General features: G+C 51.7%; 52 protein-coding genes and 3 tRNA genes (2 of these 55 cut by a window edge). 38 read left to right on the top strand and 17 right to left on the bottom strand.

The window, feature by feature from the left end; translation table 11 throughout:
- From ACLBVC_RS17030 to mutH, 3 genes are all read right to left on the bottom strand, one after another.
- Window positions 1–735, bottom strand: partial view of an NADP(H)-dependent aldo-keto reductase gene (locus ACLBVC_RS17030; protein WP_104924593.1) — the 5' portion only. Its footprint begins 306 nt before the window's first position; 735 of the gene's 1,041 nt are visible here — the first part of the coding sequence; it begins with the start codon at window positions 733–735; its stop codon lies off the left edge, out of view.
- Window positions 736–906: 171 nt separating this feature from the next.
- A complete protein-coding gene (locus ACLBVC_RS17035; protein ID WP_195815782.1) occupies window positions 907–1,125 on the bottom strand; it encodes a YgdI/YgdR family lipoprotein in 219 nt (72 codons plus the stop codon).
- Window positions 1,126–1,249: 124 nt separating this feature from the next.
- Complete coding sequence (gene mutH, locus ACLBVC_RS17040; RefSeq protein ID WP_410150620.1) at window positions 1,250–1,936, bottom strand: DNA mismatch repair endonuclease MutH; 687 nt, start codon at window positions 1,934–1,936, stop codon at window positions 1,250–1,252.
- A gap of 695 nt (window positions 1,937–2,631) precedes the next feature.
- Here mutH and rppH point away from each other — a divergent pair.
- The 9 genes from rppH to ptrA all read left to right on the top strand — a co-directional run bounded on the left by rppH (window position 2,632) and on the right by ptrA (window position 12,615).
- Complete coding sequence (rppH, locus tag ACLBVC_RS17045) at window positions 2,632–3,159, top strand: RNA pyrophosphohydrolase (RefSeq protein ID WP_101079247.1); 528 nt, start codon at window positions 2,632–2,634, stop codon at window positions 3,157–3,159.
- Window positions 3,160–3,170: 11 nt separating this feature from the next.
- Window positions 3,171–5,417: a phosphoenolpyruvate--protein phosphotransferase gene (ptsP, locus tag ACLBVC_RS17050; protein ID WP_410150621.1), complete on the top strand. Its 2,247-nt coding sequence runs from the start codon at window positions 3,171–3,173 to the stop codon at window positions 5,415–5,417.
- Window positions 5,418–5,599: 182 nt separating this feature from the next.
- Window positions 5,600–6,469, top strand: coding sequence for a prolipoprotein diacylglyceryl transferase (lgt, locus tag ACLBVC_RS17055; RefSeq protein WP_410150622.1), 870 nt, complete (start codon window positions 5,600–5,602; stop codon window positions 6,467–6,469).
- A 6-nt stretch (window positions 6,470–6,475) separates the two neighbouring features.
- Window positions 6,476–7,270: a thymidylate synthase gene (thyA, locus tag ACLBVC_RS17060; RefSeq protein ID WP_410150623.1), complete on the top strand. Its 795-nt coding sequence runs from the start codon at window positions 6,476–6,478 to the stop codon at window positions 7,268–7,270.
- Window positions 7,271–7,519: 249 nt separating this feature from the next.
- The gene (locus tag ACLBVC_RS17065) at window positions 7,520–8,014 is read left to right on the top strand and encodes a prepilin peptidase-dependent protein (protein ID WP_410150624.1); all 495 of its coding nucleotides are present in this window, start codon (window positions 7,520–7,522) and stop codon (window positions 8,012–8,014) included.
- Window positions 8,005–8,592: a prepilin peptidase-dependent protein gene (locus ACLBVC_RS17070; RefSeq protein ID WP_410150625.1), complete on the top strand. Its 588-nt coding sequence runs from the start codon at window positions 8,005–8,007 to the stop codon at window positions 8,590–8,592. The genes ACLBVC_RS17065 and ACLBVC_RS17070 overlap by 10 nt, the downstream gene beginning before the upstream one ends.
- The gene (locus ACLBVC_RS17075; protein WP_410150626.1) at window positions 8,589–9,077 is read left to right on the top strand and encodes a YgdB family protein; all 489 of its coding nucleotides are present in this window, start codon (window positions 8,589–8,591) and stop codon (window positions 9,075–9,077) included. The genes ACLBVC_RS17070 and ACLBVC_RS17075 overlap by 4 nt, the downstream gene beginning before the upstream one ends.
- Window positions 9,070–9,426 (top strand): prepilin-type N-terminal cleavage/methylation domain-containing protein, encoded by a 357-nt coding sequence (locus tag ACLBVC_RS17080; RefSeq protein ID WP_410150627.1) that lies wholly within the window; start codon window positions 9,070–9,072, stop codon window positions 9,424–9,426. The genes ACLBVC_RS17075 and ACLBVC_RS17080 overlap by 8 nt, the downstream gene beginning before the upstream one ends.
- Window positions 9,427–9,729: 303 nt before the next feature.
- Window positions 9,730–12,615 carry a pitrilysin gene (gene ptrA, locus ACLBVC_RS17085; RefSeq protein ID WP_410150628.1) on the top strand — a complete coding sequence of 962 codons (2,886 nt, stop codon included), beginning with the start codon at window positions 9,730–9,732 and terminating at the stop codon, window positions 12,613–12,615.
- 68 nt (window positions 12,616–12,683) lie between these two features.
- Here ptrA and argA read toward each other — a convergent pair whose 3' ends face one another.
- Window positions 12,684–14,009 carry an amino-acid N-acetyltransferase gene (argA, locus tag ACLBVC_RS17090; RefSeq protein WP_152325440.1) on the bottom strand — a complete coding sequence of 442 codons (1,326 nt, stop codon included), beginning with the start codon at window positions 14,007–14,009 and terminating at the stop codon, window positions 12,684–12,686.
- A 228-nt stretch (window positions 14,010–14,237) separates the two neighbouring features.
- On the opposite strand from argA, the gene amiC reads away from it, so the two are divergent.
- Window positions 14,238–15,488 carry an N-acetylmuramoyl-L-alanine amidase AmiC gene (gene amiC, locus ACLBVC_RS17095; RefSeq protein ID WP_410150629.1) on the top strand — a complete coding sequence of 417 codons (1,251 nt, stop codon included), beginning with the start codon at window positions 14,238–14,240 and terminating at the stop codon, window positions 15,486–15,488.
- Between the two features lie 108 nt (window positions 15,489–15,596).
- Here the strand turns inward: amiC and ACLBVC_RS17100 are convergent.
- The 3 genes from ACLBVC_RS17100 to ACLBVC_RS17110 all read right to left on the bottom strand — a co-directional run bounded on the left by ACLBVC_RS17100 (window position 15,597) and on the right by ACLBVC_RS17110 (window position 15,959).
- Window positions 15,597–15,673: transfer RNA gene (locus tag ACLBVC_RS17100), tRNA-Met, on the bottom strand.
- A gap of 69 nt (window positions 15,674–15,742) precedes the next feature.
- Window positions 15,743–15,819 (bottom strand) — tRNA-Met (locus ACLBVC_RS17105).
- Between the two features lie 63 nt (window positions 15,820–15,882).
- Window positions 15,883–15,959: transfer RNA gene (locus tag ACLBVC_RS17110), tRNA-Met, on the bottom strand.
- A 220-nt stretch (window positions 15,960–16,179) separates the two neighbouring features.
- Between ACLBVC_RS17110 and mltA the strand changes: the two genes are divergently transcribed.
- Entirely contained in the window at window positions 16,180–17,292 is a 1,113-nt protein-coding gene (mltA, locus tag ACLBVC_RS17115; RefSeq protein ID WP_195815749.1) for a murein transglycosylase A, read from the top strand.
- 29 nt (window positions 17,293–17,321) lie between these two features.
- Entirely contained in the window at window positions 17,322–18,137 is an 816-nt protein-coding gene (tcdA, locus tag ACLBVC_RS17120; RefSeq protein ID WP_410150630.1) for a tRNA cyclic N6-threonylcarbamoyladenosine(37) synthase TcdA, read from the top strand.
- Here tcdA and csdE read toward each other — a convergent pair.
- Together csdE and csdA are read right to left on the bottom strand one after the other, a co-directional pair.
- Entirely contained in the window at window positions 18,125–18,559 is a 435-nt protein-coding gene (csdE, locus tag ACLBVC_RS17125; RefSeq protein WP_410150631.1) for a cysteine desulfurase sulfur acceptor subunit CsdE, read from the bottom strand. The two genes, tcdA and csdE, sit on opposite strands and share 13 nt — an antisense overlap.
- Window positions 18,560–18,577: 18 nt before the next feature.
- Entirely contained in the window at window positions 18,578–19,783 is a 1,206-nt protein-coding gene (gene csdA, locus ACLBVC_RS17130) for a cysteine desulfurase CsdA (protein WP_410150632.1), read from the bottom strand.
- 188 nt (window positions 19,784–19,971) lie between these two features.
- Here csdA and ACLBVC_RS17135 point away from each other — a divergent pair, with 188 nt between their 5' ends.
- The 4 genes from ACLBVC_RS17135 to rlmM all read left to right on the top strand — a co-directional run bounded on the left by ACLBVC_RS17135 (window position 19,972) and on the right by rlmM (window position 23,151).
- The gene (locus tag ACLBVC_RS17135; RefSeq protein ID WP_104924609.1) at window positions 19,972–20,193 is read left to right on the top strand and encodes a YgdI/YgdR family lipoprotein; all 222 of its coding nucleotides are present in this window, start codon (window positions 19,972–19,974) and stop codon (window positions 20,191–20,193) included.
- Window positions 20,194–20,644: 451 nt separating this feature from the next.
- Window positions 20,645–21,565, top strand: a complete 921-nt coding sequence (locus ACLBVC_RS17140; protein WP_101079234.1) for a transcriptional regulator GcvA — start codon at window positions 20,645–20,647, stop codon at window positions 21,563–21,565.
- 91 nt (window positions 21,566–21,656) lie between these two features.
- Complete coding sequence (locus tag ACLBVC_RS17145) at window positions 21,657–22,052, top strand: DUF423 domain-containing protein (protein WP_410150633.1); 396 nt, start codon at window positions 21,657–21,659, stop codon at window positions 22,050–22,052.
- On the top strand, window positions 22,045–23,151 hold the full coding sequence (gene rlmM / locus ACLBVC_RS17150) for a 23S rRNA (cytidine(2498)-2'-O)-methyltransferase RlmM (protein WP_410150634.1): 1,107 nt from the start codon (window positions 22,045–22,047) through the stop codon (window positions 23,149–23,151). Before ACLBVC_RS17145 ends, rlmM begins: the two co-directional genes overlap by 8 nt.
- Before the next feature lie 100 nt (window positions 23,152–23,251).
- Here rlmM and xni read toward each other — a convergent pair whose 3' ends face one another.
- The 3 genes from xni to queF all read right to left on the bottom strand — a co-directional run bounded on the left by xni (window position 23,252) and on the right by queF (window position 26,536).
- Window positions 23,252–24,004 carry a flap endonuclease Xni gene (gene xni, locus ACLBVC_RS17155; RefSeq protein ID WP_104924612.1) on the bottom strand — a complete coding sequence of 251 codons (753 nt, stop codon included), beginning with the start codon at window positions 24,002–24,004 and terminating at the stop codon, window positions 23,252–23,254.
- Window positions 24,005–24,084: 80 nt separating this feature from the next.
- Window positions 24,085–25,449: a nucleotide 5'-monophosphate nucleosidase PpnN gene (gene ppnN, locus ACLBVC_RS17160; protein ID WP_410150635.1), complete on the bottom strand. Its 1,365-nt coding sequence runs from the start codon at window positions 25,447–25,449 to the stop codon at window positions 24,085–24,087.
- A gap of 241 nt (window positions 25,450–25,690) precedes the next feature.
- On the bottom strand, window positions 25,691–26,536 hold the full coding sequence (gene queF / locus ACLBVC_RS17165) for an NADPH-dependent 7-cyano-7-deazaguanine reductase QueF (RefSeq protein WP_410150636.1): 846 nt from the start codon (window positions 26,534–26,536) through the stop codon (window positions 25,691–25,693).
- A gap of 79 nt (window positions 26,537–26,615) precedes the next feature.
- Here queF and syd point away from each other — a divergent pair, with 79 nt between their 5' ends.
- Window positions 26,616–27,167: a SecY-interacting protein gene (gene syd, locus ACLBVC_RS17170; RefSeq protein WP_410150637.1), complete on the top strand. Its 552-nt coding sequence runs from the start codon at window positions 26,616–26,618 to the stop codon at window positions 27,165–27,167.
- A 675-nt stretch (window positions 27,168–27,842) separates the two neighbouring features.
- Here syd and ACLBVC_RS17175 read toward each other — a convergent pair.
- Window positions 27,843–29,081: an MFS transporter gene (locus tag ACLBVC_RS17175; protein WP_410150638.1), complete on the bottom strand. Its 1,239-nt coding sequence runs from the start codon at window positions 29,079–29,081 to the stop codon at window positions 27,843–27,845.
- 187 nt (window positions 29,082–29,268) lie between these two features.
- Between ACLBVC_RS17175 and ACLBVC_RS17180 the strand changes: the two genes are divergently transcribed.
- Genes ACLBVC_RS17180 through ACLBVC_RS17190 form a run of 3 tightly spaced genes read left to right on the top strand, consistent with a single transcriptional unit; the run spans window position 29,269 to window position 30,843 of the window.
- Complete coding sequence (locus tag ACLBVC_RS17180) at window positions 29,269–29,583, top strand: YqcC family protein (protein ID WP_410150639.1); 315 nt, start codon at window positions 29,269–29,271, stop codon at window positions 29,581–29,583.
- A gap of 1 nt (window position 29,584) precedes the next feature.
- Window positions 29,585–30,364: a tRNA pseudouridine(65) synthase TruC gene (truC, locus tag ACLBVC_RS17185; protein WP_410150640.1), complete on the top strand. Its 780-nt coding sequence runs from the start codon at window positions 29,585–29,587 to the stop codon at window positions 30,362–30,364.
- 29 nt (window positions 30,365–30,393) lie between these two features.
- Window positions 30,394–30,843: a flavodoxin gene (locus ACLBVC_RS17190; RefSeq protein WP_410150641.1), complete on the top strand. Its 450-nt coding sequence runs from the start codon at window positions 30,394–30,396 to the stop codon at window positions 30,841–30,843.
- A gap of 96 nt (window positions 30,844–30,939) precedes the next feature.
- Here ACLBVC_RS17190 and ACLBVC_RS17195 read toward each other — a convergent pair whose 3' ends face one another.
- From ACLBVC_RS17195 to map, 4 genes are all read right to left on the bottom strand, one after another.
- A complete protein-coding gene (locus ACLBVC_RS17195) occupies window positions 30,940–31,329 on the bottom strand; it encodes a DUF3461 family protein (protein WP_410150642.1) in 390 nt (129 codons plus the stop codon).
- A 150-nt stretch (window positions 31,330–31,479) separates the two neighbouring features.
- Window positions 31,480–32,304 carry a 2,3,4,5-tetrahydropyridine-2,6-dicarboxylate N-succinyltransferase gene (gene dapD, locus ACLBVC_RS17200; RefSeq protein ID WP_410150643.1) on the bottom strand — a complete coding sequence of 275 codons (825 nt, stop codon included), beginning with the start codon at window positions 32,302–32,304 and terminating at the stop codon, window positions 31,480–31,482.
- Window positions 32,305–32,350: 46 nt separating this feature from the next.
- The gene (glnD, locus tag ACLBVC_RS17205; protein ID WP_410150644.1) at window positions 32,351–35,041 is read right to left on the bottom strand and encodes a bifunctional uridylyltransferase/uridylyl-removing protein GlnD; all 2,691 of its coding nucleotides are present in this window, start codon (window positions 35,039–35,041) and stop codon (window positions 32,351–32,353) included.
- 96 nt (window positions 35,042–35,137) lie between these two features.
- The gene (gene map / locus ACLBVC_RS17210) at window positions 35,138–35,929 is read right to left on the bottom strand and encodes a type I methionyl aminopeptidase (protein WP_410150645.1); all 792 of its coding nucleotides are present in this window, start codon (window positions 35,927–35,929) and stop codon (window positions 35,138–35,140) included.
- 368 nt (window positions 35,930–36,297) lie between these two features.
- Between map and rpsB the strand changes: the two genes are divergently transcribed.
- The 18 genes from rpsB to ACLBVC_RS17300 all read left to right on the top strand — a co-directional run.
- Entirely contained in the window at window positions 36,298–37,023 is a 726-nt protein-coding gene (gene rpsB, locus ACLBVC_RS17215) for a 30S ribosomal protein S2 (RefSeq protein ID WP_152326522.1), read from the top strand.
- Window positions 37,024–37,170: 147 nt separating this feature from the next.
- A complete protein-coding gene (gene tsf, locus ACLBVC_RS17220) occupies window positions 37,171–38,022 on the top strand; it encodes a translation elongation factor Ts (protein ID WP_152326523.1) in 852 nt (283 codons plus the stop codon).
- A 158-nt stretch (window positions 38,023–38,180) separates the two neighbouring features.
- Window positions 38,181–38,912 (top strand): UMP kinase, encoded by a 732-nt coding sequence (gene pyrH, locus ACLBVC_RS17225; RefSeq protein WP_101079218.1) that lies wholly within the window; start codon window positions 38,181–38,183, stop codon window positions 38,910–38,912.
- Window positions 38,913–39,020: 108 nt separating this feature from the next.
- Complete coding sequence (frr, locus tag ACLBVC_RS17230) at window positions 39,021–39,578, top strand: ribosome recycling factor (RefSeq protein ID WP_152326524.1); 558 nt, start codon at window positions 39,021–39,023, stop codon at window positions 39,576–39,578.
- A 158-nt stretch (window positions 39,579–39,736) separates the two neighbouring features.
- Window positions 39,737–40,933, top strand: a complete 1,197-nt coding sequence (gene ispC / locus ACLBVC_RS17235; RefSeq protein ID WP_410150646.1) for a 1-deoxy-D-xylulose-5-phosphate reductoisomerase — start codon at window positions 39,737–39,739, stop codon at window positions 40,931–40,933.
- 285 nt (window positions 40,934–41,218) lie between these two features.
- Window positions 41,219–41,977, top strand: coding sequence for a (2E,6E)-farnesyl-diphosphate-specific ditrans,polycis-undecaprenyl-diphosphate synthase (gene ispU, locus ACLBVC_RS17240; RefSeq protein WP_095923213.1), 759 nt, complete (start codon window positions 41,219–41,221; stop codon window positions 41,975–41,977).
- Window positions 41,978–41,986: 9 nt separating this feature from the next.
- Window positions 41,987–42,835: a phosphatidate cytidylyltransferase gene (cdsA, locus tag ACLBVC_RS17245; protein ID WP_410150647.1), complete on the top strand. Its 849-nt coding sequence runs from the start codon at window positions 41,987–41,989 to the stop codon at window positions 42,833–42,835.
- A gap of 41 nt (window positions 42,836–42,876) precedes the next feature.
- Window positions 42,877–44,232 carry a sigma E protease regulator RseP gene (rseP, locus tag ACLBVC_RS17250; protein ID WP_410150648.1) on the top strand — a complete coding sequence of 452 codons (1,356 nt, stop codon included), beginning with the start codon at window positions 42,877–42,879 and terminating at the stop codon, window positions 44,230–44,232.
- Window positions 44,233–44,268: 36 nt separating this feature from the next.
- On the top strand, window positions 44,269–46,689 hold the full coding sequence (gene bamA / locus ACLBVC_RS17255; RefSeq protein WP_195815762.1) for an outer membrane protein assembly factor BamA: 2,421 nt from the start codon (window positions 44,269–44,271) through the stop codon (window positions 46,687–46,689).
- 153 nt (window positions 46,690–46,842) lie between these two features.
- Window positions 46,843–47,340 (top strand): molecular chaperone Skp, encoded by a 498-nt coding sequence (gene skp, locus ACLBVC_RS17260; protein ID WP_056781728.1) that lies wholly within the window; start codon window positions 46,843–46,845, stop codon window positions 47,338–47,340.
- A 2-nt stretch (window positions 47,341–47,342) separates the two neighbouring features.
- On the top strand, window positions 47,343–48,365 hold the full coding sequence (gene lpxD / locus ACLBVC_RS17265; RefSeq protein ID WP_152326529.1) for a UDP-3-O-(3-hydroxymyristoyl)glucosamine N-acyltransferase: 1,023 nt from the start codon (window positions 47,343–47,345) through the stop codon (window positions 48,363–48,365).
- Between the two features lie 148 nt (window positions 48,366–48,513).
- A complete protein-coding gene (fabZ, locus tag ACLBVC_RS17270) occupies window positions 48,514–48,969 on the top strand; it encodes a 3-hydroxyacyl-ACP dehydratase FabZ (protein WP_095923207.1) in 456 nt (151 codons plus the stop codon).
- A gap of 3 nt (window positions 48,970–48,972) precedes the next feature.
- On the top strand, window positions 48,973–49,761 hold the full coding sequence (gene lpxA / locus ACLBVC_RS17275) for an acyl-ACP--UDP-N-acetylglucosamine O-acyltransferase (RefSeq protein WP_195815764.1): 789 nt from the start codon (window positions 48,973–48,975) through the stop codon (window positions 49,759–49,761).
- Between the two features lie 18 nt (window positions 49,762–49,779).
- The gene (gene lpxB, locus ACLBVC_RS17280) at window positions 49,780–50,928 is read left to right on the top strand and encodes a lipid-A-disaccharide synthase (RefSeq protein WP_410150649.1); all 1,149 of its coding nucleotides are present in this window, start codon (window positions 49,780–49,782) and stop codon (window positions 50,926–50,928) included.
- Window positions 50,925–51,521 carry a ribonuclease HII gene (rnhB, locus tag ACLBVC_RS17285; protein ID WP_195825534.1) on the top strand — a complete coding sequence of 199 codons (597 nt, stop codon included), beginning with the start codon at window positions 50,925–50,927 and terminating at the stop codon, window positions 51,519–51,521. Before lpxB ends, rnhB begins: the two co-directional genes overlap by 4 nt.
- 87 nt (window positions 51,522–51,608) lie before the next feature.
- Complete coding sequence (gene dnaE, locus ACLBVC_RS17290; RefSeq protein WP_410150650.1) at window positions 51,609–55,091, top strand: DNA polymerase III subunit alpha; 3,483 nt, start codon at window positions 51,609–51,611, stop codon at window positions 55,089–55,091.
- 12 nt (window positions 55,092–55,103) lie between these two features.
- Window positions 55,104–56,063: an acetyl-CoA carboxylase carboxyl transferase subunit alpha gene (accA, locus tag ACLBVC_RS17295; RefSeq protein ID WP_013574209.1), complete on the top strand. Its 960-nt coding sequence runs from the start codon at window positions 55,104–55,106 to the stop codon at window positions 56,061–56,063.
- Window positions 56,064–56,252: 189 nt separating this feature from the next.
- Window positions 56,253–57,671 carry the 5' portion of a lysine decarboxylase LdcC gene (locus tag ACLBVC_RS17300; protein ID WP_410150651.1) on the top strand. It continues 729 nt past the right edge of the window, so the window shows 1,419 of its 2,148 coding nt (coding positions 1–1,419); it begins with the start codon at window positions 56,253–56,255; its stop codon lies off the right edge, out of view.

Raw genomic sequence — 57,671 nt, forward strand, 5'->3', positions numbered from 1 at the left:
GTATTTCCCGCTCAGGGTACCGAACGCCAGGCTTGAATACGCGAGCAATTCGACACCCTCGTACTGGCTGATTTCTGCCAGACCGATTTCAAAACTGCGGTTAAGCAGGCTGTACGGGTTTTGAATGGAAACGATGCGTGGCAGATCGTGTTTCTCGGCCAGTTGCAGGTAACGCATCACGCCCCAAGGCGTCTCGTTGGACACGCCGATATAGCGAATTTTACCGGCGCGTACCTGTTCGTTCAGTGCTTCCAGCGTTTCCAGCAGCGTGACCGGTGATTGGTCCTGCGTGTACTGATAGCTCAGTTTGCCAAAGAAATTGGTCTGACGCTGTGGCCAGTGCAGCTGATATAAGTCCAGATAATCCGTATTCAGACGTTTCAGGCTGGCATCCAGCGCCGCGCGGATATTCTTGCGATCCAGCATCTGGCCCGGACGGATGGAATTGTCATTACCGCGCGAAGGGCCGGCGACTTTGCTCGCCAGAATGATCTTTTCACGATTGCCGCGAGCTTTCAGCCAGCTGCCAATATAGCTTTCCGTCAGCCCCTGAGTTTCAGGACGCGGCGGAACAGGATACATTTCTGCGGTATCAATCAGGTTGATGCCCGCCGCAACGGCGTAATCCAGTTGCTGGTGGGCGTCGGCTTCGCTGTTCTGTTCACCAAAAGTCATGGTGCCAAGTCCCAGTAAGCTCACTTCTAAAGAACTGTGGGGTATACGGTGATATTGCATTGCCGGTCTTCCTTTCTATCTGAGAATGTCAGCCTAACGAAAAAGCGCCTTTACTGACTATATACAAGGCTGGAACAAGGGGGAAGGGGGGCAACTATCCTGCAATAACGCGGGTGGCACGTATGGCTACCCGCGTTGTCGCATCAGAAAGGATGGGGTGGGGCGCGGTGTTTAGCGTTTCATGACCTGGCTGACGTTATCGTTGTTGATCTGACGCTTATTGCCCTGTTCATCGGTGTAGCTAAGCAGGCCGGTGGATTTATCCAGTTCCGGTTTGCCGTCGGTCAGGATCATATTGCCGTCTTTGGTGGAAATCACGTAGTCGCTGGCGCAGCCTGAGAGGCCAAAAACCACAAGTGCAGCACCGGTCAGCATCAAAGTTTTCTTCATCATCGTTGTTATTCCTTTGGTTACGTCGAAGATTTTTCGTTATGGGAAATGATCTACAGTCTAGCGTAGCAAAAGGAATCCAAAGTGGCAGAAAAGGTGTGTGAAATTTTATAAATTTCGGTATTCAAAGCAGAAAGTGGCGAGACAGAAGGGCTCCGGTGAAACGCTTCTTAAGATAAAAGCCGCGGGGAAGCGTCAGGATCGGCTGCCCGAATTCACCGATAGCCTCAGTCAGCGCCTTGCTGTTCGCGGCTTTCGGACGCAGTTGCAGATACTCTCCGTGGCGGGCCGTTATGCTTTCCACTTTGCCGAGCACAATTAAATCCATCAGCTCTTCCCAGTCCTGACGCAGCTGTTCATCTTCTTCCTGCGACGGCTGCCACAGCAAAGGCGCACCGATATGGCGTTCTGCCAGCAGGATCTGACGCTCGCCTTCTACAGGGATCCACAACACGCGGGCCAGCTTGTGCCGCACGTGGCTGCTTTCCCACGTCACGCCGCTATTTCCGGTTAACGGTGCTACGCACACGAAAGTGGTTTCAAGCGGTTTCCCCCGGTAATCGACCGGGATCGTTTTTAGCTCAATGCCGATATCAGCGAAATCCTGCTCGGGTTTACTGCCCGCGATGGCCCCGAGATACACTTCAAGCAACATCCCGACCCAGCCTTTTTCACGTTTGAGATTCGCCGGGATCGGCAAACCTGCACGTGCGGCCAGTTCACCTAATGTATGACCCGCAAGAGATTGCGCGCGTTGCAGCAGCTCATTTTCGTGGCGAGGCGGTTGTGTTGCAGGTAAAGGAATCGACATAAAAAACAATGCTCATTCAATAGATTAAATTTCGTACTGCTTTCATCCCGCACAGTGAATAAAAAGTTATACCTGCAAGATGGCGGAATAATAGCATGATTTATCTTAGTTTTTTTTCCGAATTCCGGCAGATTTTGCAGGCTAAAGATTAGGTTGATCACCTGTTGAAGGCGACAATGAACAGGATCTTCCACCTACTTATCCACAGATTTCTTGGATAACCTCGCCTTTAACCGATCACTGGTTCGATTTACAGGCTTGACGTATGGGGTTTTACCCAATTTTTGCCCCGGCGGCGTCAACTTTTAGTCGATCGCTGTGGATAAAAACGTCATTGATTGATCTTTCGCCAGATCACTTTTGAGTGTGATTTAGCTCTCGTTTTTGAACATGGGGTAACGTGTTTATTGTTCTGTAATATTCTGTTTTACAATCATTTTATTGGATTTCGTTTTTCATGAGAAAATAAGTTCAGCAGAGTTTTACCCCGCTTACCCTTAAGTTCTGCACATATCTATCCACAGAAAAAGTGAATAAAATCGTGGATGATTTCCAAAATCTGTTTATAACTTTGGTTATATCTGTGAGTTATCCCATTTTTATTCATGCCAATCGGCGTTAACCAGTGGTTTACCGCCTGTTGGTAGTATGAAACAATCAGAGCATCTATGAGTTTAAGCTATTGAGGTAGTCCGGTGATCGATGATGATGGCTACCGCCCGAATGTTGGTATCGTAATCTGTGACAAGCAGGGGCAGGTGTTATGGGCCAGACGATACGGTCAGCACTCCTGGCAGTTTCCACAAGGGGGCATCAACCCCGGTGAAACCGCTGAGCAGGCCATGTACCGCGAGCTGTTTGAAGAAGTAGGGCTTGGCCGTAAAGATGTACGTATTCTGGCTTCAACCCGTAACTGGTTACGTTATAAATTGCCAAAACGTTTGGTGCGTTGGGACACAAAGCCGGTTTGTATCGGCCAAAAGCAAAAATGGTTCTTGCTGCAACTGATGTGCAACGATGCGGATATCAATATGCAGCGCAGCAGCACGCCTGAATTTGATGGCTGGCGTTGGGTGAGTTTCTGGTATCCGGTTCGTCAGGTGGTGTCATTCAAACGTGATGTTTACCGTCGCGTAATGAAGGAGTTTTCAACCACCATTATGCCGATGCAGGAAGTCTCTCTTCCAAAGACATCACCCGCTTATCGTCGTAAAAGAGGCTAAGTCACGAAGAAATGCTCACGCGTTTGCGAGAAATTGTTGAAAAGGTAGCAATGGCGTCCAGCCTGAATGATGCGCTGGATGTACTGGTCAACGAAACCTGCCTGGCGATGGACACCGAAGTGTGTTCCGTCTATCTCGCTGACAATGACCGCCGTTGTTACTATCTGATGGCGACGCGGGGTTTGAAAAAACCTCGCGGGCGCACTATTACCCTGGCGTTTGATCAGGGGATTGTGGGGCTGGTCGGGCGTCTGGCTGAACCTATCAACCTTGCCGATGCGCAGAGCCACCCAAGTTTTAAATATATTCCCGCCGTCAAAGAAGATCTTTTCCGATCCTTCTTAGGCGTGCCGATCATTCACCGTCGTCAGCTGCTTGGCGTGCTGGTTATTCAGCAACGTGAGCATCGTCAGTTTGATGAAAGTGAAGAATCTTTTATGGTCACGCTGGCGACGCAGCTGGCAGCAATCCTTTCTCAGGCACAGCTTAATGTGCTTTACGGGCGTTTCCGTCAGACACGTGTGCGTGCGCTTGCTGCATCGCCCGGTGTGGCGATTGGGATCGGCTGGCAGGACAGCTCGCAGCCTTCGCTTGAGCATGTCTACATGGCGTCCACGTTGGACACCGTTCGCGAACGCGAGCGGCTGACTCGTGCGCTGGAAGATGCTGGTGCAGAATTTCGTCGTTTCAGTAAACGCTTTACGGCCAGCGCGCAGAAAGAGAGCGCGGCAATTTTCGACCTTTATTCCCACTTGCTCAACGATGCGCGCCTCAAGCGTGAGCTGTTTGCGCAGATTGATCAGGGCGCAGTGGCGGAATGGGCGGTCAAAAAGGTCGTAGAAGAATTTGCGGCTCAGTTTGCCAGCCTGCAGGACACCTACCTGCGCGAACGCGGCAGCGATTTACGCGCACTCGGCCAGCGGCTGGTGTTCCATCTCGACGATACTATCCAGGGCAATACTCAGTGGCCGGAACGTTTCATTCTGGTTGCCGATGAACTGACGGCCACATTGCTGGCAGAAGTTCCGCAAGACCGGCTGGCGGGCGTCGTTGTCCGCGATGGTGCTGCGAACTCACATGCCGCAATTTTAGTCCGTGCGATGGGCGTGCCAACCATTATGGGCGCGGATATTCAGCCCGCGCTGCTGAGCCAGCGTCAGCTGATTGTAGATGGTTACCGTGGCGAACTGCTGATTGACCCGGAAGCCGTTCTGGTGACCGAATACAAACGTCTCATCAGCGAAGAAATGGAGCTGAGCCAGAAAGCCGAAGATGATGTTGAGCAACCGGCTGCGCTGAAAAGCGGCGAGCGGGTACAAGTTATGCTCAACGCCGGGCTTAGCGCTGACCACGAAAAACTGTTTGGCAGCCGCGTTGACGGTGTCGGGTTATACCGCACGGAAATTCCGTTCATGCTGCAAAGCGGCTTCCCTTCCGAAGATGAGCAGGTCGCGCAGTATCAGGGCATGTTGCAATTATTCCCGCAAAAATCGGTGACGCTGCGCACGCTGGATATCGGCTCTGACAAACAGCTGCCGTATATGCCGATCAGCGAAGAAAACCCGTGTCTGGGCTGGCGTGGTATTCGTATCACGCTCGATCAGCCCGAAATTTTCCTGATTCAGGTTCGCGCCATGCTGCGCGCCAATGCGGCGACCGGCAATCTTGGCATTCTGCTGCCGATGGTCACCAGCCTCGAAGAAATTGATGAAGCGCGGCGCCTGATTGACCGTGCCGGGCGTGAAGTGGAAGAACAGCTGGGTTATGAGCTGCCGCCGACGCGTCTGGGCGTCATGATTGAAGTGCCTTCGATGATCTTCATGCTGCCGGCTCTGGCTGGAAGAGTAGAATTTATCTCCGTGGGCACCAACGATTTAACGCAATACCTGCTGGCCGTCGATCGCAACAACACCCGCGTCGCCGGGCTTTACGACAGCCTGCATCCGGCGATGTTGCGTGTGCTTAAGCAGATTGTCACCAGTGCTGAAACTGCTGGACTGGATGTCAGTCTATGTGGCGAAATGGCCGGTGATCCGATGGGGGCGCTGCTGCTGACCGGTATGGGGTTCCGCAATCTCAGCATGAACGGCCGCAGCGTGGCGCGTATAAAATATCTGCTCCGCCGTATTGAATTACACGATGCCGAAGAGCTGGCCAGCCGTGTTTTACAGGCGCATTTCACCACGGATGTGCGCCATATGACGGCGGCATTTATGGAACGACGCGGGCTGGGCGGCCTGATCCGCGGCGGTAAATAAACACCTTACGCGGTACGCTGTACCGCATGACTTCTGCTCTGGCCGTATTCCGGCGAACGATGAGATGATTTTTTACAGAACTTTTCCAGCGGCTTAGCCCCGGAAAACCTCCCGGCTATGCTACTATTCGCTCCCTGCTGGCCCTTAACCGGGCGATAATGATAAACAATTTGTGGTGATAGATGAGCAACAGCTATCTGGCGTTTCCCCAGTTTGACCCGGTGATTTTCTCCATCGGGCCGGTATCTCTTCACTGGTACGGACTGATGTATCTGGTCGGTTTTGTCTTCGCAATGTGGCTGGCGGTACGCCGTGCCAACAAGCCAGGCAGCGGCTGGAAAAAAGAGGAAGTAGAGAATTTACTCTATGCCGGTTTCCTCGGTGTATTCCTCGGTGGCCGTATCGGTTATGTCTTCTTCTATAACCTGCCACTGTTCCTCGATAATCCTCTTTATCTCTTCAAAGTGTGGGATGGCGGTATGTCTTTCCACGGTGGCCTGATTGGTGTGATCGTCGTGATGCTGATTTTCGCACGCCGAACCAAGCGTAATTTCTTCCAGGTTTCCGATTTTATTGCTCCGCTGATCCCGTTTGGTCTGGGTGCAGGACGTCTGGGCAACTTCATCAATGGCGAACTCTGGGGTCGTGTGACCACCAATGTACCTTGGGCGATGCTGTTCCCTGGTTCCCGTCAGGAAGATATCGCGATTGCCGCCGCTGACCCGAAATGGCAGCCGCTGCTGAACCAGTACGGCGTACTGCCACGCCATCCTTCCCAACTGTATGAACTGCTGTTGGAAGGTATCGTGCTGTTTATCATTCTGAACGTCTTCATTCGCAAGTCCCGCCCTATGGGCGCGGTGTCAGGCCTGTTCCTGATTGGCTACGGCTTATTCCGCATCATCGTCGAACATTTCCGCCAGCCGGATGCACAGCTGGGTCTGTTCGATGGAATCATCAGTATGGGGCAGGTTCTGTCCATCCCGATGGTGGTCATTGGCCTGATTATGATGGTCTGGGCATATCGCCGTCCGCAGAAACAATTGTCGTGAGGTAACATGAAACAGTATCTGGATTTAATGCAGAAAGTGCTCGATGAGGGCACCCCTAAAGCCGACCGTACCGGTACCGGCACGTTGTCGATTTTTGGTCATCAGATGCGTTTCAATTTGCAGGAAGGCTTCCCGCTGGTCACCACGAAAAAATGCCATCTACGCTCCATCATTCATGAACTTCTGTGGTTCCTTAAAGGCGAAACTAATATCGCCTATCTGCGTGAAAACAACGTCAGCATCTGGGACGAGTGGGCAGATGAAAACGGCGACCTCGGCCCTGTGTACGGCAAACAGTGGCGTGCATGGGGTGCGGCTGATGGCACGCAAATTGACCAGTTGTCGAATGTGATTAAGCAACTGAAACAGGACCCTAATTCCCGCCGTATCATTGTTTCGGCCTGGAACGTGGGTGAGCTGGATCAGATGGCGCTGGCGCCGTGCCACGCCTTCTTCCAGTTCTATGTGGCGGACGGTAAATTGTCCTGCCAGCTGTATCAGCGCTCATGCGATATCTTCCTCGGCCTGCCGTTCAATATCGCCAGCTATGCATTGCTGGTTCACATGATGGCGCAACAATGCGAGCTGGAAGTTGGCGATTTTGTCTGGACTGGCGGCGATACCCATCTGTACAGCAACCACATGGAACAGACACATTTGCAACTGAGCCGTGAGCCACGCGTGTTGCCTAAACTGATTATCAAGCGCAAACCTGCCTCCCTGTTTGATTACAACTTCGAAGATTTCGAGATTGAAGGGTACGATCCGCACCCGGCAATTAAAGCGCCCGTCGCTGTCTGATCCTTCGCTGTTTGCCGCCTGCCACTCTGGTCAGGCGGCCATTTCTCTTAAACTTCCTCTTCCTGCTGCAGTACGTTTTACACCTTTCCCTGACGATTTCAGCCCTGATTTCTAACTCCGTTTCAATCTTGCGGGATATTGCGCAATAATTTTGCTGCGTACTTTCCGTTGCACATATTGTTCCCGAGACGTGCCGGAAAAATGCGTTTTGCCTGTGGCGGGTAAAATTTAATTGCCTAACCTGACCGCATGAAAACGACGCAACGGAAAGGAGAGCAGGGAATGTCGCTGATAGAAATGATGGTCGTGGTCGTCATCGTGGCGATGTGCGCGCTGTGGGGAATGCACAGCTGGCGCGGTTATCAGCAGGCGCTGAAGCTTGAACAGCATGCTCAGCGGCTGCGCCAGTATCTTTATGGCGTTCAGACCGGTGCCAACAACTACAACCGTTCCGCGATACTGTGGGTGATGAGTGGAAAGGGCGGCTGCGTGGGAACCGGGCAGCGCGCGGCAGATTGCAATGCGGCCGGCAGCAAGGAGTTTACGGTTGATGATCCTGAAATTGAATTGCTCGATCTCTCTGACAACGCGACCGGTTTTTACGGGTTACGAAATTCGGCGATGCCGGGACATCTCACACTAAAAAATGCGGCAGGCAGCCTGCGGATTGTCCTTTCTGCTAGGGGAAGATTGCGGATATGCAGTGAAAATCAGCCTTTACTGGGGATTGCGTCATGCCAGTAATCCCGCGTAATAACCTCGGGTTCACGCTGCCGGAGGTGATGATGGCTATGGGGCTGGGCAGCATGCTGATGCTCAGTGCCGCGCAAATTTATCCGATGATGCGCCAGAGAAGTCAGAGCCTTGGCAGGCATTATCAGCTGGATCAGCTTCTGCGGCAGACAACGTATACGATGGAGAAAGATCTCCGACGGGCGGGTTTTTGTAATGGCATTTGTGAGGGAAAGCCCGTCCTTATCGGAAATGCTGACGGAGAAGCGGCGGGCTCCTGCGTCATTGCCATATACGACCTGAACCGCAACGGAAAATGGGAAAACCCCGGCACCGCTGAATCTGAATATTTTGGCTATCGCCTGCGTCAGGGAGGCATTGAAATCCAGCGCGGAGCCTCAGGCTGCAGCGGTTCCGGCTGGGAAAAATTGCTCGACCCTGCCGAAGTCAGCGTGACAAGGTTTAACGTTACAGAACAAACCAGTGGTTCTGCCGGCCATTTGTTTACTTTGCAACTCGAGGCCCGGTGGAGCCGTAATTCTTTTATCCATCAGCAGGTCAGCGCGCTGGTTGCAGGGCATAACTTGTGAAGGCGGTTGTGAATTTTACCGGTGCGGAACGCCAGTGCGGCAGCGCCATTATATTGAGCGTTATGGTGATGATGGGGCTGGGGCTTATTGCCCTTAACTCATTGCAGCAGCAACTGTCGGCCGGGCTGGCGCTGACATCCAGCCAGCACCGGTTCGTTGTTGCCTGGGAAAATGCTTCAACGGCTCTGGCCTGGGGAGTTCAGCAAAGCTGGAAGGCTTTTACCGGTTCTGACTGGCAATGCCAGGATGTGGCCGCAGGTTTACTGATTTCAGGAAAAGGCCGTGTCTGTGTGCGACCGTCACTGCGGCCGGATATTTTTCTGCTGCGCGGGGCAGGGCAAATGGCCGAAGGCGGTGAACCCGTTATGCAATTTCAGCAAGCCATTGGCAAAAAGCAGGCTGACGGCACACTGGTTTTTATCCCGCTGAAACAAGGCTGGCTGGATTTCTGCCCGGAAACTAATGAGCTGATTTGTAATGGTTAAGGCTTACGGAAAAGAAGATATCTCACAGCAGGGTTTTAGCTTGCCGGAAACATTGATAGCCGCTCTGTTGCTGTCGGTGTCTGTTTTAGGGCTGCTGAATTATTACCAGTCGCTGACCTATAGTTTTATGCGTCAGTGGCAGGTGCAACAGGCGTGGACAGAGGCTCATTCGCAGCTGGAAGCTTATGCCGTAACCGGCCAGAGCCACGAAACTGTCATGAAAGGCTGGGAATATCAACTGTCGCCGATTTCTTTCGGGCAATCGTGCCAGCTGACGCATGTTGTTATACGGTCACCCGCAAGATATCAGGCAATTTTACAGCGCTTAATCTGCAAAATAAGTGGATAAATGGCAGCAGAAGGGCTTCAGAATAAGTCGGGTAAATACCGTCAAGCCGCTTGCAATGATGGGCTAACAGCTTAGAGTGGTTTAACAGGGTGATTTTCCCCAGCAGGAAACGTCCGGTTCGGGAACAAAATGTGACGGAGCTCCTGACTGCTCATCCCGGTTCGATTTTTTTGACAACTATCCTGCGTCTGCGGGGTCTGAAAAGACCTGATAGCAGAAAACCGCAGGTTGAGATCCATAAGTTGTTGAACTGTTTATTTTTGGTGCCCGCGGGCATATTTACTCGATTGAGGGAGAGTGGCGATGTTGAAACAGGTTACCCGAATTTCCGGGTTACTGTTGTTATTGACCTTTTGGGCCCCTGTAGTCGCAAGCGCCGCCAACTGGCAGCCTTATGCACAAGCTATTAATAAAAGTCAGAACGACCCCCGTCAGTATCAAGCGATCAAGCTTGATAATGATATGACGGTATTGCTGGTTTCTGACCCTCAGGCGCCCAAGTCACTTGCTGCGCTGGCTATTCCCGTGGGTTCTCTCGAAGACCCTGATTCCCAGCTAGGGCTTGCCCACTACACTGAACACATGCTTCTGATGGGATCGAAAAAGTATCCTCAGCCTGAAAGCCTCTCTGAATTCCTTAAAAAACACGGCGGCAGCCATAACGGCAGCACCGCGTCTTACCGCACAGCTTTTTATCTGGAAGTCGAAAACGATGCCCTGCCTGAAGCCGTAGATCGCCTTTCGGATGCCATCGGTGAGCCATTGCTGGATCCGGCTAACGGTGACCGTGAGCGTAATGCGGTGAATGCCGAACTGACGATGGCGCGTTCGCGTGACGGGATGCGTATGGCGCAGGTTCGGGCCGAAACGTTAAACCCTGAACATCCGGCGGCTCGTTATTCCGGCGGTAATCTGGATACGTTAAAAGATAAACCGGGCAGCAAACTTCACGATCAGCTCACTGCATTCTATCACCGTTATTATTCAGCGAATCTGCTGGTGGGTGTTATTTATAGCAATAAACCCTTACCGGAACTGGCTGAACTGGCCGCCAGTACTTTTGGAAAGATAGCCAACCATCATGCCGCTGTGCCCCCGATTACCGTGCCAACGGTGACGGCAGAGCAAAAAGGGGAATTTATCCACTTTGTTCCTGCACAGCCACGCAAAGAATTGCGTATTGAATTTACCATCGATAATAACAGCGCAGATTTTCGCAGTAAAACAGATACCTATATTAGCTATCTGATTGGTAACCGCAGCCCGAATACGCTGTCAGACTGGTTGCAGAAACAAGGCTATGCAGACGGGATCAGTGCCGGTGCGGATCCGATGGTTAACCGGAATATGGGGGTATTTAATATCTCTGTTTCCCTGACGGATAAAGGCCTGGCCCAGCGCGACACAGTGATTGCCGCGATTTTCAGTTATCTCAGCGAGATGCGCGCACAAGGCATTAAGAAGTCTTATTTCGACGAAATTGCTCACGTCATGGCGCTTGATTTCCGGTATCCCGCGTTAACCCGCGATATGGATTATGTGGAGTGGCTGGTGGATACCATGCTACGTGTCCCGGTTGAACATGTGCTCGATTCACCGTATCTGACCGATCAGTACGATCCCAAAGCAATCGCATCGCGTCTGGATGAAATGACGCCGCAAAATGCACGCTACTGGATCATCAGCCCGAATGAGCCGCACAACAAAATGGCTTACTTTATGGATGCTCCTTACGAGGTCGATAAAGTGCCGCCGCAAACTTTTGAACAATGGAAAACGCTGGCGCAGGGCATCATGTTGTCGCTGCCAGCGCTGAACCCCTATATTCCCGATTCTCTGGCGCTGGTGACGAAAGACTCGACGGCGACCAAACCTGAGTTGCTGGTAGAAGATAAAGGGCTGCGTGTCTTCTATATGCCGAGCCGGTACTTCGCCGATGAGCCGAAAGCCAATGTCACGGTGTCCTTCCGTAATGAAGAGGCACTGAGTTCGGCAAAAAATCAGGTATTGTACGGCCTGACGGATTATCTGACCGGTGTCGCGTTTGATCAGCTGAGCTATCAGGCGTCCATCGGCGGCATTACGTTCGGGACTTCTCCGGATAATGGCCTGCAATTTACCGCCACCGGCTTTACTGAATGTCTGCCTGATTTGCTGGCGGCATTAGTGGATAACTATCCGAACTTTAAGCCGACGCAGGAACAGCTGGATCAAGCGAAATCCTGGTATCTGGAACGATTGTCTTCGGCAGATAAAGGCAAAGCTTTCGAACTGGCGTTACAGCCGATCCAGCTACTTTCCCGTGTGCCGTATACCGAACGCGCTGAGCGTGAAAAATTAGTCACGCAGATTACGCTTGATGACGTGAATAATTACCGTGAACAGCTGATTCACCACGCCGCCGTCGAAGTGATGGTGGTGGGGAATATGACCGCCGATCAGGTCAGGGCGATGTCACAGCAGATTATGCAAAAGCTTGGCGCGCACGGAACTGAATGGTGGCGCGGAAAGCAGGCTGAAGTGTCTGAGCCGATCAAGGCCAATATTCAGCGTACCGGCACCAGCACGGATTCTGCTCTGGCGGCGGTGTATGTGCCACGCGGTTACGACGAAGTTCAGAGTATGGGCTACAGTGCACTGTTGGGGCAGATTATTCAGCCGTGGTTCTACAGTCAGTTGCGTACGCAGGAGCAGCTGGGATATGCGGTGTTTGCATTCCCGATCCCGGTGGGTAAGCAGTGGGGAATCGGCTTCCTGCTGCAAAGTAACAGCAAACAACCGGACTATCTTTACCAGCGTTATCTGGCATTTTACCCGCAGGCTGAAAAGCGTTTACGTGAAATGAAAGATGATGAATTCCTGCAATATAAGCAGGGACTGGTGAACGAGATGCAGCAACGTCCGCAGACTCTGGATGAAGAGGCCGATCGTCTGGGGAATGATTTCAGTCGCGGGAATGCTCAGTTTGATACACGGGCAAACGTGATCCGCGTGATTGCCGGATTGACGCAGACTCAACTGGCGGATTATTTCCATCAAGGCGTGATTGCGCAAGATGGGCTGGCGGTGCTGTCTCAGGTTTCCGGCAACGACAGTAAAATGCCGCAGTTTGCTGCGCCGGAAGGCTTTAAAACCTGGCCGGATACTTCAACCTTACAGCAGGCTCTGAAATCGCAAACCAGCAAATAGAAATTGTAGGGTTGAGTAAAAGTAAAAGGACGCGAAAGCGTCCTTTTTTACGATCAAAATAATGGGTATCAGAGATCGGATATCAGGATCTTAGACCGGCGCTGATAGTTATACATTTCCTGTTTCTGAATCGGCAGGACGTCAACTTCCGCAGGTTTGAAACCACGCTCCTGGAACCAGTGAATACTGCGGGTCGTCAGAACAAATAATCGGTTCAGACCCATTTGCTTGGCCTGGCTGGCGACGCGTTGCAGCAGCATTTCACCGCGTGAAGAACTGCGGTAATCCGGATGAACCGCCACGCAGGCCATTTCGCCAATTCCTTCATCGTGGAACGGGTAAAGCGCGGCGCAGGCAATGGTCAGATTATCGCGTTCGATAATGGTGAATTTATCGATTTCCATTTCCAGCTGCTCGCGGGAGCGGCGAACCAGAATGCCTTGTTGCTCCAGCGGACGGATCAGTTCAAGGATACCGCCGATATCGTTGATGGTGGCGCGGCGAACCTGTTCGGCGCTTTCCATGACGATTTGCGTACCAATACCATCGCGTGAGAACAGTTCCTGAACCAGCGCGCCATCTTCCTGATAGCTGATCAGGTGACTGCGACGCACGCCGCTGCGGCAAGCTTTCACTGCGCCACGCAGGAACCGTACTGTGCCGGAAAGGTAATCTCCGCCCGATTCCATCAGGTCGATACGTTCCTGCGCTTCGTTGGGGAACAGCTCAGAGATAATATTCCCTTCATCGTTGATGACGCCCTGAGAAGAACAGAAGCCGATCATTTTCTCGGCTTTAAGCTTAATGGCAAGCTGCGTCGCGACTTCTTCTGACGTCAGATTGAAGCTTTCGCCCGTGACGGAAACCGCGACCGGGCCAAGCAGCACAATCGCATTGCTGTCGAGCTGGCGGTGGATGGCTTCTTCATCGATACGGCGGATGCGGCCACTGTGGCAGTAATCAATACCGTCATCGACGCCCAGCGGCTGAGCAATGATAAAATTCCCGCTGACCACGTTGATATGCGCGCCCTGCAGTGGCGTATTATTCAGGCTCATGGAAAGCCTCGCGGTGATATCAAGCTGTAACAAACCCGCTGCCTGCTTCACCAGTTCAAGGGCCCGGGCGTCGGTCACGCGGATGTTTTTGTGATAAATCGGCTCATAATTGTGCTCAGAAAGGTTCTCATCAATCTGCGGGCGCGCACCATAAACCACCACCAGACGTATGCCTAAACTGTGTAACAGCCCGATATCATTGACGATATTGCTAAAATTCTCATGTTCTATGGCTTCCCCTCCGAGCATGACCACGAACGTTTTGCCACGGTGCGCATTAATATAGGGAACTGTGTGGCGAAATCCCTGAACCAGTTCTGTACTACGTTCCTTCACGGCAAAACCTCGTATGAATTTTTATTCGTAATTTTTGTATTTTTATTCTTTTGTCGTCGTGTGGCAAGTAAGAATTCGTTGTTTTTGTTTTAACACCCATTACAAACATACAACAAATTGATTAATCGAAAAAATGTTTAGGAATGACATGCAGGATATGATTCGTTAGAATCCCTAAACTGAGCTTTTTATCAGCTATTTCTTACTTTTAGACACTTTTGAGATTGCATGACTGACGATAACCACAATCCCGGCAGACGACGACTTCTTCAAACTGTAGCGGCTTCCTGGATGCTGAGTGTGAGCAAAGTGGGGTTCGCTGCCAGCTCACAGGTTATTGCAGTACGCATCTGGCCTTCTTCTACGTACACCCGCATTACGCTCGAATCCAGTACGCCTCTAAAATATAAGCAATTTCTGCTGAGCGATCCGCCGCGTGTGGTCGTCGATATTGAAGGCGTTCATCTCAACAGCGTTCTGAAGGGTCTGGGAGAAAAGGTTCAGCAAAGTGACCCCTATATCCGTCAGGCGCGGGTGGGTCAGTTTGACACCAAAACGGTGCGCATGGTGCTTGAGCTTAAGCGGGCCATCAATCCTCATGTGTTTACTCTTAAACCGGTCGCCGAATTCCACAACCGTCTGGTCGTCGATTTGTATCCGGAGGACGGTGCCGTGAGTGCGGAAGATGATCCGCTGCTGGCATTACTGGAAGATTACAACCGCGGTGATGTGGCGAGAACGCTGCCGCCTGAAACGGCCAAAGACGGTCAGGCAGGGCGAAGCAGACCGCTGGTGATTATGCTGGATCCGGGACACGGTGGTGAAGATCCGGGTGCGATTGGCAAATACAAAACGCGAGAAAAGGATGTGGTTTTGCAAATCGCGCGCCGTCTGCAAAAACTGATTACGCGTGAATCTAATATGAAAGCGCATATGACCCGTAATGAAGATGTCTTTATTCCGCTGAAAGTCAGGGTGGCGAAAGCGCGAAAACTGCGGGCAGATCTGTTTATTTCTATTCATGCCGACGCGTTTACAAACCGCGCTGCAAAAGGCTCGTCCGTTTTTGCCTTATCGACCAAAGGCGCCACCAGTTCTGCTGCGCGTTTCCTGGCACAAACCCAGAATGAATCTGACCTGATTGGCGGGGTCAGCAAAAGCGGAGATCGTTATCTGGACCATACGATGTTTGATCTGGTTCAGACGGCAACCATCGGCGATAGCCTTAAATTTGGCAAAGAAGTGCTGACGCGCATGGGGAAGATTAATCATCTGCACAAAAATAAAGTCGATCAGGCCGGTTTTGCCGTGCTGAAAGCGCCGGACATTCCGTCAATTCTGGTGGAGACGGCCTTCATCAGTAATATCAATGAAGAGAAAAAATTGAGGACGGCCCATTTTCAGCAGCAAGTCGCGGAATCAATCATGGCAGGAATCAAAGTTTGGTTTTCAGAAGGCGGGGCAGCAAGGGCGAAATAAGCTGGGGAATGGTGGGATAATATGAAGCCATTCCTGGCTGTATCCGAAATTTTGATACAAAAAAACACCCGTTAAGGTGCTTGTTGTTTAATTCACTGTTTAAGTAGTTGGTTGCGGGGGCCGGATTTGAACCGACGACCTTCGGGTTATGAGCCCGACGAGCTACCAGGCTGCTCCACCCCGCGTCCGTCACTACTTGGTACTTACATCATCACAAAATCCGAACTGAACATCGTTATGCATCAGTCTCGAATTGGTTGCGGGGGCCGGATTTGAACCGACGACCTTCGGGTTATGAGCCCGACGAGCTACCAGGCTGCTCCACCCCGCGTCCGTGATACTGCTTTATTACATCGAACAATTCAACTGAGCATTTCATACATCGAAATCGAATTGGTTGCGGGGGCCGGATTTGAACCGACGACCTTCGGGTTATGAGCCCGACGAGCTACCAGGCTGCTCCACCCCGCGTCCGATGGAGGCGAACTATACTCCCCATGAGATTTCGTGCAACCCTTTTTTGAATTTATTCAAATAAAGCACCAAGTTGCTGGGTTTTTGTCCACAAAATCGTCGTTTGAGGTGCAATTTGGCTCAGTACACTTTTTTATACTGTGGCAATTCCTTTCTGATATCCCGTTTGTTATCGTTTCGCCAGTCATTTCCCTGAATGTAAGAGAGCGCGGCAATAATGAAAGGACGTTGGAGTAAATATCTGCTGAGTGGTCTGGTGATCGCAGTGCTTGCGGGCTGTTCCTCGCGGCCGACTGACCGCGGCCAGCAATATAAAGATGGCCGTCTGGACAACGCGCTGGAATACGTGAATGAGCCGAACGCCACAGGGAAACCGGTCAACGCGCTGGATTATTCAAATCAGGTTGCCGCCGTACAGATCGCGTCTTCCTCTTTATATGGCAGAAATAACACGACGTTTCAGGCCGTGGAACAATGGCTTCGCTCCGGAGCCGACACCCGTAACCTGAGCCAGTATGGCCTTAGCGCCTATCAGATGGAAGGTGCCGATAACTTTGGTAACGTGCAGCTGACCGGCTATTACACGCCGGTTGTGCAGGCGCGCTATACCCGTCAGGGTGAATTCCAGTATCCGCTATACCGTATGCCGCCAAAACGTGGTCGCCTGCCGGATCGCGCCTCTATTTACTCAGGTGCGCTGAGCGACAATTATGTTGTCGCCTGGACCAATTCCCTGATGGATAACTTCATGATGGAAGTGCAGGGCAGCGGTTATGTGGATTACGGCGACGGGCGTCCTTATATGTTCTTTGGTTATGCGGGAAAAAATGGTCACGCCTACCGCAGCATCGGCAAAGTGCTTATCGATCGTGGCGAAGTGGCGCGCGAAAATATGTCGATGCAGGCCATCCGCCAGTGGGCTGATACTCACTCTGCGGCAGAAGTACGCGAACTGCTGGAGCAAAATCCGTCGTTTGTCTTCTTTAAACCTGAACCTTTCGCGCCGGTTCGCGGTGCCAGCGGTGTTCCGCTGATTGCCAAAGCCTCGGTGGCCTCTGACCGTTCGCTTATTCCGGCCGGCACCACGCTGCTGGCTGAAGTGCCCGAACTGAATGATAAAGGTAAGTTTACCGGTAAATATCATATGCGTCTGATGGTTGCGCTGGACGTTGGTGGCGCCATTAAAGGACAACATTTCGATATGTATCAGGGGATTGGTACGGATGCCGGGCATGCAGCTGGATTTTATAATCACTACGGGCGCGTCTGGGTGTTAAAATCAGCGCAGAACGGCAAACCGCTGTTCACCGCTTATTCACAATCAAATTAAGTTTTCAGACGCACTGAGGTTTTTCGTTCATGACAGCAACATACTCCGACGCTTATCAGCAACGCTTTGGCGGTACTGCTCGCCTTTATGGTCAGCAGGCGCTGGGGCTGTTCTCGCAGGCGCACGTCTGTGTGATTGGTATTGGTGGAGTGGGTTCCTGGGCGGCGGAAGCGCTGGCAAGAACCGGCATTGGCGCTATCACGCTGATTGATATGGATGATGTGTGCGTCACCAATACCAACCGTCAGATTCATGCACTGCGGGAAAATGTCGGGCAGGCGAAAACAGAAATCATGGCGCAGCGCATTCTGGCGATTAATCCCGAATGTAATGTGACGTGCATCGACGATTTCATTACGCCCGACAATGTTGCTGAAATGCTCGATAAAGGCTTCAGCTACGTCATTGACGCAATCGACAGTGTGCGTCCTAAAGCGGCTTTGCTGGCATACTGTCGCCGTTTTAAAATCCCCGTCGTCACCACGGGCGGTGCCGGTGGTCAGATTGACCCAACGCAAATCGCTGTCGTCGATCTGGCAAAAACCATTCAGGATCCGCTGGCTGCAAAACTGCGCGAGCGTCTGAAAAATGATTTTAATGTCATGAAAAATAGCAAAGGGAAGCTAGGCATTGATTGTGTATTTTCCAGCGAACCGCTGATGTATCCGCAGGCGGATGGATCGGTATGTACGTCACGCGCGACGGCGGAAGGGCCGAAACGTATGGATTGTGCTTCCGGATTTGGTGCTGCGACCATGGTTACCGCCACATTCGGTTTTGTCGCGGTTTCCCATGTCCTTAAAAAGATGATGGCGAAAGCTCAGCGTCAGGCTCAGGCGGCCTGACGGGCGAGGGCGATTACGCCTTCTGCCAGCGTATTCAGCCCACTGGAACGGCTGGTGCTCAGTTGTTCGCGTAAACCTAACACGTCAAATAACGCCAGCGGATCCCGCTTCAGGATTTCTGCTGGCGTTTTGCCTTCTACGGCCGTCAGTAACACGGCCAGCAGTCCTTTCACAATCCGCCCTTCGCTGTCGCCATAGAAATGCATCGTTCCGTTCTCAGTCTTTTCGGCACCCAGCCAGACGCGGTTCTCGCAGCCTGATAATTCATTTTCAGAGGTTCTGAGCGAAACATCGAGCGGTGGCAGGGATTTCGCGAGCAGAATTAACTGACGATAACGATCTTCCCACTGGCGGAATGAGGCAAATTTTTCCGTCAGTGATGTTTCTGTGATCTCATGCCCGAAAGGGTGTGGGGCTAACATGGCTTTCCTCGGTGTGAATTAATCTGCTAACAGCGTCAGGGCGAATTTTACCGCCGCGACCAGCCGCGACACGTCGTTTTCGTTATTATACGGTGCAAATGAGGCACGCAATGTTCCGCTGATGCCCAGCGCCTCCATTAACGGCTGCGCGCAATGCTGGCCCGAGCGAAGTGCGATCCCCTGTTCGGCCAGTAAAGTCACCAGATCGCTGTGATGCACACCGGCGATATCAAAAGATAAAATCGATGAGTTTTGCGAACGGAAGCTGCGGAAACCTGCAAGTTCCACAAGCTGCTGTTCAGCGAGCGTCGCGAGGCGCTGCGCATAAATTTCGGCGGCAGGCATATCGACAGTTTCCAGCCATTTCAGCGCCGCTGACAGGCCTATAACGCCTGCAATATTCGGCGTGCCTGCTTCAAAACGATGCGGAACGGTCTGAGGCGTAAAACCGGTCATCGACGCCTGCGTCAGCATTTTTCCGCCGCCTTGCCACGGTTGCATATTTTCCAGCAAAGCCGTTTTGCCATAGAGCACGCCAATGCCGGTCGGGCCGTAGAGTTTGTGGCCGGAGAAGGCATAGAAATCAATGTCCAGAGCCTGCATGTTTGCCGGACAATGCACCGCGCCCTGCGCGCCATCAATAAAGATCGGTGTTCCGTTGTCATGGGCGAGTTCGACAGCGCGGGTCAGATCCGGCGCGCCTCCCGTGACATTAGACATCTGCCCCAATGCCAGCAGACGGCTTTTGGAATTGAGAATAGCCGGAAGAGCGGAGATATCCGGCAAACCCTGATCATCAATCGGCAACGTGACGACGCGCGCCTGGCATTGTTCCGCCACAATCAGCCACGGGATCAGGTTTGCATGATGCTCCGCCTGGCTGACAATAATCTCGTCTCCCGGCTGCAATTGCGGGCGCAACCAGCTCTGCGAAACCAGATTCACGGATTCCGTCGTGCCACGCGTCCAGACAATATCTTCTGAGCGGGGCGCGTTAATCCACTGCGCAACCCGTGTTCTGGCCAGTTCATATTCTTCTGTCAGCGTTTGCGCTGCGCGGTGCTGGCTGCGGTGAACCGTTGCACCTTCCTGCGTATAAAAATTCAGGGTCGCGTCAATCACTGCCTGCGGTCTGAGTGCCGTCGCGGCACTGTCGAGATAGCATTGTCCCTGCGACAGCGCGGGAAATTGTTGACGAAAATCAGCAGGTTTAAAGTCTTTCATGCGAAATCAGATCCTTCGGCCTGAGTGAAAAAGTACAGATTTATCTGTTACACAAGCCACTTATTCATTTTAGGAATGGTTACCTGGAAATTTATCAGAGGTTTGTTATGCTGAATTACGATGACTAGAAGCATTAGCCTGGGGTTTTCCCAGGATTTTAAAGCATTTTAATCTGCAAGGAGTCTATGATGAAGAAGATCGCCGCCGTAATTTCAGCTGCACTGCTGACAACAACACTTGCCGCCTGTTCAAGCAATTATGTGATGCACACCAACGATGGCCGGACCATTGTTGCTGAAGGCAAACCAAGCACCGACAGTGATACCGGTATGATCAGTTATACCGATGCGTATGGCAACAAGCAGCAGATCAATAAATCTGAAGTAAAAGAAATGGCAGAAGGGAACTGATCCCTCCGGTGAGACCCTGACTGGGAACTCACTCAGATGCTTTATGACAAAACCGGCCCCTGTTGCGACGTGGCCGGTTTTGTCACATTATACGCAGCATAAAACATAGCCTGCAGTGAAATTTGGGCAAAAAAAAGCACCGCAAATAGCGGTGCTGAAAAATCACTTTGGACAGACAGGGTAATGTACAGGAAGTGAAAAGTTTGTAGCATTCAAGCTACGTGTCCGGATTGCCAGACAATTGCAAACACAACATCACAACCACAAGCCAAAAGTATTTCAGCATCCTCATACCAATCTACTTTTCGTTCCGGCTCAGGAAGTGGCGCCACTATAGGTTTTTGCCTGTACATCCTCAACGGACAAATTATAATGTCTCGGATTAAAAAAACTAATATCAAAACCCACGGACAGGCGCTCCGCTTACCGGCGAATAAGAAGTATCCATTCTATGTCAAAACGTTTACCGCCTCTTAATTCTCTGCGGGTGTTTGATGCCGCAGCGCGCCACCTTAGTTTTACTAAAGCGGCTGAGGAATTGTTTGTCACACAGGCCGCCGTTAGCCACCAGATTAAGTCACTTGAGGACTTTTTAGGGCTAAAACTGTTTCGCCGGCGCAATCGGTCATTGTTACTGACCGAAGAAGGGCAGAGTTATTATCTGGATATCAAAGAGATATTCTCGGCACTGAATGAGGCCACGCGCAAACTTCAGGCGCGGAGCGCGAAAGGCGCGCTGACCGTCAGTTTGCCGCCAAGCTTTGCGATTCAATGGCTGGTGCCGAGATTATCTGGCTTTAACTCAGCTTATCCGGGCATCGATGTACGTATCCAGGCTGTGGACCGGGAAGAGGACAAATTGTCCGACGACGTGGACGTGGCAATTTTTCACGGGCGCGGCAACTGGCCGGGCCTGCGGGCGGAACGTTTATATGCCGAATATTTACTCCCGGTTTGTTCTCCGTCTTTGCTGATGGGCGATAATCCGCTGAAAGAACCGGCAGATTTGAGTCATCACACGTTATTGCATGATGCCTCACGCCGTGACTGGCTGGCCTACACCAAACAGCTGGGGTTGCAGCAGGTAAATGTTCAGCAGGGGCCGATTTTCAGCCACAGTGCGATGGTCGTTCAGGCGGCGGTTCACGGACAGGGGATTGCCCTGGTGAATAATGTGATGGCGCAGACGGAAATCGAGGCCGGACGTCTGGTGTGTCCGTTCAGTGAAGTTTTAATCAGTAAAAATGCTTTTTATCTGGTTTGTCATGACAGTCAGGCAGAACTGGGTAAAATAGCCGCCTTTCGTCAGTGGATCCTCGCCCGCGCAGCCAGCGAGCAGGAAAAACTGCGTTTTCGTTTCGATCAGGCGTGATGCCTGAGTCTGGGGAAGGTTTTCCTGAACAGGCTGACAAAGCTGATAATTCGCGGCTTTATCAGCACACAACGATAACAGGTAACGCATAATGACCAGTCGTTCAATGTTGATCTTTGCCGCGATCAGCGGTTTTGTTTATGTCGCTTTTGGCGCATTTGGCGCACACGTCCTGAGCCAGTCGCTCGGCGAAGCGGAAATGGCATGGATCCATACCGGCTTAACGTATCAAAGTATTCACACGCTGACGGTGATGATTTTAGGTGTTGCTATGCAGCGCCAGCGTAATGTGTGGTTCTACTGGAGCAGCGCCTTTTTAGCGCTGGGAACCGTTTTATTCAGCGGCAGCCTTTATTGCCTGGCGCTGTCTCATCTCCGGTTATTCGTTTTTGTAACTCCGATTGGCGGTACCTTATTTCTGGTCGGTTGGATTTTGTTGTTGATCGGCGCACTGCGCCTGAAGAAAAAGGCCGAACGCCATGAATAAAGTTGCTCTCTACTGCCGTCAGGGTTTTGAAAAAGAATGCGCAGCAGAAATTACCGACAAAGCCGCGAAGATGGAAATCTTCGGTTTTGCCCGCGTAAAAGAAAACAGCGGTTATGTGCTGTTTGAATGTTATCAGCCGGATGACGCTGACCGTATTGCAAAAAATCTGCCTTTCCGCGAGCTGATTTTTGCCCGTCAGCTGATTGTCGTCGGCGAACTACTGAAGGATTTACCGTCGGAGGATCGCGTTTCGCCGATCGTCGGTATGGTGCAGAACGTCATTACCAACGGTGGCGAACTGCGCGTTGAAGTGCCTGACACCAACGAAAGCAAAGAGCTGACCAAGTTCTGCCGTAAGCTGACTGTTCCGCTGCGTTCTGCGATGCGCGAGTGTCGTGTGTTGGGTAAGAAAGAAAATGCCCTGCGCCCGGTCGTTCACGTGTTCTTTATTGCGCCAGGTTGCTGCTATGTGGGCTATTCCTACAGCAATAACAATTCCCCGTTCTACATGGGTATTCCGCGTCTGAAGTTCCCGTCCGAAGCGCCGAGCCGCTCAACGCTAAAATTGGAAGAAGCGTTTCACGTGTTTATTCCGGCCGATGAATGGGATGAGCGTCTGGCGAGCGGGATGTATGCGGTAGATCTGGGCGCGTGCCCGGGAGGCTGGACGTATCAGCTGACCCAGCGCAGCATGATGGTGACGGCGATTGATAACGGCCCGATGGCACCGAGCCTGATGGAAACCGGTCAGGTCATCCATTTACGTGAAGATGGTTTCCGCTACAAATCCACCAGCACCAAAAACTACTGGCTAGTTTGCGACATGGTAGAAAAACCGGCGAAAGTAGCCGCGCTGATGTGCGACTGGCTGGTGAACGGCTGGTGTCGCGAGGCGATTTTCAACCTGAAGTTGCCGATGAAGAAGCGTTATGAGGAAGTGTCTAACATTCTTGAACGCATTGATGAGCGTCTGAAGGAAAACGGCGTAAATGCGGAGATCTTCGCCAAGCAGCTTTATCACGACCGCGAAGAAGTGACCGTGCATATCCGCCGTTTCTGGTCGGCAATTGGTGGGCGTCGCGACGAGCGCGACCGCTGATACTCTTCATGCTTCGAGCGGCTGATGCGTTGGCTGCATTCGTTCATGAGTCTGTTAATGAGGCGCTTCTCTTCGGAGAGCGCCTTTTTTAATGCGCAATTCAGGGCAAGCGCAGTTGCTGTAAATTGCCATCCAGAGCGATATCTGTTTGCAGCGTGGAAACCCGTTTACAGGCATAAGCCAGTTCGCGGTGTTCTTCCAACTTCTTGCGCCATTTCTCCGGCACGCCTTCCAGATTGTGGTAAAGCTCGTCCAGCGAGCCGGTCTGCGTCAGCAATGTCACCGCTGTTTTCGGCCCAATTCCTGGCACGCCCGGAATTTTACTGCTGCTGATCCCCGCCAGACCCCAGTAATCGGTAAGCTGCTGAGGCAAAACGCCAAAGGTTTCGCGCACGAAAGGCATGTCCAGCCAGCGTTTCTGGAAGTAATCACGGATTTGCACGTTCGGCGCCAGTAACTGGCAGTAACCTTTGTCCGTCGACACAATCGTGACCTGATGCCCGCCGGAAGAGACTTTTGCCGCCAGTGTAGCAGCCAGATCGTCCGCCTCATTCCCTGCGGAATGCCAGCAGGTGATGCCCATCGCGGCAAAACCCGCTTTCAGTTCCGGCATTTCCGCAAACAGGTTGTCCGGCATAGGGGAGCGTCCGGCTTTGTAATCTGGCAGGCACTGATGACGCCAGCTATCTGCGCGATCGTCTTCATCGAAAACCGCAACGGCATGCGTCGCCTGCGTGTGCTGCACGAGTTGTCTGGCGGCATTTTGGCAGGTGAGAAGACAAGGAGAACCCTGGACCGCGTGAATACGGCGGATCAGATTGAGGGCATCAATAATCAGCAGGTGTATGGCCATAAGCGGGTCATCAAAATCCATAAAATCAGAGCGACTTATGTCGCTCCGGGAACTGTTTAAGAAATGCTGCCTGAACGGTGTCAGGCGCAGATTTCATAACAAGGAATGTACGCGCTGCCCGGCAATTTCATGCGGTGCTGTGCGACAAATCCTTGCAACAGACTGTCCATTTTTTTCATCAATGCCGGGTCGCCGTGCAGCTTGAAACGCCCGTGCTTTTCGATAGCGTGAATACCGAATTCTTTCACGTTACCGGCCACAATTCCGGAGAAGGCGCGGCGCAGTGCGGCGGCCAGTTTCTGCGGTGGCTGGTTCGGATACAGATTCAGGTTCGCCATGTTTTCGTGATTTGGCTCAAATGGATGTTGCAGGTCCGGTGCAATACGAATTGACCAGTTGAAGCTGTAAGCATCACCACTGTTTCGGCGGTTTTCTTTCACCAGCGGCATGGCACGTTTCATCTGACGCGCAACTTCGGTCGGATCGTCAACGATGATGGTGTAGAACTTAGCGGCTTCTTCGCCCAGCGTGTCTTTAATAAAGGCATCCAGAACGAGGAAGTAATCCGCACTTTCTTTTGGCCCAGTCAGGATCAGTGGCAGAACCTGATCGCTGTTTTCCGGATCCATCAAAATACCCAGCAGATACAACAGTTCTTCTGCCGTGCCTACACCGCCCGGGAAGATAATGATCCCGTGAGCGATACGCACGAAAGCTTCCAGCCGTTTTTCGATATCCGGCATGATGATCAGTTCATTGACCAGGGGATTCGGTGGCTCAGCCGCGATGATAGAAGGCTCGGTCATCCCGATAAAACGACCGGCTTTATAACGCTGCTGCGCGTGGCCGACGGCGGCACCTTTCATCGGTGCTTCCATCGCACCCGGACCACAGCCGGTACAAATATTCAGCTCACGCAAACCCAGCTGGCTACCGACGTTGCGTGCATACTGGTATTCGTTTTCATTAATGGAATGACCGCCCCAGCACACCACCATGTTTGGATCTTCATCCAGATGGAGCGCGCGGGCATTGCGTAAAATGGAGAACACCATATTGGTGAGATGGGCTGAATTCCCGCTGTTGAAATTCTCAAAGCGCGAATTGCTGGAAATCTGGGCATTCACGAACAGGATGTCACGCAGGACGGCGAACAGGTTAGCCTGCAATGAACGGATAATCCGGCCATCGACAAAGGCATCTTCCGGTGGGTTCACCAGTTCAAGTTTCACTCCACGCTCTCTGCGCAGTACGTTGATATCAAAACTTTCGAAACGTTCGAGGAGTTCTTTACTGCTGTCGGTCTGGCTGCCGCTGTTGAGAACAGCCAGTGAACAGTTGCGGAAAAGACGGTATAAGTCGCTGCTCGCGGTTCGCTTGAGCATGTCGACTTCCAACTGCGACAACAAATCCATTGAGCCCAGCGGGCTGATATGTGTAATCAAAGTTGCTCCTTGACACCAAATGGTGCTGTGAATGTTTCTGCTGAGTCCCGCTACGCATGATTTTTCGGATCACGTTTTTTGCGTCGCATCGCGGAAGACAAACAAAAACACTAGCCTGATAGCAGAGAGAACGCCGGATACACAGTGCCCGGAATCTCTCTCTGAATTAACAGTAACCTTGTCATCAGGCTTTTACCAATGCTGACAGAGCGTTAGCTCAGTTCTTGAGCAATGCCCCGCATTATTGTCTGACAAGCCTCGCCGTTGCAGGCTCAAACGGGAAGTTAGATCTCCAAGGATTAATATCCAGACCGCCGCGTCGTGTATAACGGGCGTAGACGGCCAGCTTTTCTGGCTGACAGAAACGCAGGATGTCATTAAATATGCGTTCGACGCATTGTTCGTGGAATTCATTGTGATGGCGGAATGAAACCAGATAGCGCAGCAGCGCTTCACGATCAATTTTCGGGCCGTGATACTGGATTTGCACGGAACCCCAGTCTGGCTGATGGGTGATCAGGCAGTTAGATTTCAGCAGGTGGCTGACCAGCGATTCTTCGACAACTTCTTCACCGGCGGCGTCAGCAAGGTAGTCCGTGCTGAATTCATAGCTATCGATTTCAATGTCCTGGTCGTCAATGCACGTGCCTGCAAAATGCCCGACCGGCGAGCCTTCGATGTCGGACAAACGGCTGACGGTGACGGTGACGTCGCCCTGAGCGCAGGTGCTTAAATCCCGCGTTAACGTTTCCTGTACCGCCTGCCAGTCCGGGAACACGGTCTGGTTGAAGCTGTTAAGGTAGAGCTTAAAGCTTTTGGATTCGATCAGATTCTTGCTGTCGGCTTTCAGGCTGATTTCACCGAGGGCCACCTGTGGTAACCCTTTGGCATTGAGCCACGACAGCTCGTACAGCGTCCAGATATCCGCGCCCTGGAACGGCAGGTTGTCAGGGAACAGGCCCAGCGGTTCGCGGTTCATGCTGCGTGGAACCGCCTGTAATAAAGAAGCGTCGTAGTGATCGACGTAAGCCGTGCTTTTGCCCAGCGTCAGTTGCGCCAGTGCGGGGTTATCCTGATAAGAGGACATGCTGTCACCTTGCTTAGAGATAGGTACAATAGGGAATAGTCACCAGTTTAACCCAGCCTTACCTGAAGATGAGAGAATTATGGAGTCTGAAGTTTCTGTAGCATTGCGTGAATTTACTCAGCGTTATGTCGATGTCTGGCAGAAGGAGACCGGTATGCCGCCTTCCAGCGAAGCGCTGTTTGGCGTCGATTCCCCTTGTGTGGTGAAAACCGATGATGACGTTGTTTACTGGTTGACTCAGGTATTTAGCCCGTCGGCCACGCTGGAAAATGTGGAACGTGCGATGGAGTTGCAACTGCGACCGGAAGCACATGCGTTTTACACCACGCAGTTTGCCGGTGATATGACGGCCAGCTGGCAGGGTAATGCGATGACGCTGCTTCAGGTCTGGAGCCCGGAAGATTTCACCCGTTTGCAGGAGAATCTGATTGGCCATCTGGTGACACAAAAACGTCTGAAACTGACGCCGACGGTTTTTCTGGCCACCACGGATTCCGAGCTGGATATGGTTTCTTTGTGTAATGTGACAGGAAATATTGTTCTGGAACAGTTCGGCAGCAAAAAAAGAACGATACTCTCGCCTTCGCTGCCAGAATTCCTTACAATGCTCACCGCTGTTTACCCCGCCTGATGTTGTTCTGAACCCCCATTCCCGCAGAGCTCAAATGGCTCACAAGCGTGTGAGAGATCTCTCACAAAGGCTGTAAGAGATCTCGCTAATTTGACTTAATTACTCTCTCTCTTTATTTAATAATTCTTTTTATTTCAGGTATATATTGTTTTTGTTGCCTGTAAGACGGCTCACATTCTCTGGTTTTGACTTACACCCTGTCTTGCTCCAAAGGTCGAAATCGACGATTCTAGTCGTGCACCAAGGAAGCATGAAACAGAACATCAGGATGATGGCTGATTCATAAAGCAGGGGACGGCTCAGGAAGAGTCAGGACGGCATCGGATTATGCCAGGATGTTTCAGGACGAAACCACGGACACCTCCAGGACGGAGAAGAGAGCTCACAAAGGAAGCTGAGCGGGTCACAGATGACCAAGGGATTAAAGTCAGGACGACTTAGGATAGCCCGTCAGGATGAAAGTAGGACGATGCGAAGGACAGCCGGTTAGGATAACCGCAGGAAAAGTTTTCAAGGATTGAGCAGGGAGCACTAATGTAGCTGGATTGCTATAAAACGAACCGGGGGCACTGTGAAAACAGTGCCCCCAACTTTTTGTTTTTCCGCTACGAATTCACGCGCTTTAAACCCATGCGTTATATGACGCTCCAGTTAGAACGGGAGCATCCGTTGTCGTCAGCCAATCGCACCCAGCACGTCATCCTGCCCTTGCTTTTTAGGCAGGAGGAAAAGCGTGGCGAAGATATCCAGCAGGTAAATGGCGGCCAGCAGGCTAATGGCGGCGGTAAAGGAAACCTGTGAAACCAGCAGGCCGATCACCAGCGGGCCAAAACCGCCCACACCGCGCCCCAGATTGAACAGCAAATTCTGCGCCGCCGCCCTGACGCGTACCGGATATAAATCAGAAATCAGTCCGCCGTAGCCGCCAATCATCCCGTTCACGAACATGCCCATCACTGCGCCGGCGAACAGCATCAGCGTCGGGTCAGAAAGCTGCGCGTAACACACCACCATGATGACTGCGCCAATCTGATAGATCAGGAAGATTTTCCAGCGCGGGAAACGGTCCGACAACACGCCGAATAGCCAGATCCCAAACGTCATCCCCACGACCGTTACCGCCGTCCATAAACCGGATTTCGTCAGGGAGAAACCGAAGTTTTTCGACAGGTAGCTGGGCATCCAAATCATCAGCCCGTAATAACCAAAATTCTGCACGGAGCAGAGGATCAGAATACCGAGGCTGGCTTTGGTGGTGGCTTTGTCACGAAACAGTAATCTGATGCGGCTCAGCAGCGAACCCTTGTTATTAGTGGCCGTGTTTTTGACAAAGGCTTCCGGTTCGCCCATGGTGCGGCGGATCAGGAAAGAGGCCAGTGCCGGTAGCAGGCCGACGAGGAACATCCCGCGCCAGCCGATAATACCGAGCAACATCGGCGTCAGGAAGGCTGCCAGTAATACGCCCAGTTGCCAGCCCATGCCGACATACGCTGAGGCGCGGTTGCGTTTTTCAACCGGCCACGCTTCAGCAATTAACGCCATGCCAATACCAAATTCGCCGCCCAGACCCACGCCTGCCAGCGTGCGGTAAATGAGTAAATCCCAGTAGCCTTGTGCAAAAGCACACAGGCCGGTGAAGACGGAGAACATCAGAATGGTAAACGTCAGAACGCGGATTCTGCCAAACCGGTCGCTTATCGGGCCGAAAATGACGCCACCGAGAACGGCACCAATCAGCGTCCAGGTGACCAGCGAGCCACTTTGTGATGATGTTAACCCGAATTCACTGGCGATGGCGGGCAGCATGAAACCGAGGATCAATAAATCGAAACCGTCCATTGCATAACCCGTGACGGAAGCCAGCATGGCTTTGGCTGGCGTAGCGTGTGCTTTTTGCGGATGTTGTGAGGACATGTTGACACATCTGTGAAGAAAAAAGTGGCGGTAGTTTGCCCGTATCGGGCGTTTACCGCCACCATGAAAAACTTATAGATTGATTGATAATTTGGATACGATGCAGAAGGTTGGGGCATCCGGCCTTCAATGTTATGCTTTGCGCCCCCGGCAGAAGCTGCCCGGGCCATGAACGAAGAGAGTAACCATGAATACAGAAAGACAGGTTCGCGAGATTTTAGAAGATATCGAACAGGCGATGCGCAACGATAAGCTGTGGCATGCAACGCCGCCGGAGCCGGAAGCTTTTGAAAGCAAAGAGCCGTTTTCGGTAGATACCATGTCCGCCGATCAGTGGTTGCAATGGGTTTTGATCCCACGGATGTACGCATTGCTGGCCGCTGAAGCCCCGCTGCCAACCCGTTTTGCTATCACCCCCTATTTTGAAGAAGCGATGCCTGAAGCAGCCCTGCTGCTGAACCAACTGCAACGCCTCGACGACTTGCTCAATATAGAAGACTGACATGCTGGAAATTTTGTATCAGGACGAACATCTGGTCGCAGTGAATAAACCTGCGGGTATGCTGGTTCATCGCAGTTGGCTGGACCGACATGAAACGGTGTTTGTGATGCAAACATTGCGGGATCAAATTGGTCAGCATGTTTTTACCGTTCATCGTCTGGATAAACCGACGTCGGGCGTTTTGCTGCTGGCGCTGTCGAGCGACGTGGCGAGGCTATTGTCTCAGCAGTTTGAAAATCAGCAGATGAGCAAGATGTACCACGCAGTGGTTCGCGGTTATGTCACGGAAGACGGAACGCTTGATTACGCGCTGACGGAAGAGCTGGATAAAATTGCCGATAAGTTTACGAATCCTGATAAAGCGCCGCAGCCCGCAGTGACTCATTACTGTTCGCTCGCGCAGGTAGAAATGCCGGTCGCCGTCGGGCGTTACGATACGGCCCGATACAGTCTGGTGGAACTCAGGCCGGAAACCGGGCGGAAGCATCAGCTTCGTCGTCATATGTCGCATTTGCGCCATCCGATTATCGGCGACAGCGCGCACGGCGATTTAAAACAAAATCGCGGGATGACCGAACATTTTGGCTGTTCCGGTTTGATGCTGCACGCCAGCCATATGCAGCTGCCGCATCCGGTGACGGGCGAGTTGCTCAGCTTGCAGGCGCGCTGGGATCACCGCTGGCAAAATGTCGTGACGCAGTTCGGCTGGCAGGGGAAAGTCCCCGGGCTTGAAAGGGTTGAGTTTGACCCCGCTTGCGGTCAGGATAGTGCACAAATTTAAGACGTTAAGATCACACAGGAGTGAAGCTCATGGCTGAAGTCGGAATTTTTGTCGGGACGGTATACGGCAATGCGTTACTGGTAGCGGAAGAAGCGGAAACCGTGCTCAAAAGCCAGGGGCATGACGTCAAACTGTTTGAAGAAGGCACGCTGGAAGCCTGGCAGTATTACCGCCATCATTTTGTGCTGGTGGTGACGTCGACGACCGGTCAGGGCGTTTTACCCGATACTATCGCACCACTTTATGCCGCGATTCGCGATACCGTCGGTTATCAGCCAGAGCTGCGTTACGGCATAATTGCGCTCGGTGACAGCAGTTATGATCATTTCTGCGGCGGCGGCCACAAGCTGGACGATTTATTGCAGGAGCAGGGCGCTTCGCGAATTGGCGAAATGTTGGAAATCGATGCGATGGAAACGGCTGAGCCGGAAACCGTGGCGATTCCGTGGGCCGAAAAATGGGGCCAGTTACTGAAATAAAGTATCCGGCTCTGCCTGTTGCCATTTATCGTAATAAAAAAGGTCAGGTTTAAAAACCTGACCTTTTTACTTTCAGACGATTTGGACGAAAATAAATCAGCGACCGCTGGTCAACTTTTCCAGATCAGATTCAATCTCAGAAATTTTATTCGCCACAACGGATTCAAGGTGACGAAGGTCTTCAAGAATTTTACGTTTCAGATCCACTTCCACCTGATCGCGCTGACAGATTTGATCTAACTCATCAATGACATAACGCAGATTCGGGCTGATTTCATGAATTTCTTTATAACCCTGACCGGCATTATCGGCAACGATCGTTTTGCGCTGACGCGGGTATTTAAATTTCACGCTTTTAGCAAAAAATTCGCCTTTGTCTCTGCGGAAATAGATCTTCAGAATATCGTTATTGGCCTCCTGACGCAGGCTGTAACGATCAATATCGTCGGGATTATTAATGCCCAGGCTTTTCAGATTGTCATACATAGCGCCACCTTCGTTTAGGAGAATATCTGTTGATCATAATGAACCTAACGGCGGTCCGAATCGTTGACTGATGACACAATTCGCCATCTGCAAGATAAAAAAATAGCGGGTAATCTTTTTGTTTTCAAAACAATTACCCGCTTTTTAATTTTACTCGATAGTGCGCAGTAACTCATTCAGGCCGGTTTTGCCCAGCGTTTTCGCATCCACTTTCTTCACGATAACGGCGCAGTACAGGCTATATTTACCGTCTTTAGAAGGCAGGTTGCCGGAAACCACGACGGAACCTGCAGGTACGCGGCCGTAGAATACTTCGCCGGTTTCACGGTCATAAATTTTGGTGCTCTGGCCGATGTAAACGCCCATGGAAATCACAGAGCCTTCTTCAACAATCACGCCTTCAACGATTTCTGAACGCGCGCCAATGAAGCAATTGTCTTCGATGATGGTCGGGTTAGCCTGAAGGGGTTCCAGAACGCCACCGATGCCGACGCCGCCGGACAGGTGAACGTTTTTACCGATCTGCGCACAAGAACCTACTGTCGCCCAGGTATCAACCATAGTGCCTTCATCTACGTATGCGCCGATGTTGACGTAAGAAGGCATCAGTACCGCATTACGGGCGATGAACGCGCCTTTACGGACGGCAGCTGGTGGCACCACGCGGAAGCCTTCACGCTGGAAACGCGCTTCGTCGTAGTCTGCGAATTTCATCGGGACTTTGTCGAAGTAACGGCTTTCGCCGCCTTCCATAACTTGGTTGTCGTTGATTCTGAAGGACAGCAGCACCGCTTTCTTCAGCCACTGATGCGTTACCCATTCACCATCAATCTTCTCAGCAACGCGCAATTCGCCGCTGTCGATTTTGTTGATGACCTGGTTTACGGCGTCGCGCGTTACGCTGTCAACGTTTGCCGGGGTGATGTCCGCACGGCGTTCGAAGGCTTGTTCAATAACGGTTTGTAGTTGCTGCATCCTGTTCTCTTTCCTGAATGGGTTTTAAAAGATAATGGTACTTGTATCACATTTTATCGCCGGGGTTGAGTGCCTCGGTTAATCGGCGTGTGATTTCCTTGCGAGTTTGTTTATCCAGCGCGCGGCGTTCCCCGTTTGCCAGAATAAATAAGTCTTCTACCCGCTCGCCGATGGTCGAGATCCTTGCGCCGTGCAACGAAAGCCCCAGATCGGAGAAAACTTCCCCGACGCGCGCCAGCAGACCCGGCTGATCGAGCGCGACCAGTTCCATGTAAGTCCGCCGGTCAGTATGCGTCGGCAGGAAGCTGACTTCGGTCTGCACGCTGAAATGGCGCAGTTTCGGTGACGGGCGTCGTGCTCGCGGCGGCTGATAAGCCTGCGTCATCGATTGTGCCAGCGCATAACGGATCGCTTCGTGCCGGTCCTGCGCCAGCGGGCTGCCGTCCGGTTCAAGCACGATAAAGGTGTCCATCGCCATGCCGTCACGATTAGTGAAAATTTGCGCGTCGTGGATACTCAGGTTACGTCTGTCCAGCTCGCCAGCTACCGTGGCGAATAGATATGGACGGTCAGGGCTCCAGATGAATATCTCTGTGCCGCCACGTGTGGCCTGACGGCTGACCAGCACCAGCGGTTTGGTGGAATCATGCTCGAGTAAATGTCTGGCGTGCCACGCCAGCTGATTCGGCGAATGGCGCAGGAAGTAATCCGCGCGGCAGCGGCTCCAGATACGGTGCAGTGCCTCCTCATCAATATTATCCATACGCAGCAATGCCAGCGCCTGCAAGCGGTGATGACGCACACGCTCACGCAGATCCGGCGTATTTTGCATGCCGCGGCGCAGTTGTTTCTCTGTCGCAAAGTATAGCTCGCGTATCAGGCTCTGTTTCCAGCTGTTCCACAGCGTTTCGTTGGTGGCGCAGATATCGGCAACGGTGAGGCTGACCAGATAACGCAAACGCACTTCGCTTTGCATTTCGGCGGCAAATTGCTGGATTTCGTTGGGATCCTGAATGTCGCGTCGCTGCGCGGTGACGGACATCAGCAGATGGCAGCGCACCAGCCACGAGACAAGCTGTGTTTCGCGCGAGTTCAGGCCGTGCAGTTCGGCAAACTCCAGCACATCCTGCGCACCGAGAATGGAATGGTCGCCGCCACGGCCTTTGGCGATGTCGTGGAAGAGGGCCGCAATCAGCAGCAATTCAGGCTGCGGCAGGCGCGGGTACAATTCCACACACAGCGGATGCTTTGGCCGCGTTTCTTCGTGGGCAAAACTTTCTAACTTTTGCAGAACGCGAATGGTGTGCTCATCCACCGTGTAGGCGTGGAAAAGGTCAAACTGCATCTGCCCGACTATTTGCCCCCACTGCGGCATATAAGCCCAGAGAACGCTGTGGCGATGCATAGGCACCAGCGCACGTGAGACGGCGCCGGGATGACGCAGAATTGACATAAACATCTCACGCGCCTGCGGGATCATGCACAACGGTTCTTTCAGATGACGGCGCGCATGGCGCAGCAACCGTACCGTAGTAGAGTAAATGCCTTTGATTTCGCGATGGCGAACCATCAGCTGGAACATGCTGATAATGGTTTCCGGGCGATGCTCGAACAGTGATTCATCACGCAGATCAATGAGGTCACCGCGCAGTTGGAAGTTCTCATCCAGCGGACGGGGTTTTTCATTCGGACCGATAGCCAGAATCGCCTCATCAAACAGCTGCAATAACATCTGATTCAGTTCGCCAACCCGGCGGGTCATGCGGTAGAAATCTTTCATCATGCGTTCGACGGGTTGATTGCCTTCGCCCTGATATTGCAGCAGTTGCGCGACATTTTGCTGTCTGTCGAAAAGCAGGCGGTTGTCGTAACGCGGCAGCACCAGATGCAGGGCAAAACGGATGCGCCACAGGAAGCTCTGGCATTCCAGCAGCTCGTTGCGCTCGGCTTTCGTCAGGAAGCCAAACGCGACCATTTCATCAAGCGACGTTGCCCCGAAATGGCGACGTGCGACCCACAATATGGTGTGGATATCACGCAGGCCGCCGGGGCTGCTTTTGATGTCAGGCTCCAGACCGTAGCTGGTGCCGTGATAGCGCTGGTGCCGCTCATTTTGCTCGGTAATTTTGGCGCGGAAGAAATTTGGCGAAGGCCAGAAGCCGTCGCTGAAAATGTGTTTTTGCATGTTGAGGAACAGGGCGACGTCACCGCAAATCAGGCGCGATTCGATCAGATTGGTCGCGACCGTTAAATCGGCCAGTCCTTCAAGCAGACATTCTTCCAGCGTTCGCACACTGTGACCGACTTCCAGCTTCAGGTCCCACAGCAAGGTAATCAGCTCACCAATGCGCTGCGCCTGCTCATCGTTGAGGCGCTTCTGGCTGAGTACCAGCACGTCGATATCAGACAGCGGGTGCAATTCGCCGCGCCCGTAACCACCGACGGCCACCATTGCGGTTTCCGGGATATTGTCAAAGCCGTAAAACGTCCAGAGGCGTTGCAGCAGCTGGTCAATGTAATGCGTGCGCGCATCGACCAGTTCTTCGGCGCGCTGTCCGGCATTGAAAGCGTCTGCCAGCCAGACCTGAAACTGTTCCATATGCTGCTTGAGGCTCTGACGATTTAAGTCGTCATCCGGATAGGCAGAAGGGGAAACAGGCTGCGGCGGGAAAGCGCGGGTGAGTTCCTGCGTCGTTTGCGGCAGGAGGCTCTTTTCAGCAGAGAAGTTTTCAATCATAGATGCGCAGCCTATTCCTACACGTTAAGGATAAAAAAACCGGCTTTCGCCGGTTTGATTGACAGATTTATCCCCTCTGCGCCGAGCGGGGAACTGTTAGTCGTGCGTCAGGATAGCCGGGATGGTGTCATCCTTACGCAGCGTCATAATTTCACAACCGTTATCTGTCACCACAATAGTATGCTCGTACTGAGCCGACAAGCTGCGATCTTTAGTTTTTACTGTCCAGCCGTCTTTCATGGTGCGGATACGGTAATCACCGGCGTTGACCATTGGTTCAACGGTGAAAGCCATACCAGCCTGCAACACCACGCCGCTGTCATCCGCATCGTAATGCAGAACCTGAGGTTCCTCATGGAAACCTTCGCCGATGCCGTGACCGCAATATTCACGCACTACAGAGAATTTCTCGGCTTCGACGAATTTCTGAATCTCTTTACCCAGCGTGCGCAGACGGATACCGGGTTTAATCATACGCAGGGCAATGTACAGGCTTTCCTGCGTGATGCGGCAAAGGCGCTCGCCAAGAATGGTTGGCTTACCTGCGATGAACATCTTGGAGGTATCGCCGTGGAAACCGTCTTTAATGACGGTGACGTCGATATTGACGATGTCGCCATCTTTAAGGATTTTGTCTTCGCTCGGAATACCGTGGCAAACCACTTCGTTAATTGAAATGCAGACCGATTTCGGGAAGCCGTGGTAATCCAGGCAGGCAGAAATGGCTTTCTGTTTATTCACTATGTGATCAGAACAAATTCGGTCAAGTTCGCCGGTGCTGACGCCCGGTTTAACGTAAGGCTCAATGATTTCCAGCACTTCCGCAGCCAGACGGCCAGCGACGCGCATTTTTTCGATATCTTCCGGGGTTTTGATTGAAATTGCCATGAATAGTCCTGCAGGTTCTGTACATCGGGTGTGCTTTATTTCTGCACCGATGTCGTCAATAATTAGCTGTGGCTTATGGTATCAGTCCTGATATTACCTGCCAAACTATCATTTTCCGGGAAGTCATCCGGTGAACAAAAGTTGCTGCCGGGTCGTTATTTATGGTATAAAGCGCGCCGGCAATCCGCTCTGAGTCTTAACGACGCTGAGGGATTAAAGCCAAAATCACTCATTGTGTACTTATTAACGTAAGTAATAACACACACGTATCGACACATTCGCCGGGGTGCTCTGGGAATCCGTTCTGCAGGGTCGGTGTTATGGGATACGTGGAGGCATAACCCCAACTACTTAATAGAGGTTTTATCATGGCAACTGTTTCCATGCGCGACATGCTTCAGGCTGGTGTTCACTTCGGTCACCAAACCCGTTACTGGAACCCGAAAATGAAGCCATTCATCTTCGGCGCACGTAACAAGGTTCACATCATCAACCTGGAAAAAACTGTTCCAATGTTCAACGAAGCTCTGGCTGAGTTGCAGAAGATCTCTGCCCGTAAAGGCAAGATCCTGTTCGTTGGTACTAAACGCGCAGCAAGCGAAGCGGTAAAAGAAGCTGCACACAACTGCGACCAGTTCTTCGTGAACCATCGCTGGTTGGGCGGCATGCTGACTAACTGGAAAACTGTTCGTCAGTCCATCAAACGTTTGAAAGATCTGGAAGTTCAGTCTCAGGACGGTACTTTCGAGAAGCTGACCAAGAAAGAGGCGCTGATGCGTACTCGTGAATTGGCTAAGCTGGAAAACAGCCTGGGTGGTATCAAGGATATGGGTGGTCTTCCTGATGCTCTGTTCGTTGTCGACGCTGATCACGAACACATTGCAATCAAAGAAGCTAACAACCTGGGTATCCCGGTATTCTCCATTGTTGATACCAACTCCGATCCGGATGGCGTTGACTTTGTTATCCCAGGTAACGATGACGCAATCCGTGCAGTAAATCTGTACCTGAGCGCTGTTGCTGCTACTGTCCGTGAAGGCCGTTCGCAAGATCTGGCTGTTCAGGCAGAAGAAAGCTTCGTAGAAGCTGAATAATAAGGCAAGCTCAGCAGAGCCCTTATTAACCAGGTATTGAAATATGTTGGTTAGGGGGCCTTTATTGGCCCCCTTTGCTTATCTTAAATGCGAGAAATATCTCACCGCAAAAAGCCTTTTTGCACTGAGATAATCGAGGAAAATACAATGGCTGATATTACCGCTGCCCTGGTAAAAGAACTGCGCGAACGTACTGGCGCTGGCATGATGGATTGTAAGAAAGCTCTGGTTGAAGCTAACGGCGACATCGAGCTGGCAATTGAAAACATGCGTAAATCTGGCGCGATCAAAGCGGCGAAAAAAGCAGGCAACGTAGCTGCTGACGGCGTGATCAAAACCAAAATCGAAGGCAACTACGGTGTGATTCTGGAAGTTAACTGCCAGACTGACTTCGTTGCTAAAGATGGTGGTTTCCAGGCTTTCGCTGACAAAGTATTGGACGCTGCGGTTGCAGGCAAAATCACCGACGTTGAAGTGCTGAAAGCACAATTCGAAGAAGAGCGTGTTGCGCTGGTCGCAAAAATCGGTGAAAACATCAACATTCGTCGCGTTTCTTCCCTGGAAGGCGAAGTGTTGGGTAGCTACCTGCACGGCGCACGTATCGGTGTTCTGATCGCAGCTAAAGGCGCTGACGAAGATCTGGTTAAACAAATCGCTATGCACGTTGCTGCAAGCAAGCCTGAATTTGTTAAACCAGAAGACGTGTCTGCTGAAGTTGTTGAAAAAGAGTACCAGGTACAGCTCGACATCGCTATGCAGTCTGGCAAGCCTAAAGAAATCGCAGAGAAAATGGTTGAAGGCCGCATGAAGAAATTCACCGGCGAAGTTTCTCTGACTGGTCAGCCTTTCGTTATCGACCCAAGCAAAACTGTGGGCCAGGTTCTGAAAGAGCACAACGCTGACGTTGTTAACTTCATCCGCTTTGAAGTGGGCGAAGGTATCGTGAAAGTTGAGACTGACTTTGCTGCTGAAGTTGCAGCGATGACTAAACAGTCTTAATCAGTATCTGATACACCTAAAATGGAACCGCTGCGAAAGGGCGGTTCCATTTTATCCAGCCCCAAATTCCCATTACATTGTGCGTGTGGTCATTCAGACAGCGCTATGATGTAAAGACCGACTATCCATTAAGACACATTGCTTCTAGGACAGACACCATGGCTACCAATGCGAAACCCGTTTATCAGCGTATCCTGCTCAAACTCAGTGGCGAAGCCCTGCAGGGCAGTGAAGGTTTTGGTATCGACGCGAGTGTATTAGATCGTATGGCTCAGGAAGTGAAAGAGCTGGTCGAACTCGGCATTCAGGTAGGCGTTGTGATCGGCGGCGGTAACTTGTTCCGCGGTGCGGGTCTGGCGCAGGCTGGCATGAATCGTGTTGTAGGCGACCATATGGGTATGCTGGCGACTGTCATGAATGGTCTGGCGATGCGTGACGCGTTACACCGTGCTTATGTTAATGCACGTTTGATGTCCGCAATCCCTTTGAACGGTGTTTGTGATAATTACAGCTGGGCTGAAGCGATCAGCCTGCTGCGTCATAACCGCGTGGTGATTTTCTCCGCCGGTACCGGCAATCCTTTCTTTACCACCGACTCAGCAGCGTGCCTGCGTGGTATCGAAATCGAAGCCGATGTGGTATTAAAAGCCACCAAAGTCGACGGTGTTTACTCCGCCGACCCGGTGAAAAATCCGGAAGCGACGCTGTACGAAAAACTGACCTATCAGGAAGTGCTGGAACAGGAATTGAAAGTGATGGATCTGGCGGCGTTTACACTGGCCCGCGATCACAATCTGCCAATTCGTGTTTTCAACATGAACAAACCGGGTGCATTGCGCCGTGTGGTGATGGGTGAAAACGAAGGGACACTGATTTCTAACGCGGAGTGATCCTTCACAATTGAACGTACCGTTCAGCCAGCCTGTGCTGGCATAAGTATTCACGGACTATACTGATGTTATGGTCTGCCAGGTAACCAGCTTTCAAGGGTTCACAACGTGATTAACGAAATCAAAAAAGACGCTGAAATTCGTATGGATAAATGCGTTGAAGCATTCAAAACGCATATCAGCAAAATCCGTACCGGCCGCGCTTCTCCGGGCATTCTGGATGGCATCATGGTCGATTACTATGGTTCATCTACGCCACTGCGCCAGCTGGCTCAGGTAACTGTTGAAGATTCCCGTACTTTGGCTATTTCCGTATTCGACCGCTCTATCAGCGCGGCTGTGGAAAAAGCGATCATGACATCTGATTTGGGTCTGAACCCATCTTCTGCGGGCGCGACCATCCGCGTTCCATTGCCAGCACTGACTGAAGAGCGTCGTAAAGACCTGATCAAAGTGGTTCGTGGCGAAGCAGAACAGGGCCGTGTTTCTGTGCGTAACGTCCGCCGCGACGCTAACGACAAAACAAAAGCACTGCTGAAAGATAAAGAAATCAGCGAAGATGAAGATCGCCGTTCTCAGGACGATATTCAGAAACTGACTGACATTTTCATCAAGAAAATCGACGTTGCGTTAGCTGAAAAAGAAACTGAGCTGATGGATTTCTAATCCGGCTTATGCCTCTCACAAAGCGCCGCAATTGCGGCGCTTTGTTTTTAAGTGGCCTCCAATTATTTTATCTGTCTGCACAATCTCATGGACAAGCCCGATAAGAGGTTTCAGACTGTGCACTTTCCGAATTTACGAGCGTTATCCCGGGCATTTTCATGAAACAAATGACTATTCTTGGTTCGACAGGATCTGTCGGCACCAGCACGCTTTCCGTTGTCCGGTCTAACCCTGACGCGTTCTCTGTTAAGGCTCTGGTTGCGGGTCGCAATGTCGACGTTATGGCGCAGCAATGTCTGGAGTTTCGTCCGGCCTATGCGTCGATGGCGGATGAGTCTTCTGCGCGCAAATTGCGGACAATCTTGTCGGAACAGGGAATTAACACCGAAGTCCTATCTGGCCCGGATGCGGCCATCGAACTGGCGGCGCTGGATGATGTCGATCAGGTGATGTCTGCCATTGTCGGCGCTGCGGGACTGTTACCGACGTTGTCTGCCGTTCGTGCGGGCAAACAAGTTCTTCTGGCAAATAAAGAATCCCTGGTGACCTGCGGTCGCATTTTCATGGATGCCGTGCGTCAGAGTCAGTCTCAGCTCTTGCCTATCGACAGCGAACACAATGCGATTTTCCAGAGTTTGCCTGAATCCGTTCAGAGACAACTGGGCTATGCTTCACTTGAAGAACACGGTATTTCCCGCATTGTGCTGACCGGTTCCGGCGGGCCATTCCGCGAATTGCCTTTAGACCATTTCAGCAGCGTGACACCGGATCAGGCATGTGCTCACCCAAACTGGTCCATGGGGCGTAAGATTTCTGTCGACTCTGCAACGATGATGAACAAAGGGCTGGAGTATATTGAGGCGCGCTGGCTGTTTAATGCGTCAGCCGCCGAAATGGAAGTGATTATCCATCCGCAGTCGGTTATCCATTCTATGGTTCGCTACCGTGACGGTAGCGTACTGGCTCAGCTGGGCTCACCGGATATGCGAACGCCTATTGCGCATGCCATGGCGTATCCCCGCCGTGTAACGACTGACGTTGAAGCACTGGATTTTTGTAAGATGGGCGCACTGACGTTTAGCGATCCGGATTACGCGCGTTATCCTTGCCTTCAGCTTGCTATCGAAGCCAGCAATACCGGGCAGGCAGCCACTACCACGCTGAATGCAGCGAATGAAATCTCAGTGGCGGCTTTCTTGAATGGCGAGATTCTTTTTACTGACATTGCTTCACTGAATCGTCAGGTCATGGACCAGTTAGTGAGCGCCGAACCGACGTCTGTTGAGGAAGTGTTGGAGATTGACGCTCGCGCACGTGCATCGGCAAAGGATAAACTTCCTCAGTTTGCGCGATAAGACCGGTTTAGTGCTTATGCAGCAGTTTGTTAGCGCCACATTGAAATGGTATAGTCTGCGCCACACTGACAGTAGATTTGGCTTTTCTGCGCCTGAATGTTAAAGGTGGAATCGGTGATCTGTTAGTGTAAGCCGTGCCTGTAAGGGAGACACGGCTTTTTTGCGCGTGTTGCCGCACCCTCGATAAAAGGTGCCGCGTCAGCTAAACGTTGTAGCGTGAGCCATATCTGGCTTATGTCAGCTGGAAAGCCGTTGTGTTCTGATAAAAGGAAATGAGTACGCGTTATGTCCCTCGAAAATCAACAGATGTCTGATATGTGTTGCTCTCAACCTCGCCATGTTGCCATTATCATGGACGGCAACGGACGCTGGGCAAAACGTCAGGGTAAAATGAGGGTATTCGGTCATAAAGCGGGAGTGAAGTCAGTGCGTAAAGCGGTAAGCTTTGCTGCCAGTCATCACCTTGATGCGCTCACGCTTTATGCCTTTAGCAGTGAAAACTGGAATCGTCCGGCTCAGGAAGTTTCCGCCTTGATGGAGCTGTTCGTTCGTGCGTTAGACAGCGAAGTTAAAAGCCTGCATAAACACAATGTCAGGTTGCGGATCATTGGCGATGTCAGTCGTTTTAGTGCTCGTCTGCAGGAACGCATTCGTCGTTCAGAAACACTTACTCAAAATAACGACGGTCTGACCCTGAACATCGCTGCAAATTACGGTGGCCGGTGGGATATTATTCAGGGCGTGAAGACGCTGGCCGGACAGGTTGAAGCCGGTACATTGCGGGCAGAGCAGATTACAGAAGAGTTGCTGAATTCAGCGGTCTGTATGAGCGAACTGGCACCCGTCGATTTGGTGATCAGAACCGGTGGGGAACATCGGATCAGTAACTTTTTGCTGTGGCAGATTGCCTATGCGGAGCTCTACTTTACCGATGTCCTCTGGCCTGATTTTGATGAAAACACCTTTGAAGGTGCGCTGACCGCGTTTGCACAGCGAGAGCGCCGCTTCGGGGGGACTACACCTATCGGCGCCGATGCGTCCTAGGGAGAACATTTGCTGAAGTATCGCATTATCACAGCTTTGATTTTAATACCGATTGTTATTGCAGCACTCTTTTTGCTGCCGCCGGTGGGTTTCGCCATTGTCACCTTAGTGGTGTGCATGCTGGCCGCGTGGGAGTGGGGCCAGCTCGCCGGGCTTGCAACCCGTAGTCAGCGTATCTGGCTGGCGATACTGTGTGGTTTTCTGTTAGCCGCCATGATGTTGAGCATTCCGGCTTATCATCAGAGTGTTTACTTACCACAAGTTAGCGGCTCGTTGTGGGCTGCGCTGGCGTGGTGGTGTCTGGCGTTAGTTCTGGTGGTCGCGTATCCGGCTTCCGCTGCATTCTGGCGTCATTCACGGGTATTGCGTGTGCTGTTTGGCGTACTGACGATTGTGCCGTTCTTCTGGGGCATGGTCGCGCTGCGCCAGTACGGTTATGCTGAAAATCCTCACACAGGCGCGTGGTGGCTGTTATATGTCATGCTGCTGGTCTGGGGAGCAGATTCCGGTGCTTACCTGTTTGGTAAGTTGTTCGGTAAGCATAAACTGGCACCGAAAGTTTCTCCGGGGAAAACCTGGGAAGGGTTTATCGGTGGGCTGGTGACATCTGCCCTGATAGCCTGGTTGTTTGGCCGCTATGCCCCTTTGAGCGTGCAGCCAGCAACGTTATTGATTTGTTCTGTGGTGGCTGCGCTGGCTTCTGTGCTGGGCGACCTGACGGAAAGTATGTTCAAGCGTGAAGCCGGAATCAAAGACAGTGGTCATATGATCCCGGGTCATGGCGGAATATTGGATCGCATTGACAGCCTCACTGCTGCGATTCCTGTATTCGCCTGTCTTATGCTGTTAGTGTATTAACCGTCGCAGACGGTGAAGTTTTCTAAGGAATAGTTGGACATATGATGAACATACTCTGGAGCCTGGCCGCCTTTATCGTCGCATTGGGGGTGCTTATCACCGTGCACGAGTTCGGCCATTTCTGGGTTGCTCGTCGTTGTGGTGTGCGTGTTGAACGCTTCTCTGTTGGCTTCGGTCGTGCATTGTGGCGTCGCACCGATCGTCAGGGAACCGAGTACGTGCTGGCCATTATTCCTCTCGGGGGCTACGTCAAAATGCTCGACGAACGCGTCGAGGTTGTAGCCCCTGAATTTCGTCATCAATCCTTCAATAACAAAAAAATCTGGCAGCGTGCTGCTATCATCAGCGCCGGGCCGATTGCCAATTTCATCTTTGCGGTTTTTGCATATTGGCTGATCTTCGTGATTGGTGTGCCGACCGTGCGTCCGGTTGTTGCAAATGTCACTGCAAATTCAATCGCTGCGCAATCCAATATTTCTCCGGGAATGGAACTAAAGTCTGTTGCCGGTATCGAAACGCCTGATTGGGATTCAGTTCGTATGGCGTTGATTGGCGAGATTGGTGATGATCAAACAACAGTAGGAGTTGCGCCTTTTGGCTCCAGTAATGTTGTTGAGAAAACACTGAATTTACGTCAGTGGCAGTTTGATCCTGAAAAGCAGGATCCGGTGGTCTCTCTGGGTATGATTCCACGAGGTCCGCAGATAGAATCTGTCTTGCAGGAAGTGCAGCCAGATTCAGCCGCGCAAAAGGCGGGTTTGCAAGCCGGAGACAGGATCGTTAAAGTCGATGGTCAGATTCTGGAAAGTTGGCAGTCGTTTGTCATTCAGGTGCGTGACAATCCGGGCAAGCCAATCAGTCTGGAAGTTGAGCGGGGTGGTTCTCCCGTCGCTTTAACACTGACGCCGGATACGAAGTCTGCAGGTAAAGGCAAAATACAGGGTTTTGCTGGTGTGGTCCCGAAAGTGGTGCCGCTGCCTGATGAATACAAAACAATCCGTCAGTATGGTCCGTTTGTGGCGTTTTATGAGGCCGGGGATAAAACCTGGCAACTGATGAAACTCACCGTGAGCATGCTGGGTAAGTTAATTACCGGGGATGTGAAGCTGAACAATCTGAGTGGCCCAATCTCCATCGCACAGGGCGCAGGAATGTCAGCGGAGTATGGTTTGGTGTCTTACCTCACGTTTTTGGCACTCATCAGTGTCAATCTCGGGATCATCAACCTCTTCCCGTTACCGGTATTAGATGGTGGCCACCTGCTGTTTCTTGCAATAGAAAAGCTTAAAGGTGGGCCAGTTTCCGAGCGAGTTCAGGACTTCAGTTACCGCATTGGTTCAGTTTTGCTGGTGTTGTTGATGGGGCTTGCACTTTTCAATGATTTCTCCCGTCTTTAAGACCGGAGATTAGGTTAGGAAGAACGCATAACAACGATGGCGATCAAAAAGTTGCTCATAGCGTCGCTGCTGTTTGGCAGCGCCACCGTATACGGTGCAGACGGTTTCGTAGTGAAAGATATTCATTTCGAAGGCCTGCAGCGAGTTGCCGTCGGTGCGGCGTTACTCAATATGCCGGTTCGTGTCGGTGATACCGTTACTGACGATGACATCAGTAATACCATTCGCGCATTGTTTGCCACTGGCAACTTTGAGGATGTTCGTGTCCTTCGCGATGGTGATTCTCTGATTGTTCAGGTCAAAGAACGTCCAACGATTGCCAGCATCACTTTCTCCGGTAATAAATCGGTGAAAGATGACATGCTGAAACAAAACCTGGAAGCCTCTGGCGTCCGCGTTGGCGAAGCGCTTGACCGTACAACCATCGGCAGTATTGAAAAAGGCCTGGAAGATTTCTATTACAGCGTCGGTAAATACAGTGCGTCGGTAAAAGCGGTTGTCACACCTTTACCGCGTAACCGTGTTGACCTGAAACTGGTGTTTACCGAAGGTGTTTCTGCCAAAATTCAGCAGATCAACATTGTGGGTAACCATGCCTTCTCGACTGATGAACTGATTTCCCGCTTCCAGTTGCGCGATGAAGTGCCTTGGTGGAACGTGGTCGGTGATCGTAAATACCAGAAACAAAAACTGGCGGGTGACCTTGAAACCCTGCGCAGCTTCTATCTGGATCGCGGTTATGCCCGTTTCAATATTGATTCGACTCAGGTCAGCCTGACGCCGGACAAAAAAGGCATCTACATCACGCTGAACATCACAGAAGGTGAGCAGTACAAACTTTCTGGGGTTGAAGTCACCGGCAGCATGGCGGGTCACTCAGCGGAAGTTCAGAGCCTGACTAAAATTGATAAAGGCGAGCTGTACAACGGCGCTAAAGTCACGAAGATGGAAAACGACATCAAGCAGATGTTGGGCCGTTATGGCTATGCCTATCCGCGTGTGACAACTCAGCCTGAAATTAACGATGCAGACAAGACAGTAAAACTGCATATCAACGTAGATGCGGGTAACCGTTTCTATGTGCGTCATATCCGTTTTGAAGGCAATGACACCAGTAAAGACAGCGTTCTGCGACGTGAAATGCGTCAGATGGAAGGTGCCTGGTTAGGCAATGATCTGGTCGATAAAGGCAAAGAGCGTCTGAACCGTCTGGGTTACTTCGAAACTGTTGATGTGGATACACAACGCGTTCCGGGTTCACCGGACCAGGTTGATGTGGTCTACAAAGTGAAAGAACGTAACACCGGTACTTTCAACTTTGGTGTCGGTTACGGTACTGAAAGTGGTGTCAGCTTCCAGGTCGGTGTCCAGCAGGATAACTGGCTGGGGACGGGTAACTCCGTAGGCATCAGCGGTACGAAGAATGATTACCAGACGTACGCAGAATTCACGATTACAGACCCGTACTTCACCGTTGACGGTGTGAGCCTGGGCGGTCGTATTTTCTATAACGACTTTAAAGCGGATAACGCGGACCTGTCTGACTATACCAACAGAAGTTACGGTATTGGCGGCAACCTTGGTTTCCCTGTCAATGAGAACAACTCATTGCGTCTGGGTCTGGATTACGTACACAACGATCTGTCCAATATGGAACCTCAGATCGCGATGTTCCGTTATCTGAACTCCGTGGGCCTGAAACCTGCGGTAACGACCAGCGATAACTCAGATGCTGATTTCAGTGCTGATGACTTCTTCGTGAATCTGGGCTGGGGTTATAACAACCTCGACCGTGGTTACTTCCCGACGTCAGGGACCAAAGCCAGCCTGAACGGTAAAGTGACCGTGCCGGGTTCAGATAACGAATATTATAAAATCACCTTCGACTCAACCAGCTATATGCCGTTGAATCAGGATCGTGATTGGGTACTGATGGGACGTGCGCGCGCAGGTTATGCGGATGGTCTGGGCGGCAAAGAAGTGCCGTTCTATGACAACTTCTATGCCGGCGGCTCAAGCAGTGTTCGTGGTTTCCAGTCGAACACCATCGGTCCGAAAGCAGCTTATTACAAATGTACTACGGCTAATACCTCGTACAGCACCTGCCCGATTGATAACTCGAGCGATGCAGTGGGCGGTAACGCAATGGCCATCCTGAGTGCGGAACTGATTGTTCCAACTCCGTTTGTTAGCGAGAAATACGCTAACTCATTGCGTACGTCTCTGTTCGTGGATAGCGGTACAGTCTGGGATACGGGTTGGGAAAACACGCCGCAAACTATTGCAGCGGGTGTGCCTGATTACAGTAAGCCTGGCAACATTCGTGTGTCTTCTGGTCTGGCGTTGCAATGGCAGTCTCCTCTGGGGCCGCTGGTGTTCTCTTACGCACAGCCAGTTAAGAAATACGAAGGCGACAAAGCGGAACAGTTCCAGTTTAACATTGGTAAAACCTGGTAACGTTTTGTCTGCGAAGAGTTTATTCAGCAGAATCGCAAGGGCCTGATGCTGAATTTGATACACGGGTTTCGGCCCGTATATTGTTTTAATGTCGGGTGTTTTGTGTAATTTACTGTGCCATCTGGCACAAACGGGTGATGGAAGGAGTTTATAGTGAAAAAGTGGTTATATGCCGCAGGCCTCGGTTTAGTTATGGCTTCTTCAGCTAGCGTTCAGGCTGCTGACAAAATTGCTATCGTTAACGTCGCTAGCATTTTCCAACAGATGCCAGCTCGCGAAGCTGTGGCTAAACAACTGGAAAACGAGTTCAAAAGTCGTGCAACTGATTTGCAATCTCAGGAACGTGATCTGCAAACTAAAATGCAGCGTCTGCAACGCGATGGCTCAACCATGAAAGCCAGCGATCGTTCTAAACTTGAAAAAGACGTAATGGCTCAGCGTGAAGCTTTCTCAGCTAAAGCGCAGCAGTTCGAGCAAGATAACCGTCGTCGCCAGGGCGAAGAACGTAACAAAATCCTTAGCCGTATTCAGGACGCTGTGAAATCTGTTGCCAGCAAAGAAGGTTATGATGTTGTTATTGATGCAAACGCAATCGCGTACGCTAGCAATGACAAAGATATTACTGCTGATGTGCTGAAACAGGTTAAATAAACATGTCTTCAATTCGACTGGCTGATCTCGCACAGCAGTTGGATGCACAATTGCACGGTGATGGCGAAATTGCCATCACCGGCGTTGCTTCAATGCATTCCGCACACTCTGAGCAAATCACGTTTTTATCAAACAGCCGCTACCGTGAACAGTTGGCCTCCTGCCATGCAGGTGCCGTAGTGTTGACGGAAGCGGATCTGCCATTTTGCCCTACAGCGGCATTAGTGGTTAAAAACCCTTACCTGACGTACGCGCGTATGGCGCAGTTGCTGGATACTACACCAGCACCGGCACAGGATATTGCTGCGAGCGCGGTGATATCAGACAGTGCTTCATTAGGTAAGAATGTCTCGGTTGGCGCAAATGCAGTCATCGAATCGGGCGTTGTGCTGGGTGACAATGTTGTCATCGGCGCAGGCTGTTTTATCGGTAAAGAGGCAAAAATAGGCGCGGGTACACGTTTGTGGGCCAACGTTTCTATTTATCACCGCGTTGAAATTGGCGAGCTGTGCCTGATTCAGTCAGGTACGGTGATCGGTGCTGACGGTTTTGGTTATGCCAATGACCGCGGCAACTGGATCAAAATTCCTCAGCTGGGCACCGTCATCATTGGCGATCGCGTTGAAATTGGTGCATGCACCACGATTGACCGCGGCGCGTTGGATGACACCATTATCAGCAATGGCGTTATCATTGATAATCAATGCCAGATTGCACACAACGTCGTGATTGGAGACAATACGGCGGTGGCTGGCGGTGTTATTATGGCCGGTAGTCTGAAAATTGGACGCTACTGCCAAATCGGTGGAGCCAGTGTTATCAACGGTCACATGGAGATTTGTGACCAGGCTGTCGTAACAGGAATGGGAATGGTGATGCGACCAATCACTGAACCTGGGGTATACTCCTCCGGTATTCCGTTACAACCGAATAAAGTTTGGCGTAAGACGGCTGCGTTGGTAATGAATATTGATGAGATGAATAAGCGCTTGAAAGCTGTCGAGCGTAAAATCGAAAAAGATTAATTACCATTTACGGTGACGCTTTGTGTTCCCTTTGTTGAGTGAACCTGCGACATACGTTCCTATTTGCGGCCTGCCTGATGACCTTTTTTTGGGGTCTGGCAGGCCGTGTTATTGATGCCATCAGTTTTTTATAGACAGGAAGAGTATTTTGACTACTGACACTCATACTCTGCGTATTGAAGAGATACTGGATTTATTGCCACACCGTTACCCGTTCTTACTGGTTGATCGCGTGCTGGATTTTGAGAAAGGCAAATTTTTGCGCGCTGTGAAAAACGTTTCTTTTAACGAACCGTTCTTCCAGGGCCATTTCCCGGGCAAACCTATTTTCCCTGGCGTTTTAATTCTGGAAGCGATGGCTCAGGCCACCGGTATTCTGGCATTTAAAAGCGTGGGTAAACTGGAGCCAGGCGAACTGTATTACTTCGCAGCAATCGATGATGCACGCTTTAAACGTCCGGTCCTTCCGGGTGACCAGATGGTTCTGGAAGTTGAATTCATTAAAGAGCGTCGTGGTGTTGCTCGTTTTAAAGGTGTCGCAAAAGTAGATGGTGAGATTGCTTGCGAGGCATCAATGATGTGCGCCCGTCGCCGGGAGTCTTAATACATGATTGACAAAACCGCCTTTATTCATCCAAGCGCTATTGTTGAAGACGGTGCCGTTATCGGTGCCGGAGTGCATATCGGTCCTTTCTGCTACGTGGGTTCCCAGGTAGAAATCGGAGAAGGGACTGAGCTTAAATCACACGTAGTTCTTAATGGCGTGACCAAAATTGGTCGCGATAACCGCATTTTCCAGTTCGTCTCCATTGGTGAAATTAACCAGGATCTGAAATATGCCGGTGAACCAACACGCGTTGAGGTCGGCGATCGCAACAATATTCGTGAGAGCGTTACCATTCACCGTGGTACCGTTCAGGGCGGTGGTCTGACAAAAGTGGGCAGCGATAACCTGTTGATGGTTAACGCACATATTGCCCATGATTGTGTCATTGGAAATCGCTGTATTCTGGCGAACAACGCGACACTTGGCGGCCACGTTGAAGTTGATGATTTTGCGATCATCGGCGGCATGACCGCAGTGCATCAGTTCTGCATTATCGGCGCGCATGTGATGGTAGGTGGTTGTTCTGGCGTTGCCCAGGATGTCCCTCCGTTCGTCATTGCGCAGGGTAATCATGCGACACCTTTCGGTATCAATATCGAAGGTCTTAAGCGTCGTGGTTTTGAGAAAGCAGATCTGCACGCAATCCGTAATGCCTACAAGTTACTGTACCGCAGCGGTAAAACGCTGGAAGAAGCACAACCGGAAATCGCTGCTATCGCCGCTGAATTCCCGAAAGCTAAACCTTTCAGTGATTTCTTTAGCCGCTCTACCCGCGGCATTATTCGCTGATCTGCGCTACGGAAAACAATGCAAAAGCCTGTTCTGACAATTGGCCTGGTGGCTGGTGAAACGTCCGGTGACATTCTTGGCGCCGGGCTGATTCGAGCCCTGAAAAAACATCATCCTGATGCCCGTTTTGTTGGGGTCGCAGGTCCGCTGATGCAGGCGGAAGGATGTGAAGCCTGGTACGAAATGGAAGAGCTGGCAGTGATGGGCGTGGTGGAAGTTTTAGAACGGCTGCCACGCCTGTTGAAAATCCGCAAAGACCTCACCCGACGTTTCAGTGAACTTCAGCCTGATGTTTTCGTGGGAATTGATGCCCCGGACTTCAATATCACGTTGGAAGGCCGCCTGAAACAGCGTGGTATCCGCACGATTCATTATGTCAGCCCTTCCGTCTGGGCCTGGCGACAAAAACGTGTTTTCAAAATCGGGAAAGCAACTGACTTAGTGCTGGCGTTCCTGCCTTTCGAAAAAGCGTTTTACGACAAATTTAACGTTCCCTGCCGCTTCATCGGTCACACGATGGCGGATGCCATGCCTTTGCATCCGGACAAGCAGGCGGCTCGTGCAGCGCTTGGGATCCCTGATGATGTCCATTGCCTGGCATTATTGCCGGGAAGCCGCCATGCGGAAGTCGAAATGCTCAGCGCGGATTTCCTGAAGACAGCGTTACAGCTGCGACGGACTTATCCTGATTTGCACATCGTGGTACCGCTGGTTAACGCCAGGCGTCGCGAGCAATTCGAGCGTATCAAGGCTGAGATTGCGCCTGACCTGCCTGCGCATTTGCTCGATGGCAAAGGGCGTGAAGCGATGATTGCCAGCGATGCTGCACTTCTTGCGTCTGGCACCGCTGCGCTCGAGTGTATGCTGGCTAAATGCCCGATGGTCGTGGGCTATCGCATGAGGCCTTTTACGTTCTGGCTGGCGGAGCGTCTGGTGAAAACCCCTTATGTCTCCCTGCCAAACTTGCTGGCAAGACGGGAAATTGTCACCGAATTGCTGCAAACAGAATGCGTACCGGAAAAGCTTTCCGCCGCACTTTTGCCGTTACTGGCGGGTGGTGAAAAAAGCGAGGAATTGCGTACAATTTTCCTGGAATTGCATGAAAGCATTCGCCGTGATGCTGATGAGCAGGCCGCTCAGGCCGTAATGGAGCTGGCAAACCGATGAGTGAATTATTTGTTTATCCGCAGGCCGTGTGTATTGCCGGTGTGGATGAAGTTGGCCGCGGTCCGTTGGTCGGCGCAGTAGTGACGGCTGCGGTGATCCTCGATCCTGCCAACCCGATTATGGGGCTGGCGGATTCAAAGAAGCTCACCGAAAAACGTCGCGAAGCGCTATACATCGAAATCAAAGAAAAGGCGCTGGCCTGGAGTCTCGGACGGGCAGAGCCGCATGAAATTGATGAACTGAACATCCTGCATGCCACGATGCTGGCCATGCAAAGAGCCGTAGCCGGTCTGTCACTGACGCCGGATATGGTGCTGATTGATGGCAACCGTTGCCCGAAACTGCCGATGGCCTCACAGGCTGTGGTGAAAGGTGACAGTAAAGTCGCTGAAATCAGTGCGGCATCCATTCTTGCCAAAGTGACCCGCGATCGCGAAATGGTTGAACTGGATTTGCAGTTCCCTGAATATGGTTTTGCGAAACACAAAGGCTATCCGACGCCGGTGCATCTTGAAAGCCTCGCCCGGCTTGGTGCGACAGCACATCACCGCCGCAGTTTTGCGCCGGTAAAACGCGCACTCGGGCTGGCCTAGCGTATCACTTTGTTTCTGCCCCTGACTTTTATTTATAAAATGGCGGGGCACATAAACTCTTAATTCACATATTTCTGGACTCTGGATATGGCCGAACCTCGTTTTATTCATCTGCGCGTACATAGCGACTATTCCATGGTGGATGGCCTCGCGAAAGTGGGTCCGCTGGTGAAATGCGCAGCGTCACTCGGCATGCCTGCTCTGGCTATCACCGACTTCACCAACCTGTGCGGGCTGGTGAAATTTTACGGTGCGGCGCACGGCGCGGGCGTTAAGCCGATTATCGGTGCAGACCTGAATGTTCAAAGTGAAATCCTCGGCGATGAACTCGCGCAGCTGACTGTACTGGCGATGAACAATCAGGGTTATCAGAACCTGACCCTGCTCATTTCCCGTGCTTATCAGCGCGGCTATGGCGCGGCGGGCCCGATTGTTGACCGCGAGTGGCTGGCAGAGCTGAATGAAGGGCTGATCCTGCTTTCTGGCGCAAAAATGGGCGATGTCGGCAAGTTCATGATCCGCGGAAATGACCCGCAGGTTGAGCAATGCCTGGAGTTTTATCAGCAATATTTTCCCGATCGTTATTATCTCGAACTGATCCGCACTGGCCGCGCAGAGGAAGAAAACTATCTGCATGCCGCCGTGGCGCTGGCGACGGAGCGCGGTTTGCCCGTTGTGGCCACCAACGACGTGCGTTTTATGGTTCCGACGGACTTTGATGCCCATGAGATCCGAGTAGCAATTCATGATGGCTTTACGCTTGATGACCCGAAACGCCCGCGAAACTACACCGCACAGCAGTACATGCGCAGTGAAGATGAAATGTGCGAGCTTTTCGAAGATATCCCGGAAGCGCTGCAAAACAGCGTGGAAATCGCCAAGCGCTGTAATGTCACGATTCGTCTGGGCGAGTATTTCCTGCCGCAATTCCCGACGGGCGAAATGACTACGGCTGATTTTCTGGTCGAAAAATCAAAAATCGGACTGGAAGAACGCCTGGAGTTTTTATTCCCGGATCCTGAAGTCCGCGCGCAACGTCGCCCTGAATATGACGAGCGTCTGGATATCGAACTCAAAGTTATCAACCAGATGGGCTTCCCGGGCTACTTCCTGATCGTTATGGAGTTCATCCAGTGGTCGAAAGATAACAGCGTGCCGGTCGGGCCTGGACGAGGTTCCGGTGCAGGTTCACTGGTTGCCTATGCGCTGAAAATCACGGATCTGGATCCCCTTGAATTCGATCTTCTGTTCGAACGTTTCCTTAACCCTGAACGTGTTTCCATGCCCGACTTTGACGTCGACTTTTGCATGGAAAAACGCGACAGGGTTATCGATCACGTCGCGGAAATGTACGGTCGTGAAGCGGTTTCGCAGATCATTACTTTTGGTACGATGGCGGCGAAAGCGGTTATCCGTGACGTGGGTCGCGTGCTGGGTCATCCCTACGGTTTCGTCGATCGCATTTCGAAATTAGTTCCGCCGGATCCGGGTATGACGCTGGAAAAAGCGTTTGCCGCTGAACCTCAGTTGCCTGAGATTTATGAGGCGGATGAAGAAGTTAAGTCGCTTATCGACATGGCGCGTCAGCTGGAAGGCGTTACACGAAATGCCGGTAAGCACGCCGGTGGTGTGGTTATCGCGCCGACGAAAATTACCGACTTTGCGCCGCTCTATTGCGACGCCGAAGGTAATCATCCGGTTACACAGTTCGATAAAAACGACGTGGAATATGCCGGGCTGGTGAAGTTCGACTTTCTGGGCCTGCGTACGCTGACAATCATCGACTGGGCGCTGGAAATGATCAACGCGCGCCGTGCCAAAGCGGGGGAAGCACCGCTGGATATCGCTGCGATCCCGCTTGATGACAAGAAAAGTTTCGACATGCTGCAACGCTCGGAAACCACAGCGGTTTTCCAGCTTGAATCCCGCGGCATGAAAGATTTGATCAAACGCCTCAAACCCGACAGCTTTGAAGATATGATCGCACTGGTGGCGCTGTTCCGCCCGGGGCCGTTACAGTCGGGGATGGTAGATAACTTCATCGACCGTAAACACGGGCGTGAAGAGATTTCTTACCCAGACATCCAGTGGCAGCATGAGTCCCTGAAACCGGTACTGGAGCCGACCTACGGCATCATTTTGTACCAGGAACAGGTTATGCAGATTGCTCAGGTCCTGGCGGGTTATTCGCTGGGCGGCGCAGATATGTTACGTCGCGCAATGGGTAAGAAAAACCCGGTCGAAATGGCTAAACAGCGCGGCGGCTTCGAAGATGGCGCCAAATCACGCGGCGTTGACGGCGAACTGGCGATTAAAATCTTTGACCTGGTAGAGAAATTTGCAGGTTACGGTTTTAACAAATCTCACTCAGCTGCCTACGCTTTAGTGTCGTACCAGACGTTGTGGCTGAAAGCACACTATCCGGCCGAATTCATGGCGGCGGTAATGACCGCGGATATGGATAACACCGAGAAAGTTGTCGGGCTTGTGGATGAATGCTGGCGTATGGGCCTGAAAATCCTGCCGCCGGACATCAACAGCGGTCTGTATCACTTCCACGTCAACGACGAAGGTGAAATCGTTTACGGTATCGGCGCGATAAAAGGCGTGGGTGAAGGCCCGATTGAAGCGATTATTGAAGCACGTAATGAAGGCGGCTATTTCAAAGAGTTGTTTGATTTGTGCGCGCGTGCCGACGTCAAAAAGCTGAACAAACGCATTCTAGAAAAACTGATTATGTCAGGCGCTTTTGACCGGCTTGGGCCGCATCGCGCCGCTCTGATGAGTTCTCTCAGTGACGCGCTGAAAGCGGCCGATCAGCACGCGAAAGCGGAGGCCATTGGTCAGGTAGATATGTTTGGTGTTCTGGCCGAAGCGCCTGAACAGGTTGAGAAATCTTACTCAAACGTGATGCCGTGGCCGGAACAAACGGTGCTCGACGGTGAGCGGGAAACGCTCGGCTTGTATCTGACCGGGCATCCGATTACTCAGTATCTGAAAGAGATTGAACGTTATGGCGGCGGCCAGCGTTTGAAAGATATGCACCCGACGGAACGGGGCAAAATGACCGTCGCAGTGGGGCTGGTTCTCGCTGCTCGCGTCATGGTCACCAAACGCGGTAACCGCATTGGGATCTGTACGCTTGACGATCGTTCCGGTCGTCTCGAAGTGATGTTGTTCACCGAAGCGTTGGAAAAATTCCAGCATTTATTGGAAAAAGACCGTATCCTTATCGCCACAGGACAGGTCAGCTTTGATGACTTCAGTGGCGGGCTTAAAATGATGGCCCGCGATGTAATGGACATCAGTGAAGCACGGGAAAAATATGCTCGCGGTCTTGCTATCTCGCTGACTGACAGGCAAATTGATGACCAGCTTTTGAACCGTCTCCGCCAATCGTTGGAACCTCACCGATCGGGGACGATACCAGTGCATCTGTATTACCAACGAGAAAATGCAAGAGCCCGGCTGCGATTCGGGGCGTCATGGCGTGTAACGCCAACGGACAAACTGTTGCTGGATTTGCGAGGCCTGGTCGGTAGTGAGCAGGTGGAACTGGAATTTGACTAAAATAGGAATGCTATGAGTCTGAATTTTCTTGATTTTGAACAGCCGATTGCGGAACTGGAAGCGAAAATTGACTCGCTGACTGCAGTCAGCCGTCAAGACGAAAAATTAGATATTAATCTGGACGAAGAAGTTGCACGCTTGCGCGAGAAAAGCGTTGAACTGACCCGTAAGATTTTCTCTGATCTGGGCGCCTGGCAGATTGCCCAACTGGCGCGCCATCCTCGTCGCCCTTATACCCTGGATTACATCAAACATATCTTCACCGATTTTGATGAACTGGCGGGTGACCGTGCATTCGCAGACGATAAAGCTATCGTTGGCGGTATTGCTCGTCTGGGCGAACGTGCTGTGATGATCATTGGTCATCAGAAAGGCCGTGAAACCAAAGAGAAAATTCGTCGTAACTTCGGTATGCCTGCACCTGAAGGGTATCGCAAAGCGTTACGCCTGATGGAAATGGCCGAACGTTTCAAACTGCCAATCATCACCTTCATCGACACCCCGGGTGCATACCCTGGTGTGGGTGCGGAAGAACGTGGCCAGTCTGAAGCGATCGCCCGCAACCTGCGCGAAATGTCGCGCCTGAACGTCCCGGTTATCTGCACCGTTATTGGTGAAGGTGGTTCCGGTGGTGCTCTGGCAATCGGCGTGGGTGACAAAGTTAACATGCTGCAATACAGCACCTACTCGGTAATTTCACCGGAAGGTTGTGCGTCGATTCTGTGGAAAAGCGCAGATAAAGCGCCTCTGGCTGCCGAAGCGATGGGGATTATTGCCCCGCGTCTGAAAGAGCTGAAACTGATCGACTCCGTGATCCCGGAACCTCTGGGTGGTGCGCATCGTAACGTTGAGGCAATGGCCGCTTCTCTGCGTGCACAACTGGAAGCTGACCTGAGCGATCTGGATGTTCTGAGCACTGAAGAACTACGCAACCGTCGTTATCAGCGTCTGATGACTTACGGTTACTGCTGATATCAGCAATGTATTGCGAAAGGCTATGCTCCGGCATAGCCTTTTTTATTGTCCGTTTTTCCCTCTCAGATTTTCCTGCATTCTTAAATTCCCTCTTTTTGGTCGAAACCCGGTGTTAAAGGGTACACAGCGTCCGTTAACCGTGTTTCTATAAATACCTGAGAGATATACAACAGAAGGATTTGTCAGATGAATATTATCGCTATCATGCGCCCGGAAGGGGCCTACTATAAAGATGAGCCAATCCGTGAACTGGATAGTGCGCTGACGCTTCTCGGATTCCAGATTATTTACCCGCGCGATCGTGCTGACTTACTGAAACTCATCGAAAATAATGCCCGTATCTGCGGGGCGATCTTCGACTGGGACCAGCACAGTGAAGAACTGTGCACGGAAATCAATGAACTGAATGAATACCTGCCGCTTTACGCGTTCATCAATACGCACTCTACGCTGGACGTTGATGTTAATGAGATGCGTATGGTCTTGTATTTCTTCGAGTATGCTCTGGCTGCTGCCGATGATATTGCCAGGCGTATCCGTCAGTACACCGATGAATATATCGATACCATCACGCCGCCGCTGACCAAAGCGTTATTTACCTATGTGGAAGAAGGGAAATATACCTTTTGTACGCCCGGACACATGGCCGGTACGGCCTTTCTGAAAAGCCCGGTTGGGACGCTTTTTTATGACTTTTTCGGGGCTAAGACCCTGAAAGCGGATGTGTCGATTTCGGTGACGGAACTCGGTTCCCTGCTCGACCATACCGGCCCGCATTTAGAGGCAGAGGAATACATCGCGCGAACGTTCGGGGCGGAGCAAAGCTATATCGTTACCAATGGCACATCCACGGCAAACAAAATTGTCGGGATGTACGCCGCGCCTGCGGGCAGCACTGTGCTGATAGATAGAAACTGCCACAAATCTCTGGCACATCTGATGATGATGACCAACATCGTGCCGGTGTATTTGCGTCCGAACCGCAATGCCTACGGTATTCTCGGCGGGATCCCGCAACGGGAATTCACACGTGAAAGCATTGAAGAGAAGATCGCGCAGACCGAAAATGCCACCTGGCCCGTGCATGCGGTGATCACCAATTCCACCTACGATGGCCTGCTTTACAACACGGACTACATCAAAAGTACGCTAGATGTACCGTCGATTCACTTTGATTCCGCATGGGTGCCTTACACCAATTTCCATCCGATTTATGATGGAAAAAGTGGAATGAGCGGCGAGCGGGTTCCCGGCAAAGTGATTTATGAAACGCAGTCGACGCATAAATTGCTGGCGGCTTTCTCACAGGCTTCCATGATTCACATTAAAGGCGACTATAACGAAAGCACCTTTAATGAAGCCTACATGATGCACACCACTACATCGCCGAACTACGGCATTGTGGCGTCGGCAGAAACTGCGGCGGCTATGTTGCGCGGAAATCCCGGACGGCGGCTCATCAACCGTTCTGTGGAACGTGCGCTGCATTTCCGTAAAGAGATACAACGGCTGCGTGAGGAAACTGATGGCTGGTTCTTCGATATCTGGCAACCTGAGCATATTGATGAAGCAGAGTGCTGGCCGCTGAATCCTGATCAGAACTGG

Origin of the sequence: Rahnella selenatireducens (assembly GCF_046449555.1) — a bacterium.
GTDB classification, from domain to species: Bacteria; Pseudomonadota; Gammaproteobacteria; order Enterobacterales; family Enterobacteriaceae; genus Rahnella; species Rahnella selenatireducens.

Excerpts from the sequence above, each read along its gene's own strand:
- queF (WP_410150636.1), bottom strand. The coding sequence starts at position 26,536 with ATGTCCTCTTATCAGGATAACCCCGCACTGGCGCAACTGACGCTGGGC.
- pyrH (WP_101079218.1), top strand. The coding sequence starts at position 38,181 with ATGGCTACCAATGCGAAACCCGTTTATCAGCGTATCCTGCTCAAACTC.
- xni (WP_104924612.1), bottom strand. The coding sequence starts at position 24,004 with ATGGCCATACACCTGCTGATTATTGATGCCCTCAATCTGATCCGCCGT.
- ACLBVC_RS17140 (WP_101079234.1), top strand. The coding sequence starts at position 20,645 with ATGTCAAAACGTTTACCGCCTCTTAATTCTCTGCGGGTGTTTGATGCC.
- rseP (WP_410150648.1), top strand. The coding sequence starts at position 42,877 with ATGATGAACATACTCTGGAGCCTGGCCGCCTTTATCGTCGCATTGGGG.
- ispC (WP_410150646.1), top strand. The coding sequence starts at position 39,737 with ATGAAACAAATGACTATTCTTGGTTCGACAGGATCTGTCGGCACCAGC.
- ACLBVC_RS17145 (WP_410150633.1), top strand. The coding sequence starts at position 21,657 with ATGACCAGTCGTTCAATGTTGATCTTTGCCGCGATCAGCGGTTTTGTT.
- ACLBVC_RS17135 (WP_104924609.1), top strand. The coding sequence starts at position 19,972 with ATGAAGAAGATCGCCGCCGTAATTTCAGCTGCACTGCTGACAACAACA.
- bamA (WP_195815762.1), top strand. The coding sequence starts at position 44,269 with ATGGCGATCAAAAAGTTGCTCATAGCGTCGCTGCTGTTTGGCAGCGCC.
- glnD (WP_410150644.1), bottom strand. The coding sequence starts at position 35,041 with ATGATTGAAAACTTCTCTGCTGAAAAGAGCCTCCTGCCGCAAACGACG.
- tcdA (WP_410150630.1), top strand. The coding sequence starts at position 17,322 with ATGACAGCAACATACTCCGACGCTTATCAGCAACGCTTTGGCGGTACT.
- lgt (WP_410150622.1), top strand. The coding sequence starts at position 5,600 with ATGAGCAACAGCTATCTGGCGTTTCCCCAGTTTGACCCGGTGATTTTC.
- mutH (WP_410150620.1), bottom strand. The coding sequence starts at position 1,936 with ATGTCGATTCCTTTACCTGCAACACAACCGCCTCGCCACGAAAATGAG.
- rnhB (WP_195825534.1), top strand. The coding sequence starts at position 50,925 with ATGAGTGAATTATTTGTTTATCCGCAGGCCGTGTGTATTGCCGGTGTG.
- ACLBVC_RS17065 (WP_410150624.1), top strand. The coding sequence starts at position 7,520 with ATGAAAACGACGCAACGGAAAGGAGAGCAGGGAATGTCGCTGATAGAA.
- thyA (WP_410150623.1), top strand. The coding sequence starts at position 6,476 with ATGAAACAGTATCTGGATTTAATGCAGAAAGTGCTCGATGAGGGCACC.
- ACLBVC_RS17195 (WP_410150642.1), bottom strand. The coding sequence starts at position 31,329 with ATGTATGACAATCTGAAAAGCCTGGGCATTAATAATCCCGACGATATT.
- ACLBVC_RS17175 (WP_410150638.1), bottom strand. The coding sequence starts at position 29,081 with ATGTCCTCACAACATCCGCAAAAAGCACACGCTACGCCAGCCAAAGCC.
- syd (WP_410150637.1), top strand. The coding sequence starts at position 26,616 with ATGGAGTCTGAAGTTTCTGTAGCATTGCGTGAATTTACTCAGCGTTAT.
- rlmM (WP_410150634.1), top strand. The coding sequence starts at position 22,045 with ATGAATAAAGTTGCTCTCTACTGCCGTCAGGGTTTTGAAAAAGAATGC.
- mltA (WP_195815749.1), top strand. The coding sequence starts at position 16,180 with ATGAAAGGACGTTGGAGTAAATATCTGCTGAGTGGTCTGGTGATCGCA.
- dapD (WP_410150643.1), bottom strand. The coding sequence starts at position 32,304 with ATGCAGCAACTACAAACCGTTATTGAACAAGCCTTCGAACGCCGTGCG.
- ACLBVC_RS17080 (WP_410150627.1), top strand. The coding sequence starts at position 9,070 with ATGGTTAAGGCTTACGGAAAAGAAGATATCTCACAGCAGGGTTTTAGC.
- ispU (WP_095923213.1), top strand. The coding sequence starts at position 41,219 with ATGTCCCTCGAAAATCAACAGATGTCTGATATGTGTTGCTCTCAACCT.
- ACLBVC_RS17035 (WP_195815782.1), bottom strand. The coding sequence starts at position 1,125 with ATGAAGAAAACTTTGATGCTGACCGGTGCTGCACTTGTGGTTTTTGGC.
- ACLBVC_RS17190 (WP_410150641.1), top strand. The coding sequence starts at position 30,394 with ATGGCTGAAGTCGGAATTTTTGTCGGGACGGTATACGGCAATGCGTTA.
- rpsB (WP_152326522.1), top strand. The coding sequence starts at position 36,298 with ATGGCAACTGTTTCCATGCGCGACATGCTTCAGGCTGGTGTTCACTTC.
- csdA (WP_410150632.1), bottom strand. The coding sequence starts at position 19,783 with ATGAAAGACTTTAAACCTGCTGATTTTCGTCAACAATTTCCCGCGCTG.
- accA (WP_013574209.1), top strand. The coding sequence starts at position 55,104 with ATGAGTCTGAATTTTCTTGATTTTGAACAGCCGATTGCGGAACTGGAA.
- ACLBVC_RS17180 (WP_410150639.1), top strand. The coding sequence starts at position 29,269 with ATGAATACAGAAAGACAGGTTCGCGAGATTTTAGAAGATATCGAACAG.
- csdE (WP_410150631.1), bottom strand. The coding sequence starts at position 18,559 with ATGTTAGCCCCACACCCTTTCGGGCATGAGATCACAGAAACATCACTG.
- lpxA (WP_195815764.1), top strand. The coding sequence starts at position 48,973 with ATGATTGACAAAACCGCCTTTATTCATCCAAGCGCTATTGTTGAAGAC.
- ACLBVC_RS17070 (WP_410150625.1), top strand. The coding sequence starts at position 8,005 with ATGCCAGTAATCCCGCGTAATAACCTCGGGTTCACGCTGCCGGAGGTG.
- tsf (WP_152326523.1), top strand. The coding sequence starts at position 37,171 with ATGGCTGATATTACCGCTGCCCTGGTAAAAGAACTGCGCGAACGTACT.
- lpxB (WP_410150649.1), top strand. The coding sequence starts at position 49,780 with ATGCAAAAGCCTGTTCTGACAATTGGCCTGGTGGCTGGTGAAACGTCC.
- amiC (WP_410150629.1), top strand. The coding sequence starts at position 14,238 with ATGACTGACGATAACCACAATCCCGGCAGACGACGACTTCTTCAAACT.
- map (WP_410150645.1), bottom strand. The coding sequence starts at position 35,929 with ATGGCAATTTCAATCAAAACCCCGGAAGATATCGAAAAAATGCGCGTC.
- ptrA (WP_410150628.1), top strand. The coding sequence starts at position 9,730 with ATGTTGAAACAGGTTACCCGAATTTCCGGGTTACTGTTGTTATTGACC.
- lpxD (WP_152326529.1), top strand. The coding sequence starts at position 47,343 with ATGTCTTCAATTCGACTGGCTGATCTCGCACAGCAGTTGGATGCACAA.
- truC (WP_410150640.1), top strand. The coding sequence starts at position 29,585 with ATGCTGGAAATTTTGTATCAGGACGAACATCTGGTCGCAGTGAATAAA.
- ptsP (WP_410150621.1), top strand. The coding sequence starts at position 3,171 with ATGCTCACGCGTTTGCGAGAAATTGTTGAAAAGGTAGCAATGGCGTCC.
- dnaE (WP_410150650.1), top strand. The coding sequence starts at position 51,609 with ATGGCCGAACCTCGTTTTATTCATCTGCGCGTACATAGCGACTATTCC.